Source organism: Mesorhizobium sp. M1088 (assembly GCF_040318575.1).
Lineage (GTDB): Bacteria > Pseudomonadota > Alphaproteobacteria > Rhizobiales > Rhizobiaceae > Mesorhizobium.
This window is the reverse complement of record NZ_JAMYMO010000012.1, coordinates 114,091-161,307: the sequence shown is the minus strand read 5'-3', so window position 1 is coordinate 161,307 and position 47,217 is coordinate 114,091. Positions and strand designations below refer to the sequence as shown.

Sequence of the window (47,217 nt, the reverse complement as noted above, 5' to 3'; positions counted from 1 at the left end):
CGAGCACGGCATGCACGGTGCTTTTGGCCGGGATACGCACATCACCGGCGAGCTTCCTGACCAGCAACTCCCTGATCTTGCGAGCGCCCCAATGCGGCTTCTCGCGCTTGGTCTCGACGATCAGCCGCTCGATCTGCTCGGGCAACTGGTTGGCGTACCTCACCGGCCGCCGCGAGCGGTCGCAAAGCGCCTCCAGCCCTTCCTCCCTATAGCGGTTGAAGATCTTGTAGCCAGTCTTGCGCGAAATCCCGAAATCCCGGCACACATCGCTCATGCCTTCTCCCGCGAGAAGGCGGGCAACGAAACGTAGACGTTCCTCCATCACCGAACACTCTCTCCACGGCATCAACACCTCCGGCCAAAAGCCAAAAGTGTTACCCATGTGTCCGGTACAAAACGTCACCTATGTCTCAGGCCGCGCAGGATAAGCTGTTGAAATAACAACAAAAAACTGAAACTTTGGTAGCGCCCTGTCCAAAAATCTTCAATGATTTCAGGGGCCGAGCCTGCTATCTGGTGGTGCCAACGAACGTCGCAGAGGCGCCGTAAGCGGTCTTTACCAAGCAGATGTCCTGATGTCGCCTTTGATACGCAAGTTCGAGACACCGCTGGTCATGCCGGCTGTTTAGCCAAAGCGGGTCAGCCCTTGAACGCCGGCAAGATAAGGCCCTTGACGCCGACATCGAGCGCGAACAATCCGCCCGGATGCTTCTGGCGGACGAAGTGACTGGCCGGACGCCGGAGTACGGCAGAGGTGACGTAGAGGATATCGAGGTCCTTGCCGCCGAATTCGCAGCAGGTCGGCAGGTCGGTCGGCAAGATCACGGTTTCCATCAGTTCGCCGTCGGGATCATAGCGGCAGACTTTGGCGGTCACTGGGATGGTCACCCAGTAGCAGCCTTCGGCATCTACGGTGGCACCGTCGGCGACGCCGCCGGTCGCCCTCATGTCGATGAAGGTGCGGCGGTTCTCGATCTCGCCGGTGGCGGCATCGAAATCATAGGCCCACACCGCGCCGGCATGGCTGTCGGAAAAATACATGGTTTTCGAATCCGGGCTCCAGGCGAGCCCGTTGGAGCATCCGATGCCGTCGATCATCTTGTGGACCGAAAGGTCTGGATCGAGCCGGTAGAGCGCGCCGATGAATTCGATCGGCTGGCCCGGCACCTCGAACATCGAGCCCGACCAGAAGCGGCCCTGGCGGTCCGGCTTGCCGTCGTTGAAGCGGGTCTTCGGCATATGCGCTTCCGGGTCGACGATCGCCTCGAACCTGCCGGTTGCCGGGTCGAAGAAATGGAAGCCGTTTGTCATGGTTAGCACCAGGCCGCCCTTCTCGCGCAGGCCAAGGCAGCCGAGATATTCCGGCGTCTCGAAGACCTCGTCCTTGCCGGTCGATGGATCGTAGCGATGGATCAGCTTCTTCCAGATGTCGATCCACCACAGCACGCCGGCCTTGGGGTCCCAGAGCGTGCCTTCGCCGAGCTCGGCCCTGGCATCGACGACACAGGTGATTTCGACCATGGTCAGCTCTCCTTTCTGCGCATCTTGCCGCCGAGACCGGCGAAGGTCTCGCTGCCGATCGACACGGTGAGCAGGATCACCGCGCCATAGACGATGAGCAGCGCTCCGCTCGACAGGTTGAGCGCCGGCAACAGGCCGGTGAGGATGGTGAGCACCATGGCGCCGGCGACGGTGCCGAGATAGTGGCCGCTGCCGCCGAGGATCGAGGCGCCGCCGATGGCGACTGCCGCGATCGAGGTGAACAGATAGGCGTCACCCATGCCGAGATAAGCCTGGCTGGAATAGCCGGTGAGCAACATGCCGGCGAAAGCGGCGGTGAGGCCGGAGATGACAAAGGTCAGGATGGTGGTGCGCGCCGTCGGCACGCCGGAGAATTCAGCGACCGTGGCGCTGGTGCCGAGCGCATAAAGATGGCGGCCGAATGCCGCCTTGGACAGCAGCAGCGTCGCCACCAGTGTCAGCGCGAGCCAGATCAGCGCGATGACCGGGAAGCCGCCGATGCGGCCGACCGACAGGAACTGGATCAAGGCCGGCGCCGAGGGTGTCGGCGAGCCCCCGGTCAGCACCAGGATCAGGCCTTGCAGGATGACATTGGTCGCGAGTGTCATGATGATCGGCGGCACGCCGAACCGGGCGACGCCGACGCCATTGAACAGCCCGATCAAGGCGCCGCCGGCGAACAGCAGCGGCATTACCCAGACCAGCGGCAGATCCCGACCGCCGCAGAGCAGCGCCATGACGATTGCCGCCGAGTTGAGCACCCAAGGCACCGACAGGTCGATGCCGCCCCCTATGATGACAAAGGTCTGGCCGAGCGCGACGATGCCGACAAAGGCGGCCAGCACGATAGTCGAGCGCATGTTGGATACTGAGAGGAAGCCCGGCGAGAACAAAGCCGTGACCAGCAGCAGCACAACCATGCCGGCATAGGCGAGTACGATGAGGCGGTTGCGGGCAAGGAAGGCGCTCATTGGACACGGTTCCTTGCGGCTTTTTCGGCAACGGAACTGGCAAGCACCGAGAGCAGGAGGATGATGCCGGAAGCGACCGGCTGCCAGTAGCTCGACACATGCAGGACGAAGACGAGATTGCCGATGAGGGTGAGCACGAAGGCGCCGATCACCGTGCCGGCAAGATGGCCGCGACCGCCGAACAGGCTGACACCGCCGATGACCGCGGCCGCGACCGAAGGCAGGATATAGTCCTTGCCGATGGTCGGCGAACCGGCGCCGGTCTGCGTCACCAGAAACAGCGCCGCGCCGGCCGCGAACAGGCCGGACAGGCCGTAGGTGACGAGGTTGACGCGGGTGATCGAAACACCGGACAGGAAGGCTGATTTCTCGTTGGAACCAGTCGCCTGGATGGCTATGCCGACACGCGTCGCGCGAAACCACCACCAGAACACGAGCAGCGCCAGCAGCATCCAGACCGGGCTCGTCAGGCCGACAAGCTGTGCCGAGGCGAAGCCGACCCACCAGCCGGGAACGCTGCCGCCATCGGTCGGCAGGATGATCATGGCGACGCCGTTGAGGATCGACCAGGTGGCAAGCGTCACCAGGAAGGGCTGCAGCTTGAGCAGCGAGATCAGCAGGCCGTTGAGTGCGCCGATCAGGAAGCCGAGTGCTAGGATGATCAGCGCCCAAAGTGCTGTGGCCGACGGATCATCGGTGAAGCGCGTCGCCGCAATCACCGTGCCGAGGCTGATCATGCCGCCGATCGACAGGTCGATGCCGCCCCGCACCAGCACGATGGTCTGGCCGGTTGCCGCCAGCATCAGCGTCATAGCCGCGGCCGTGTCGAGGTTGAGTTCGTCCAGCGAAAAGACACCGGCCTGCAGGCTGCCATAGATGGCAACGATCAAGGCCAGCATGAGGGAGGCGACAAGGAACGGCGCGCGGTCGAGCAGGCGGCCGCGCCAGTCGATGCCGGGCCTCGTCCATTTCATTTCGGCAGGTCGTTGCGCCATCCCCACAGTTTGCTCCGCGGACATCACCATGCCTCAAGCCGCCTCGCTTTCGAGCATGGCGGCGCGCAAAATGCCCGCCTCCGAGATGCGGTCGCCTTCGAGCGTCGCCGCGATGCGGCCATTGCGCATCACCAGCACCCGGTCGGCGACATGGACCAGTTCCGGCATGTCGCTGGAATGGAACAGGATCGCATAGCCCTTGGCCGCGAGGTCGCGCATCAGCTGAAAAATCTCGCCCTTTGTGCCGACATCGACGCCGCGCGTCGGATCGTACAGCAACAAAACGCGCGCCTGCGTGAGCAGCATCTTGCCGAAGATCACCTTCTGCTGGTTACCGCCGGACAGCGTGCCGGCGAGCTGTTCCGGCGTGCCTGCCTTGATGCGCAGGAAGTCGACCATTTCCTTGACCAGAGCCAATTCCTTTTGTCGGCTGAGCAAGCCATTTTCGGTAAAACGCCTGATAACGGACAGGGTCAGGTTCTCGCGCACGCTCTTGGTCAGGAGCAGGCCCTGCCCGCGCCGGTCCTCCGGCACCAGCGCAATGCCATCCTTGCCTGTCAGCGCCTGGCGCGGATTGCCGATCGAGACCGGCTTGCCCCAGAGTTCGAGGGTGCCGCTCGCCTTGCTGGCGCCGAACAGCGCCTGGAACAGGTCGCGCTGGCCGTGGCCCTGCAAGCCGCCAACACCCAGCACCTCGCCTTCGCGCAGCGTGAAGTCGACGCCGGAGAGCCGGCTGCCGCTGGAAAAGTTCCTGACCCTCAGCGCGATGTGGTCTGTCGCTGTGGACACACGCTCCGGATAAAGCCTGTCCAGATGGCGGCCGATCATCTGCGTGACGATCTCGTTGTCCGACACGGCGTTCGCCTCGTGCGCGGCGACGGTGCTGCCATTGCGAAAGATGGTCAGCCGGTCGGCGATGGCGCGCACCTCGGCCATGCGGTGCGAAATGAAGATCACCAGCCGGCCTTCGGCCGCCAATTGCCGCGTCAGATTGAGCATCCACTCCGCCTCCCGCGCCGGCAGCGCCGAGGTCGCTTCGTCAAGGATCAGGATGCGCGGGTCCTTGGCCAAGCCCTTGGCAATCTCGACAATCTGCCGTTCGGCCAGGGTCAGCCGCCGCAATTCCTGGTCGGGACGCAATGCCGGAAAACTATATTTGTCGAGCAGCGCCAGCGTCTTGCGGCGCATCTCGCCGCGGTTGACGATGCGCAGCAATGTCCGTGGTTCGTGACGGAACCAGATATTCTGTTCGACGCTGAGATCGGGGATCAGCGACAGTTCCTGGAAGACGGCGGCGATGCCGAGCGCCTGGGCCGCGTCCGGATTGGCCGGGCGATAGTCCTGGCCATCGACCAGGATCGAGCCGCCGTCGTGCTGCACGGCGCCCGACAGGATCTGGATGAAAGTGCTTTTGCCGGCGCCATTCTCGCCGAGCAGTGCGTGCACCTCGCCGGCGCGGGCACTGAACGTCGCCTCGCTCAGCGCGACGATGCCGCCATAGCGTTTGGACAAGCCTTTGACGGTGACGAGGTCCATGAATGCGCCTTCGAAAAGCTCTCCCGACACCTTGCGCCGCCGGGAGACAGGGGCGTTTGACAGGAGTTTACTTGGTACCGGCGGCTTCCGCAGCGGTGATCTCGACCCAGTCGGGCGTGATCGGCAGCGTCAGGCCGGGCGCCTGGTCCGGAAATGCATTCTTGCCGATCGCGATCTTGATCATCTTGGTGCCCGGGTAAAGCTTGGACTCGAAGGGATCGGTGGTGACGAAATCACCCTTGACCGAGACGGAGCGCTCGGCGGGCTTCTTGCCGGTGTCGAGAATGTCGACCGCGAGCTTGATCGCTTCCGAGGAGAGATAGGCAGGATTGGAGCCAAGGATGCACTTGGCGCCTTGCGTCTGCGCGCAAGTAACGGCGGCGACATTGTAGGAGAAGCCGACGACCGGGACGATCGGGCGGCCGGCATCCTTCAGCGCCTGGATAGCGCCGGAGCCATAGCCTTGCGTCATGATGCCGTCGATCTTCGGATTGGCGGCAAGCAGGGCCGCGACACCCGACTGTTCCGGACCGAGTGCATAGTTGCCGTTGTAGTAGCCGACGACCTTGATGTCGGGATATTTGGCCAACACCTTCTCATAGCCTTGCTGCAACTGTGCCGAGATCGGCGCCCCGGCGAGACCACGGTCGAGGATGATGTTGCCCTTGCCGCCAAGCTGCGTAGCCATCCACTCGGCCATCACCGAGGGAATGCGATCCCAGTCGGACGCGACGGCAAATGCGCAGGGTTCGGTCACCACCTGGTCGAAGCTGATGACGACGATACCGGCGTCGCAGGCCTTCTTGATGGTCGGATTCAAGGCCGAGTCCGAACCGGCATCGACAAGGATGGCGTCCGGCTTCTGGCGGATGATGTTGTTCAGCGAATTGATCTGCGCCTGGACGGTGTTCTCGACATTCTCGATCTTGAGGTCGACGCGGCCCTTCAGCGGCCCCTTGTTCACCGAAACGTTGGCGACACGCTCCATCTGCTGGCGCCAGTCATTGCCGACGAAATTGTTCGAGAGATAGATGGTGTAGGTCTTCTTGTTCTCGGCGTGGCTCGGCGCGGTGCTCACCGCGATTGCGGACATGGCAAGAGCTGCCAATCCGCCGCAAACTGTCTTCAGTTTCATGATCTCTCCTCCTTCGTGTTTCCTGCATCAGCCGGTGACGGACTTCGCCATCTTGATGGGTGCTGCACATAAATTGATACCGGTACCAATGCGCCTTGTCAATTTAAGCCAAGGCGCATTGGAGGAGCCTCGAGGCGACCATTTCGCCGCCGATCGGCAGACGTCGTTCATTTGGCGCCGGCGGCCTCGGCAGGGGTGATTTCAACCCAGCCCGGGCTGACGGGAAGAAACAGGCCTGGCGCCATGTCCGGAAAGGCATTCTTGCCGACCTCTATCTTCTGCATGGTCGCGTCGGGATACAATCCCGACGGGACCGGATCGGTGGTGAGGAAGGCGTTGCGCAGCAGGATCTTTTTCTCCGCCGGCTTCTTGCCGTCGAGTATCTCCACCGCCAGCTTCAAGGCCTCGGCCGACAGATAGGCAGGGTTGGGTGCAAGGATGCACTGGGCGCCCTGGGTCTGCGCACAGGTCGTCGTCGTCAGGTTGAACGGACTGCCGGTGATGGGAACGATCGGACGACCGGCGTCCTGCAGCGCCTTGATCGCTCCGGCGCCGTAGCCCTGGACGAAGATGGCGTCGACTTGCGGGTGCGCCGCCAGCAGGCTGGCGACGCCGGCTTGTTCCGGTCCCAGCGCATAGTCGCCGTTGAAATAACCGACCACTTCAATGCCGGGATATTTCTTGATGACTTCCTCGAACCCACCCTGCAGCTGGGCGGAGATCGGAGCACCGGCAAGTCCGCGATCAACGAGGATCTTGCCCTTGCCGCCGAGTTTCTTGACCAGCCATTCGGCCTCCACGCGCGGTGCGCGGCCCCAGTCGGACTCCATCGTGTAAGCGCAGGGCGCGCTGACGATCTGGTCGAAGGCGATGACCACGATGCCGGCCTTGCAGGCCTTCTCGATCGTCGGGTTGAGCGCTTCGCCGGAGCCCGCGTCGATGACGATGGCGTCGGGCTTGTTGCGAACGATGTTGTTGAGGGAATTGATCTGCGCCTGGACCGTGGTCTCGACCACCTCGACCTTGAGGTCGACGCGACCGGCAAGCGGCGGCTTCGTGACCGCGATGTCGGCGCTGCGCAGCATCTGCTGGCGCCAGTCGTTGCCGACGAAATTGTTGGACAGATAGATGGTGTAGGGCTTCTTGTCCTGTGCGTTGGCCGGCACGGTATCGATCGACAGCAAAGTCGTCGCGATCACCGCAAGGCCGGCGAAGAATGCGCCTGCTTTCATGATTTTCCTCCTCCCGTGTTTGGTGTCAGCCGCGCGAACGCCGCTGCCTATCAAGTGCCTTCGCCGCACACCCCCTTATGGACAGACTTTGTTTTGTGCACGCCGCTACCCCAGAACCACTGTGCACTCGGGCGACACGCACCAGGCAAATGCTCGACGTCGGATGCGGCTGCGCATCCACGTTCGATCGTGGTTCCCGGCGCAGCCTCCATCCTAGCTATGATGCTATTATAATTTTATAAAGCTGTCCATGACCGGGACCAGGAAATCGACGCGCGCCAATGCCGCCGATCGGGTTCAGGCCAGATCGTTCGGCGCGTCGTAGCTGATGCTGAAGAGATCGGCCGGATGCCGCGCGATGGTGAACTCGATGCTCTGCTGGTCGGCCGACTGGTAGAGCATCTCCACACTCAGCACCGCACTGCCGAGAGCGATGCCGAGGTCGTCCGCGATGACCTCATCGGCGATCTCGGCGCGGACCGTGACATGCGCGACGTCCAGCCGAAGGCCGAGATGCCGTTGCACCGAACGAAAGATCAGCACGTCGGAAAAATCGTCCCGCTTCAGCTTCGCTCCGACAGTTGGCGGGAAATAGCTGGTGATCTGAGCTTTCTTCTGCTCACCCACCGACAGGATGCCGCGCAAGCAGTAGCCCGCTTCGTCCTTGCCCATGCCGAAATGGCGCTGGAGCACGGGCGAAACCTCCTTGCGATAGGATTTCACCGTCAGTTGCGCGTCCTTGGTGAAGGCCGCCATGTCGGCGAAGTTCTTGAATTTCCAGCTGAGGTTGACCGATGGACTGCGCGCCGTGACCACAGCCGGTTTGGCCGACCGCTTCCTGATCAGCCCGTCGGCCTCGAGGTCACGCAAGGCCTGGCGTACGGTGATCAGGCTGACGCCGAAATGCTCGGCAATGGTCGCCTCCTTCGGCAGTTCACCGCCAACGGGGAAGGTGCCGTCACCGATCGGCTCGCGCAGGATGTCGGCAAGCTGGCGGTAAAGCGGGCCGTTGGCGCGACCAAGTGTGCGCTTGGGAAGACTGTCGATGGTGGGAACGGAGTGATCCATGTGCCTCGTCGCGCCTGTGTCGAAGCTTTTATAATAGCTTCCTGCGCCGGAGGCTATTGCATGTCACCCAAAAGTGGCTCCGGTTTTGGGATCAAAAAACAAGCCCGACGATCATCAACCGTCTCAGACGAAGAGCCGAAGCGGATGCTCGATCGCGGCTTTCAGGCTCGAAAGCCATAAGGCCGCCGCTGCCTCGTCAATGCTTCCCGTATCCGCCATCAGCAGGCACTCGGCGTGATCGCCTGATGTGTCGAGCGAGACGGTCAAGCGCATGGCGCGGGCTGGCAGAAGCGGCATCATGAGCGACCTGACGTCGCTTGCCGGCAACACCCGCAGGGACAATGCGGCAGGTTTTTCCGCATCGTCACGACTGTCGGCCAAAGCAGTGAGCCGCGTCTCCCACAGCGATGTCAGAGACATTTCGGGGATCATGTCGAACACGGCTTGCCGGCCCGCCAGTTCCAGCGCCACGGATGCCGTGCCGATCCTGGCGGCGTCCGGTATCTCGGCAAATGCTCTGCCCGCCGCGCGCAGCAGCACGTCGTCAATGTCGAACAGCCTTCCAGAGCTCTCCAGTGCCGCCAGCAGGTCTCGCAGCGCGCGGAGGGCAACGGACGTCGCAAAGGCAGCGATCCGGGGCGCAGCAGTGGAAGGCTCCGCCGCTGGGGCGGCGATATCAGGCGAAACGACCAGCGTGGCAGCCGGAACGTAGCCGGTGACATCGGCAGCGAGGATGCGGCCACCGGGGCCGCTGCCGCGAAGGACTTCGAGCGGCAGCGCACGCTCGCGCGCCAGGCGGCGGGCGTATGGGGAAACGGCGAGACGCCTTGCCTGCGCCGCCATTGCGTTCATTTCAAATACTCTGAATTGACGCAGTTGGTCAGCCGTCCCTCCGCAAGATATGCGTGCACGACCTCGATCGATTTCAGCCGGAGATCGCGCATCGATGCCGGGCTGTAGAAGGCGGCGTGGGGGGTGACGATCAGGCGGTTGGCGATCCATGCTTCGCGGCGTCGCCATGCCGCCAGCAGCGGATGTTCGAGATCGCCGGGTTCGCTTGGCAGCACGTCGAGCCCCGCGCCGGTGACGGTACCCGCGCGCATAGCTGCTTCGAGCAAGTCGAGATCGACGATCGGGCCGCGCGCGGTGTTGATCAGCACAAGCCCGGGCCTGGCCGCGGCGAAGGCCGCCGCGCCAAGCAGCTTGCGGGTTTCCTCGCTCAATGGCGTGTGGACGCTCACCACATCCGCGCGCGCCATGAGCTCGGCCAACGAATGGACCCGCTCGTAGCCTGTCGACAAGTCGACGCCGGACGACAGATGCGGGTCGTAGAACACCACCTTCATGTCGAAGGCGGCTGCGCGGCGGGCCGTGGCGAGGCCGATGCGGCCAAGTCCGACAATGCCGAAGGTGGCGCCCTTATGCCGGCGCACCAGCGGCGCTTTGGAGAAATGCCAGCCTTCGGCGCCATTGCCGGTGAGTTCCGCGCCATAGGCGGAGGTGCCGCGCGTCAGCGCCAGCATCAGGCCGATGGCGTGGTCGGCGACTTCGGTTGTACCATAGTCCGGCACATTGCAGGCCGGTATCTTGCGCGCGCCCCAGCCTGCCGTGTCGATGTTGTCGAAGCCGACGCCCGAGCGTACCGCGATCCTGGCCTTGGGAAACGCGGTGGGAGCGGCAGCGACATTGTGGGTCGGCGAATAGTTGATGACCGCATCGGCGGTCTCGCAGGCCGACGGATCGAGCATGGCTGGCTTGTCATTGGTCGATCTGGCGAGGATGAACTCGATGTCGGGATAGTGCTCGCGCTCGAGTTCGGCTTCATCGGCGGCTTGCCAGTTGGCGCACAGGATCTTCATGCTTGCCCTTCGGATTTTACAGGGAGAGTGGTGACTATTTCTTGATGCCGCCAATGCGGCCGCCCATCGGCACCACGGCGCCGACCGGCTGGTCGATCGCGGCAAGCGTGCCGCTGACTGGCGCCTCGATCTCGACCACGGCCTTGTCGGTCTCGATCTCGGCGACCAGTTCGCCTTCCTTGACCGCATCGCCGACCGCTTTCCGCCATTTGATGACGGTGCCTTCGCTGACGGTGAGATCGCCGAACGGCATCGTCACCGGCTCGTCGTCGCCGGCGGCGGGTACCTGCGGCGCAGCGGGCGCAACCTTGGCGGGAGCAGGTGCCGATTTAGCCGGTGCGGCACTTTTCAGGCCGACCGTGTACCAGTGATCGGGAATCGGCGGCTTGCCGGCGATGACGTCGCGCGCGCCCTGGACGATGCGCGCCGTGTCGACCAGCATGGCGCGTTCCAGCACGGGCGCGAAGGGATGCGAGGTCGGCGCGGTGTGCAGCCTTCCGGGCGGAGCGTCGAGGTCATCGAAGGCAAGTTCGTTGATGGCCTGCGCGATCTCGCCACCCAGGCCGCACATCGCCCAGGCCTCGTCGACGATGAGCAGGCGATGGGTCTTGCGCACGCTGGCGACGATCGTCTCGATGTCGAGCGGCATGATGGTGCGCGGATCGATCACCTCGGCTTCGATGCCTTCGGCCGCCAATGCCCCCGCCGCTTCAATCGCGCGCTGCACCATCTGCCCTGCGGCAACGACGGTGATGTCGGTGCCGGCCCGCGCGATGCGCGCGACTCCGAACGGGACAAAATGTTCGCCAAGCGGCACCTCGCCCTTGGAGGCGAACAGCGCCTTGGGTTCGAGCATGATGACAGGATCGCCGGCCCTCAGCGCTGTCTTCATCAGCCCCTTGGCATCCGCGGGGCTCGAGGGAACGCAGACGATGAGGCCCGGCATATGGGCGAAGACCGGATGATAGATGCCGCTGTGGTGCGGGCCGGAACTGCGCAGCGCGCCGGCGCCGACGCGCACCACCATCGGCGCGCTCATCAGTCCGCTGGTCATGTAGCGCAACTTGGCGGCCTGCAGGAAAATCTGGCCGGCGGTCTCGAAGGCGAAGTCGGCAAACATCAGGTCGGAGACCGTGCGCGCGCCGGTAGCCGAGGCGCCGACGGCGGCGGCGGTGAAGCCCTGTTCGGAAATCGGCGTATCGACCATGCGCTCGGCGCCGAACTCCTGCCAGAGGTTTCTGGTGTGGGCGAAGCTGCCGCCACGCTCGCCGGTGCCTTCGCCAAAATAGAGGATTGCCGGATTGGCGCGCATTTCCTCGGCGATGCCGTCGCGTACCGCCTCGAGCCAGCCTTGCGTGCGCGTCTCGCCGACGGCGCGCGGCTGCAGCGCTGCCGGCGGGTTGATCGGATCGGCAAAGACATGCAGGCGCACCGTTGCCGGATCGGGCTCGGGCGAATTGCGGGCGAAGGTCAGCGCTTCCTCGACCACCTTCTCAATCCGGCTTTCGATCGTCGCCAGCGCCTCTGCGTCGGCGATACCATAGTCCTCGATCAGCTTCTTGCGGAACATGTCGATCGGATCGCGCTTGATCCAGGCGTCGAGCTCCTCTTGCGTGCGGTAGGTGCCGACGACGGGATCGCCCTCATGGTGGCCGACGGTGCGATAGGTCTTGGCCTCGATCAGCGTCGGACCCTTGCCGGCGCGGGCGCGCTCGGTGGCTTCCTTCATGGCCAGCCAGACGGCGAAGACGTCGTTGCCGTCGACGGCGACGCCTGGCATGCCGTAGGACACGGCCTTGGTGGCGATTTCGGGATTGAGCGTGACGGACTTGAGCGGCGTCGCGGTGGCGTAGAGGTTGTTCTCGCAGACGAAGACCGCAGGCGCGCGCTGCACGGCAGCGAAATTGAGCGCCTCGTGGAAGCCGCCATGATTGGCGGCGCCGTCGCCGAAAAACGCGACGCCGATGTCGTCACGGCCCTGCTGGCGGGCGCTCATGCCGATGCCGACCGCATGGCCAATGCCGGCGGCGACGATGCCATTGGTACCGAACAGGCCGACCGAACGGTCGTAGAGATGCATAGTGCCGCCACGGCCGCCGCAAATGCCGTCGACCTTGCCGAACAGCTCCGCCATCACATGTCCGGGGTTGGCGCCCTTGGCCAGCGCGTGGCCATGGCCACGATGGGTTGATGTGACCCAGTCGGTCGGCCTGAGATGCGCGCAGACGCCGACGCCCGTCGCCTCCTCACCGATATAGAGATGCAGGAAGCCGGGCGTTTCGCCCTTGCGGCAGGCGATCTGGGCGATGCTTTCGAAGCGGCGCAACAGCACCATGCGTTCGAACAGATCGAGCAGAATCTTGCGGTCGGGGAGGTTTGGCACCCCCCTGGACTCCTCGCGCGTGCGCGCCGCAGACATTGCCACCAAAGCCTCCCTGAATACGTCTGACGCCGGACGGCAGAGCGCCGGCGGCGAGCTTGTTGGCCGCCCGCTTCGGCGCATCATAGATTATAATAGCATAATGTCTACCGGCACTGAACGGAGGCGCGCGGGCGCTAGATTTTGGTGATCCGCACCGTGGCGTCGGGACGCTCGAACAGCTCCGGCCGCAAGCTGAGACCGAGCCCCGGCCCTTCGAGGGGCGTGACGTGACCGTCCGCGACCGATGGAATGTCGGCGACAATCTCGGTGTACCAGCCGGTGAAATAGGCCCGCACCGCTTCCTGATAATTGACGTTCGGCAAGGTCGCCGACAGAGCGCAACTAGCGGCATAGACGATAGGCCCGGTACAGTCGTGCAAGGTGACCGGCAGTTCGCTGGCTTCGGCCATGTTGGCTATCTTGCGAGCCTCGGACAGACCACCGCACCAGGCGAGGTCGATCATGATCACCGAAGCGGCGCGCTTGTCGATCAGTTGCTTGAACATTTGCCGCGAGGCGAGCCGCTCGCTGGCGGCGATCGGGATCGAGGTATGGCGGGCAAGCTCGGCCATGGCGTCGAGCTCGTTGTAGCGGATAGGCTCCTCCAGCCAAGCGACGTCGTAGGCTTTCAGCGCCTCGGCGATGCGCAGCACCGGGGGCAAGGTCCACAGCCCGTGCAGCTCGACCATGATCTCCATGTCGCGGCCGACGGCCTCGCGGATTTTCTGGAAGGGCTCCAATGCCTTGTCGAGATCGGGGAGCGAAATGCGGGTGCCGTTCGACGCCTCGGCGGCGATGTCGAAGGGCCATATCTTCATCGCGCCGATGCCTTCGGATTTCAGGCTCCTGGCAAGATCGCCGGCATTGTAGCGCCAGGCGAGCAGGTCCTCGTAAGGACCTCCGTTCGAATCGCCAGCCTTGAGCGACCAGTCCTCGCCGCGCTCGAACAGGGCGTTCCTCTTCGTGGCGCGGACATGTTTGTAGCCGGCGCAAGTGTTGTAGATCGGCACGGTCTTGTGGGTGCGCCCGCCAAGCAGCCGCCAGACCGGCTCGCCGAGCGCCTGGCCATATACATCCCAGAGTGCGATGTTGACGGCGGAATTACCGCGCACCTCGGCGCCGGAATCGCGCGCGCCGACATAGACGCTGCCCAACGTACGGTCGTGCAGCTCGATGTCGCGCGGATCCTTGCCCAGAAGGTAAGCGGCGACATTGTCGTGGATGTAGGCGGCGACTGGCCCCGGCGCCCAGAAGGTCTCGCCGGTGCCGATGAGGCCGGCATCGGTGTGGACGCGCAGCCAGAACAGGAAGGGGAATTCCGCCAGCTGCAGCGTTTCGAGCGCGACGACTTTCATTGTTTTCTCCCCATTGCAGCGGACCATGCGGGCGACAGGACAATAGCACATCGCCGTTGACAGCTATTTATGGTACCGGTATCAATTCCGTCAAGATGGGCCACCGGGAGAGTGTTCGCTTGCCAGCCGAAAATCAGAATACGACGCCACGAAGGGCACTCATCACCGGTGCCGCCGGCGGCCTCGGCCGCGAGGTGGCGGTCCAGCTGGCGCGGCGCGGCTGTGTCGTCGCGGTCACCGATATCAATGGCGAGGGGCTGGCCGAGACCGTCAGGCAGATCAGCGAAACCGGCACGGAAAGCGAAGGCATCGTCAGCGACTTCACCGGGGAAGGCGCGCCGGAAGCGGCGGTCGAAAAGGTGGTCGCGCGCTGGGGCGGCATCGACATCCTGGTCAACAATGCCGGCTATGGCGTGATCGAACCGTTCCTCGATGCCACCTACAAGGCCTGGACGCGCACGCTGGCGCTCAATGTCACGGCACTTGCCATGGCCTGCAAGGCCGCCGGGCGGGTGATGCGCGAGCAGCGGTCGGGGCGCATCATCAACATCACCTCGCCCGGCTCGCGCATGGCGCTGCCCGACTATACCGCCTACACGGCGAGCAAGGCCGGCGTCGATTCCATCACCCGCGCCGCCGCGGTGGCGCTGGCGTCCTATGGCGTGCTCGTCAACAGCCTGGCGCCGGGCATGATGGACACCGAGATGCAGCGGTCGACCGAGGTCGACCTCGCCCGCGCCAATGGCCGCGACGACCTGCAAGCCTTCCTCGACGAGCGCACCCGACGGATCCCGCTCGGCCGACGCGCCGAGGTTTCCGAAGTCGCCGAGGCCGTCGTCTGGCTCTGCCTCGATTCGCCCAAATACATGACCGCCGAGCGCCTCAACATGTCGGGCGGGCTCGACAAGGACTGACCTTATGCTGCGAAATTCCCCACCCGGCAGTGCCGATATTGGCGCGCTCGAACGCAAGGCGACACGGCTGCGCCGGCACATGCTGACCATGGCGCGCGGACAGGGCCAAGGCTATATCGGCCAGGGCCTCGGCATCGCCGATGTGCTGGCCGCGCTCTACTTCCACGAACTGCGCTACGATCCGCAGAATCTGGGATGGCCCGATCGCGACCGCTTCCTGCTGTCTACCGGACACTATTCCATCGCACTGTGGGCGGCGCTGGCCGAGGCCGGCATCATCCCGGTCGAGGAACTCACCACCTACGGCGTCGACAATAGCCGGCTGGAAATGTCGACGCTCGACACCACGCCCGGCGTCGAGGTCATCGGCGGTTCGCTCGGCCATGGTTTGGGACAAGGCGTCGGCCAGGCGCTGGGCTTGCGCGTCGACAAATCCGACGCGCGCGTCTTCGTCGAGTTGTCCGATGGCGAAATGCAGGAAGGCTCGACCTGGGAAGCGGCGATGTCGGCCAGCCATTTCAGGCTCGACGGGCTGGTGGCGCTGATAGACTGCAACGGCATACAGGCCGATGGGCCGGTGGTGCTCGACATGGAACCGGTCGCCGACAAATGGCGCGCCTTCGGCTGGCAGACATCGGAGATTGACGGCAACAACATGAAGGCGGTGGTCGGTGCGCTGGCCGGCGCACGCGACCGCAACGGCAAGCCGAAGGCGATCGTGCTGCGCACATTGCCGGGCAAGGGCGTGCCGCGCATTGAGACCAGCGAGAAATCGCATTTCTTCCGCATAGACATGACGCAGTGGGACGGCATCATCGCCGAGTTCGAAAAGACCGTGGGAGCAACCCAATGAGCAGCACGGCGATTGAGCCCGGACGCACGCTGCCCATGGGCCAGGACGAAGCGGTCGGCGGTGGCCAACGGAGCGTGGAGGCACCGTTCGGCAAGGCTTTGGCGCGGCTTGGCCAGAGCCGCCCCGACATCGTCGGGCTGACCGCCGACCTCGGCAAATACACCGACATATTGCCGTTCCGCGATGCCTTTCCGGAACGTTTTTTCAATGTCGGCATGGCCGAGCAGAATCTGGTCGCCGTCGCCGCCGGACTGGCGCGCACCGGCAAGGTGCCTTTCGCCACCACCTATGGTGTGTTCGCGACCCGGCGCGCCTATGATTTCGTCGCCATCGCGCTCGCCCACTCCAGCCTCGACGTCAAGATCGTTGCCGGACTGCCGGGATTGACCACCGGCTATGGCGGCACGCATCAGGCGATTGAGGACCTGGCGCTGATGCGCATGATCCCCGGCCTGACCATCATCGACCCCTGCGATGCCACCGAGATCGAGGCTGCGACCGACGCGATCGCCGAGCATCGTGGTCCAGTTTATATGCGGCTGCTGCGTGGCAACGTGCCGGTGGTATTTGAAGCTGGCTATCGCTTCGAAATAGGCAGAGCGCGACAGCTTCGCGAAGGCTCGGATGTCGGCATCATCTCGACCGGCTTGATGACCGAGCGAGCGCTGGACGCGGCGGAAGCCTTGCGCAAACAAGGCATCTCCGTCGGAGTGTTGCACGTGCCGACGATAAAACCGTTCGACGCCGAGGCGGTGGCCGAATTTTCGACCGGCTTCAACCATATCGTCACGGCGGAAAACCATGTTGTTGTCGGCGGCTTGGCGAGCCTTGTGGTCGAGACCTTGTTCGATGCCAGCATCGCGAAGAAGGTAACGCGCATCGGCCTGCCCGACCGCTATATCGAATGCGGCGCGGTGCCGACCTTGCAAGCGAAGTACGGCCTGACGACCGAGGCCGTCATCGCAACGATCGCCGCCCTGAATTAGGACTGCCGCATGAAGATCACAGAGATCGAGACCTTTGCCGTCGGCGCGGGCTGGAAGAACTGGCTGTTCGTCAAAGTGCATACCGACAAAGGCATCCACGGCGTTGGCGAAGGCACGCTGAACGGCTTCATCAAGACCACCGAAGCCGGGGTGCACGAGCTCAAGCATCTCGCCATCGGCCAAGACCCGCGCCGCATCAATGCGCTGGCCAAGCGCTTGCTGGACAGCGTTTCGCTCGATGGCGGCCATATCCACCGCACGGTGATCGCGGCGATCGAGGTCGCCTGTTGGGATATCCTGGGCAAGAGTCTCTGCGTGCCGATCCACCAGTTGCTCGGCGGCCAGGTGCGCGACAGCGTGCTCGGCTACGCCAATGGGTGGTACCGCACCGAACGCATGCCGGAAGCCTTCCTCGAGGCCGCCAAAGCGGTTTTGGCCAAGGGTTTTAAGGCATTCAAACTCGACCCTTTCGGCACCGCGCAAGGGTTTATTTCGCGCGAGGAATTGGACCTCTCCTACGCTATCTGCCGGATGCTGCGCGACAGCTTGCCCACGGACACGCTGATCCTGATCGACGTGCATGCCCGCTTCACCGAGATCGCGGCGCTTCAGGCAGCCCAGAAATTTTCCGATCTCGACATTTACTGGTGGGAGGAGCCGACCTCGCGCGACCGGCAGGAGACCGTGCATGAAGTGGCGCATCGCTCGCCGATCCCGGTTGCGACCGGCGAGATGTACGACACGGTCGGCCAGTTCTACACGCTGGCCGCCGGCGGCGGCGTCAACATCTTCCAGCCTGAGCCGATGTCGCTCGGCGGCATCGGGCCGTCGATGCAGGTGGCCAATCTGGCGCTCGCGCATGGCAGCCATATCGCGCCGCACCAGAGCGGTGGACCGGTGGCTACGGCGGTGTGCCTGCAGCTCGCGGCAGCGGTGCCGAATTTCCTTATCCAGGAGCATTTCGACGCCTTTAACGACCCGTGGACACGCGACCTGGTGACCTGGCACCCAACCGTCAATTCCCACAATGGCCACCTGTCGTTGCCGGACGCGCCGGGGCTCGGCATCGATCTCAACATCGATGCGATCAAGGATCATCCCTACGATCCCGATGCCTATCTCAACGTCCACGCCGAAGGCTGGGAAAAGCGCCTCGGACGACATGAAGAGACCGGCAGGAAGAAAACCTGATCAGGCGCTTTCGCGGTCGACGATCTCGAAGCCGAGGCTGGTGATGGTCGGCACCTTGGTGTCGCCGCCGAGCCTTGCCAGCAATTGCCGCACGGCGCGCCGGCCCATCTCGTAACGGTTGACCTTTACAGTGGTCAGCGGCGGATAGAGCTGCGCGGCCAGATCCATGTCGCCATAGCCGGCAATCGCGATCCTGCCCGGCACCGCCCAGTGGCGGCGGTGGCATTCCTGCACGGCGCCGACGGCCAGCGTGTCGCTGGAGAAGAAGATGGCGTCGATGTCCTTGTGCCTCGACGTCAACGTCACCAGCGCCTCGGCGCCGCCTTGCGCGGTGATCGGCACCTCGACCTCCATGTCGGCATGGTTCTTGATGCCGAGTTCGGTGAGCGCGGCATGATAGCCGGTGCGGCGCTGCTGTAGGCGATCATTGCCATGGATCGGCGTCGAGACGAAGCCGATGCGCTTGTAGCCCTTGGCGGCCAGATGCATGGTCATGGCATAGGCCGTCTCGAAGTTGGAGACGCCGACCACCATGTCGATCGGCTTGCGGCCCTTGATTTCGGAAATCTCGACGATCGGCGCACCGCTGCTCCTCAGAAGCCCGCGCGCCGCCTCGCTTTGTACGAAGCTCTGCAGGATCATGCCGACCGGGCGCCAGCCAAGCAGGTTGCGGATCGATTTCTCCTCGGCCTCCTGCGTGAATTCGCCTTGCACCAGAAGCATCGAGTAGCCGCTCTCATGGCATTCGTCCGACATGCCTTGCACCTGTTCGGCAATGCCCGAATTGATCAGCGGCGGCACCACCGTGCCGATCATGCGGCCATTGCCGCGCATGCTGGAGGCCAGCCGGTTGGGCACGAAGCCGGCCTGCTCGATAGCCTCAAGCACTTTCGCGCGCGTCTCGGGCGAGACCATGTCGGGATTGGACAGCGCCCGCGATACCGTCATCGGCGCGACACCAACGCGCTTGGCGATCTCGCGGACACCAAGGCGCTGCCGCTTCTTCTCGCCCGCCGGCGGCTCGTCGACCATCACCATGCTCCAAGAGAGCGCGATCCGTCAGCAATGTCCCGCGGACCGCGGCGTAAACGCCCATTCATAGCGGTTGCCGCGAATGCATTCCAGCGATGGAGCTGGCTATGCACTGCCAGGAAATTCGCCGTTGACAAGTTATAATATTATAATCTTAATGGCGAAGAGGAGTGCGCCAGGATCGGCACAGGTGAATGGAGCCGGCCGCAAGAGCCGCCGACAGGCGCCGCCAGGGAGGTCAGGATGAACAGCGCGGCTGAGGTGAGCGCGCCGCCCCGGGACGCGCGATCGTTCCGGCGGCGACTGATCGGCTTGATTGCCGTCGGCGAAGTCGGCGTGCTGGCGGCCATGGCGTTGCTGATCGCCTTCTTCTGGCTGATCGAACCGGCTTTCCTGTCGGAGCGGAACATCCGCGCCATTCTCAACGTCGTCTCCTTCGTCGGCATCATCGCCATCGGCCAGACCATCCTGCTGGTCGCCGGCGAATTCGACCTGTCGGTCGGCTCGGTGGCCGGGTTGTCCGCCGTGATCGCCGCCAAGCTGATGACCGCGGCCGCCCTGCCGGTGACCGTCGGCGTTCTCGGCGGCGTTGCCGTCGGTGCCCTGATCGGCCTGCTGAATGGCCTGATCGTCGTCAGGGTCGGCATCCCCGCCTTCATCCAGACGCTCGGCATGCTGTTCATCGGCCAGGGCCTGATCCAGGTGGTGACGGGCGGTTATCCCGTCTATCCGCTGCCCGAGGCGATCAACACGATCGGTGGCACAGATCTCGCCTTTGGGCTGGGCTGGAGCTTTGCCTTCTTCATCGTCGCCGCCATCCTTGCCGACTTCGTGCTGCGGCGCACCGTTCTCGGGCGCAACATGTATGCCACCGGCGGCAACAAGGAAGTGGCGCATCTCGTCGGCATCAAGACCAGCGCCTACAAGATCGGCGCCTTCATCACCGTCGGCGCGCTGTCGGCGATCGCCGGCATGTTCGTCATGGCCGATCTCGGCAGCGGCGGCATTTCGATCGGCAGCGGCTGGGAACTGACGGTCATCGCCGGTGTCGTGGTCGGCGGCGTCAGCCTGTTCGGCGGCGCCGGCACGGTGGCCGGCGGCGTCGTCGGCATTCTCATGCTGAAAGTGGTGCAAAGCGGCCTCGTCGTCATCGGCGTCAACTCCAACTGGCAGCAGATCGCGGTCGGCGTGATCATGGTCATGGCTGTCGGCCTCGACATCGTGCGCCGCCGCTATTTCATCGCCGGCGCTTGAGAGGCCGTGGATATTGCACCGGCAAAATGCCGGCCAACCAAGGGAGGTAAGACATGAAAATCCATTTGAAAAAGAGGGTGATCCGAGCCGCATTGGTAGCGGCGGCCGTTGCCACCTCGCTGGGCTCGGTGAGCTTGGCCCGAGCGGCGGACATCCACCTGCTCTGGGTGCAGGCGATGAAGGATCATCCCGTGCACCGGCTGATGCAGGCCGGTTTCCTCAACAAGTGCAAAGAGCTCGGCTACACCTGCGAGGTCGTCGGCGACCCGAGCGCCACCAACTGGGACATCCCCGCAACGCTGCCGCTTGCCGAAGCCGCCCTCGCCCGCACCAAATACGATGCCATCGGCGTCTACGGTCCCGATCCGGCCATCTATTCCTACATCTCCAAGCTGGCCAAGGAGGGCTTCCCGATCGTCACCTGGCACGTGCTGCCGCCCGAAGGGACCGTAAACGGGCTGAAAGCGGCAACGGGCGAGAACATCGCCGAGGCCGGGACCAACGCCGCGATCGCCATCGGCGACAAGCTCGGCGGCAAGGGCACGGTGGCACTGACGCAAGGCGCCTCCAACGACACCGAAAACGCCATGTCGGATGCCTTCCGCAAGACCATCGCCGCGAAATATCCCGGCATCAAAGTGCTCGACACCCAGATGGAAGGCTTCGAACCCTCGGCGGCGGAAGCCAAGGCGGTGGCGATCCTGCAAGGCAATCCCGACGTGACCGCCGCCTTCGGCACTACCGGCAACAGCATCCAGACCTGGTCGGGGGCGGCCCGCAAGGCCGGGCGCGATGTCGTCATCATCGGCATGGATTATATTCGGCAGAACCTCGATCTGGTAAAATCGGGCGCCGCCTACGGCATCGTCGCGCAGCCGCTCTATGAAGAGAGCGCCAAGGTCGCCGAGCTGCTGGGCGATCTGGCCCAGGGCAAGACCGTGCCCTACAGCAATCCGCTGCCGGCCAAGGTGATCACATCAGCCGACCTCGCCCCCTACTACAAGATGCTGGACAGCGCCGGCCAGTAACAGCTCCCGCCGGGTCCGCTTGCGCGGGCCCGGTGCCTTTTGAGAGGATCGCCGTGTCCAACACCGCCCAAGCGCCTCTGTTCTCGGCCCACGCAATCGCCAAGAATTTTGGCGGCGTGCAAGCACTGCGTGGTGTCGACTTCGATGTGACATCGGGCGAAATCCATGCCCTGCTTGGGCAGAATGGCGCCGGCAAATCGACCCTGGTGAAAATCCTCAACGGTGTGCATCCGGCCGGCTCCTACACCGGCGCCATCCAACTTGACGGACGGCCGGTCAGTTTCGCCTCGCCTGCCGATGCGCGGTCGAACGGCGTCGGCTATGTGCCGCAGGAAATCGAGGTGCTCGAGCAGCTTTCGGTCGCCGAGAACGTCTTTGCCGGCCGGACCGGTCTCAGTGACGGCATGCTCGTCCACCAGCGCCAGCTCGAGCAGCGCGCCGGCGCGATCTTTGCCGAGCTTGGCATCGACATCAATCCCCGGGCCTATGTCGCGTCGCTGACCTCGGCGCAGCGCCATCTGGTGATGATTGCGCGCGCCATCGTGCTGAAGCCGCGCGTGCTGATGCTGGACGAGCCGACGGCCTCGCTGTCGGGCACGGAAGTCGACGCGCTGTTCAGCGTACTGCGGCGCCTGAAGGCGCAAGGCGTGGCGATGATCTACATCACCCATCGCCTGCCCGAAGTGCTCGCCATCTGCGACCGCGCCACCGTGCTGCGTGACGGACAAGTGGCGGTACGCATCGCAAGGGAGGATTTCGATGCCGAGACCTTCATCTTCTCGATGTCGGGCCAAAGGCTGCATCGGCTGTTTCCCGAGCATGTTGCACCTGTCGGCGCGCCGACCGCGCTGGAGGTCCGCCGTCTCACTGTCGCCGGCCACAGCGGCGCTGTTCATGGCGCGAAGGATATCAACCTCTCGGTGGCCGCCGGCGAGATCGTTGGACTGGCGGGGCTGCTCGGTTCCGGCCGCAGCGAGATCCTGCACGGCATCTATGGCCGGGTGCCGGCCGAGGGCGAAATCCGTGTCGCTGATCAGCCTGTAGCGATCAAATCGCCAAGCAATGCCCGCGCCGCCGGCATCGCCTTGTTGACCGAGGATCGCAAGCGCGACGGCCTGCTGTTCAACCTGCCGGTCGGCGCCAACATCACCATCGGCAATCTCGCGCCCCTATCGCGGCATGGCATGGTGCGCGGCGGACTGGAACGCAGCTCGATTCTCGCCGCCATGCGCGCGCTCAACGTCAAGGCATCGTCGCCGCAGACCGCGGTCACCCATCTTTCGGGCGGCAACCAGCAGAAGCTGCTGTTTGCCCGCGTGCTGATGCGGGCGCCGAAAGTGCTGCTGCTCGACGAGCCGACCAAGGGCGTCGACGCGGCAACCCGGCACGAGATCTACCGGCTTGTGGTTGAGCTCGCCGAGAAGGGCGTGGCCTTGCTCATCGTCGCTTCCGAGCTTGAAGAACTGATCGGCCTTTGCGACCGTTGCCTCGTCGTTGCCGATGGCCGCATCGTCGACGAATTCGGCCGCGGCGAAGGCGGCGAAGACCGCGTGCTGCGCTCGGTGACGGCAGCGCAAGCGGAACGCCACGCGATAGCTTCACAGGTCTCTGCATGATCTTTGCCGGCAAACGCGTTTTCGTCACGGGGGCTGCGACCGGTATCGGCCGGGCGACAGCGGAGTACCTTGCCGCCGAAGGTGCCAAGGTCTTTGGCGCAGGGCTGGATGGCGAAGAGGGAAACGCGCTCGCCGGTCGCTATACCGGAAGCCAGATGATCTTTCACCAGAGCGACCTCACCCGCGAGGCCGAGGTGCAGGCGGCCGTGGCGGCAGCGACAGGGCGGTTTGGCGGTCTCGACGCGGTCATCAACTGCGCCGGCATCTATCCGACCGGCAAGCGGCTTGAAAAGCTTTCCGACGAGGAGTGGGACAGGACCATCGCCGTCAATTTGACGGCCATCTTTCGCGTCTGCCGCGCGACCTTGCCGCTGCTGCGCGCGGCTGGCGGCGGCTCGATCGTCAACATCGCCTCCGTGCATGCCGACGCAACGGTTCCCGGTGTGCCTGCCTATGCCGCGACAAAGGCGGCGGTCGTCGGCCTGTCGCGGCAGATGGCGCTTGACTATGCCGTCGACCGTATCCGCGTCAACGCCGTGCTGGTCGGTTCCGTCGCCACGAGGATGACGCTGGACGGGCTGGAAGCGGCCGGCGGTGCGGAAGCACTGGGCCTGTCCTTCGAGCCCAACAGGATCGCGCGCATCGCCAACCCTTCGGAGATCGCCACGGCAATAGGCTTCCTGATCTCCGATGCCGCGTCCTTCGTGACCGGCAGCGCCATGCAGGTGGATGGCGGGCTACTGGCGCGGCTGCTCTAGGTGTTAACCGCAAAGGGCATGAACAAGACTGTGCCAGCAGCGTTCTCGCCGGGGCCAAGCACGATCACGCCTTCGTTCGGATCGTCCCATCTGCCCCGGTTGAATGCGCCGGAGGCGTTGGTTTGCGGCTCGACGCAGAAATACGGTTTTGTGGGATCGGCATAAAGCATCAGATGCTTGAAGACGGGATCCGCAGCGATCCGCAACCCGACGCCGCGTGACGGAAAGCGAAGGGTCGCTTCGCCGCTCCAGCCGCCATAGTCGTTGTTGCGCCAGCCGCCCGACAAGGGCCGAGTCTCGGCATAGTCGAGTTCGGGTGGAAGCGTGATCCGATCACCGGAAATGCTCTCCGGTCCTTCGAGATAGAAGTGCCTGGCCTTGAACTGCAGCGTCACGTCCGGGTTGCGATCGAACCAGGGATGCAGGCCAAAGCCGAACGGCATGTCGACCAGCCCAGTGTTGGTCAGTGTCATGGTCACGCTAAGGCCCTCCTCGGAGACTACGAAAGCCTGCGTCGCGCGGTAGGAATAGGGCTCCGGTCCCGCGGCGATGTCCAGCGACAGCGTCGCGTCGATGGCGCCTGCCTTGGTGACAGTCCAGGCGTGTTGCCAGCCGCTGCCATGCACGTTGAATTTTTCCGGCGGATTGTTGGGCAGGACCTGCCAGCGTTTTGCTGCGAACTCGAAGGCGTTTCCGGTGATGCGGTTGGCGTAGGGCATCATCGGGAACATGGCGACGCCAAGCACATTGCCGGCGTCAAGATCCTCCTTCGAAAGCCGGCGCATGAGATCGATGCCGTGCCAGCGCAGCGAACTGACGCTGCCGCCGATTTGCGGCACCAGGGCGACCTCAAGCGCTTCGGCCTTGAGCGTCAACCGATCAGAAATTACGCCCATAGCCTGCCATCCATCCACCATCGACACCCAGCATCTGGCCGGTCGCATAGGTGTTCAGTGGATCGCAGAAGAACAGCACGGCCGCAACTGCTTCCTCGATGCTGCCGGCGCGGCCGACCGGTGTGTGGCTGAGCATGGCCTTGTCGCCCGAAACCATGGTTTCATCCTCGACCGTGCCGACGCCGACGGCATTGACCAGCACCTTAGGGCCGAACTCCATGGCCAGCGTGCGCATGCCGGCAAGGATCGAGGCGTTCTCCATGGAAAAGCGCGGATGGCGGCGCATTGGCATGCCGGCGGTCACCGACAGCAGGAAGACGATGCGCCCGCTGCCGCGCTCGGTCATGGTCACGGCAGCCTTGCGCGCATCGGCGTAGTGAGACCGCGGATCGCGCGTCGCCGATCCTGGCCACAACGCGCAGGAGATCAGCAGGATATCGGCGGCCCGTGCATGGGAACCCTCGACCAGATGGCCGCCATTGGCCTGCAACGCGGCAAGTGCGGCCTCGGCCACCGGATTTGTGTCGCCATCGACTGCGTAAGCAGTGCCCTCGAGATCGATTTCCATGCCCGCACTCACATCATGTATCCTGCTGTCCAGCCGCCATCGACGGCCAGCACCTGGCCGTTGATATAACTGGCGGTGGGGGAAGCAAGGAACAGCACCGCCTCGGCGATCTCCTCCGGCCGGGCCGGCCGGCCAAGCGGCACATGGGCGAGGAATTCTTCGGTACGTCCGGCGAACTTGCCGTCCTCGCCATAGAACAGTTTGGCGGTCAGCGCTGTCATCACTGAACCCGGCGCGATCGCATTGGTCAGGATGTCCTTTTCGCCCAGTTCAATCGCCATCGAGCGCGTCAGGTGGATGATGCCGGCCTTGGCGGCGACGAACGGGCTCTGCAGGCGCATCGCCGCCAAGCCGACCACCGAGGCGATGTTGACGATGCGGCCGCCTCTGCCGGCTGCAAGCATCGGCACAAGCGCCGCGCGGCTCATGATGTAGAGGCCGTCGAGATCGATGCCGGTGATGCGATCCCATTCCTCGACTGGAAATTCATTGATGGTGACGCGGTGCGCCAGTGTGTTGACGCCGGCATTGTTGACGAGAATGTCGAGGCGGCCGTAGCGCGCCATGGTGGCGGCGATCGCGTCGTCCACCGAAGCCGGATCGCGGATGTCGACGGCACAGGCCATCGCGCTGCTCAGGGTTGCCGCTACGCGCTCGGCGCCTTCCATGTCGATATCGGCGACAACGATTGCAGCATCATTGTCGGACAGCCGTTTGGCGATAGCGCTGCCGATCGCTCCCGCTGCACCAGTGACCAGCGCTGTCTTACCTCTCAAATCGCATCGCATGCGTCATTCCCCACCTTCGATCAGAATTATACTATTATAATGCTATGGGCTTCACAACAGAGCAGATTCGAACCGGAAGGAACGTCACAAACGCATCGCATAACATTGCCTGAGGTGCACGAGGCACGCAGCGTCGGCTTCACCAGTAGCGGGCGCCGGTCCGACCCCCCGCAGGAATAGACAGCCGCTTGACACGAGCCGTCTGAGGGTAAGGCACTCCTTGCGCCAGATTTGTAGCCAGGACGGCCTCGTCAGCCGCTGCAGCGAAGTCGGAACTGGCAGCGCGATGAGTGGGGGGAAAGGCGGTATCCCTCTCCCGCTATCATCACTACCTTTGTCCAACCCGGAGACATGGGTAACAGATTGTACTTAAGACATGGGTGACAACCTCGTGCCGAACGGGTTGTCGATGGTCTGCAAGGTCCTCTGTTCCAAGTCGATATACCCGAGATCGTAATGCATGAAGCTGACGAGCCAAATGCCGTCGTCGATCTCCTTGATTCCCAGCCTCTGACCGGCGAGCACGGTCGAGACGTTGATCTTCTTCCTGTGCATGCAGATGCGGCCGCAAGCGATAACTAGGCCAAAGGATTGGGCAAGGAAATTCAGCTCCCTCAGCCTCTGACGATCATCCGCTCTACAGCCGTCCCTCCTGCGGCCAGCTTCATCAGATCGGTGTCGAAATTGACATCGGCAGCGCTGCGCTCCGCGCGCGCCGCATTGCCTGCGAACTGGTGTTGATAGCCTTTCCATGCCGCGTCCGCGATGGATCGGCTGGTGCCACTCAACAGGAACTGGGTGAGCTCGGTAGCAGCTCGATCGATGCGACCGCCGAGCTCCGGCGACCCCCAATCTTCCGGGGCAGCAAAGATCGATGTTGGCACGGGAAAAGTGCGCAGAAACGCGAAAAGCGGGCGCATCTGCGCGTCCGCGACCATCGCATGGCGGGCGGTGCCGGCCGTCGCGGCGAGGATCACCGGTTTGGCAATGAGCAAGTCGTTGTCGAGGATATCGATGAACGACTTGAACAGCCCGCTGACACCGGCCTTGTAGACTGGCGTGGCGGCAACGACGGCATCCGCGCCGGCAAGCGTTTCGATTACGGACTGCACCTTGGCCTCGGGAAAACCAGCCACCACGGCACGCGCAATATCGACTGCAAGCGGAGCCAGGTCGATGACGCTAAGGACGGCGGTCTTTCCCGTACCAGTGATACGTTCGATGCTCTTCTGTGCGATGCGGTCAGCCAGCATCCGCGTTGTCGAGGGATCGTTTACGCCTGCGTTCACCACGACGAGCCGTATGGGCTCGTTAACGCACTCGATCGCCTTCGTCATCACTCGAATCCTTTCCTGAATGTACCCGCCAGTCGACCTACAGCTCCGCGGGTGGAACGTCGGCTTTGCCGGACGGCGCGACCTGCCCCGCGACCAGCGGGGCGCGCGCTGTAACGCTTTCGTCAGTATCGTGATACGGCCGGCCGTCCGTCAGGTTGTCTCCGCGATTGGCATTCGGGCGCGGCTGGCGCGGCGGCTGGTCTCCATACTTGACTTCCACCAGGCTCCGGTGCGTCGGGGCTATGGCGGCGCCCGGCGAGCGTCGCGCCGCCATCTCCTTGCGGAGCACGGGCACCACCTCAGTGCCCAGCAGCTCGACCTGCTCGAGAGCCATCTCCAGCGGCAGCCCCATGGCGTCGAGAACCCACAGCTGCCGCTGATAGTCGCCGAAGGCTTCCCGGAAGCTCAGCGTCCTGTCGATGACCTCCTGCGGGCTGCCAACACTGAGCGGCGTATCGCGCGAATATTCTTCCAGCCGATAGGTCTTTCCGTAGATGGGGCTGCCTTCGAAATAGGGCCGGAATCGGTCGTATGCGTCCTGCGAGCGCTTCGCGATGAAGGCATAGCCACCAAGCCCGACGACGGCCTGCTCCTTGGTGCCATGTCCGTAATGCTCGAACCGCTCGCGGTAGAAGTTCACCAGCGGCAGGAAGTGCAGATTGGGCGCAAGGATGTTGTTGGCGAAATAGCCGTTCCCGTAAAAAGCCGCCTGCTCGGCGATCTCCGGAGTGCGGATCGAGCCGTGCCAGACAAAGGGAGGAACGTCGTCGAGCGGACGCGGGATCGACGTGAAGCCTTGCAGCGGGGTCCGGAATTTGCCTTGCCAATCGACAACGTCCTCGCGCCACAGCTTGTGGAGCAGATTGTAGTTCTCGAGCGCCAGTGCGACGCCGTCACGCATGTCCTTCCCAAACCAGGGATAGACCGGCACTGTATTCCCGCGGCCGAGCATCAGGTCCGTCCGCCCCTTCGAGAGATGCTGCAGCATCGCGTAGTCTTCCGCGATCTTCACCGGGTCGTTGGTCGTGATGAGCGTCACGGCGGTGCTGAGGATGATGCGCTGCGTCTGCGCGGCGATATGGGCGAGCAGAGTCGTCGGCGAGGACGAGAAAAAGGGTGGGTTGTGGTGCTCGCCGATGGCGAAGACATCGAGCCCGACCTCGTCCGCCCGCTTCGCGATCTTGACGATCGCATCGATCCGCTGCGCCTCGCTCGGCGTGACGCCTGTGATCGGGTTGCGCGTTACGTCGCTGACAGAGAAGATTCCGAACTGCATTTTGAAGCTCCAGGGGCTCGATGTCGGTAGATGTCTGCGTCAACGGGTCGTGATCCGCGAGTGGCGGGCCGGCCTACCCTCTTCGTGACTCGCCATGCTCAGCGAGCCGGGATCTTGGCTTTCCGCAGCCGGGCCCAAGCAATGAACAAGGACAAGGCGAGCAGCGTCAGGTTGATGGGCAGCATCTTGGCCGTCTCGCCGAGCAGCGCATGCGTGATGATCGCCCCCACCTGTATGAGTGAAAGCCCGACAGCCGCCAGCGGCGTCAGCCAAGGCTTGATCCGCGTCGCGGCCGGCAGGATGAGACCGACAGCGCCCAGCACTTCGAGAGTGCCTATCAGCCGTGTGACGGCTTCCGGTACATGGGTGACGAAGCTCATGCTCGCGGCGAGCGCGTCGATGGGCTGTGTCAGTTTCGCGCCACCGGCTGCCAGATAGAGGAGAGCCAGGAGCGCCTGTGCGATCCACAGCGCCAGGCTCCAACGATTGATGGGGCCGCGAACGGCGCCGGTTTGAGTTTTCATTTTGATCGTCCTTTTCGAAAATAGGGAAATTGGCGGCGGGAGAGCCGACTATGCGGGGCTCGCCGGTGCTGCCGGTAGAACAGGCGGGAAAAATCGGCCCTGTCAGAGGCTTCCCCGCCGCTCCAACCGTGCTCGGCCTGGCGCTTCAGGCGGCCTTTGCGGCCGGACCCTGCAGCTTCGCAAGCTCCTCGTAATACCAGTACACCAGCGCGCGGGCCTTGTCGGCCACCGGCCCCGCCCAGTCGCGGAAGAGTTCGGTAACGACAGCCAAGGCCGTACTGGGGACCGCCCCGGCATGAGTGAGCCGCTGGATCGCCGTGCTGTGGGCAAGCTGCGACCGACCGCCGACGGCGTCGACCGGGAAAGCCACGTCATGGCCGTCCTTGAGCGCATCGATGACCGGGAAAGCAAGGCAGATCTCGGTCCAGAGGGCACCGATGATCAGCCGTTTGCGGCCGGTCTTCTCGACCGCGGCGCGAAAGGCCGGATCTTCCCACGAGTTCATTGTCGAGCGATCGATCACCTCGATGCCGGGCAGTTCGGCGAGGATCGCCGGAACCGTGGGGCCGTTGACACCCATGTTTGCACCGACCGTCGAGAGAATAATGGGCATGTCGAAAGCCCGTGCAGCCCTGATCAGTAGCCGCACGTTGAGCTCGACCAGGTTGGCCGGCGTTTCGGATCGGATCTGGCTGAACATTTCCGGCTGGTAGTCGATCAGCACCAGCGCAGATTCTTCGTATTTCCACACGTCTTGCACGCTCATCTATTTCTCCATGGGGTTGGTCCGGCGCGGCTATGCCGGATGAACTGACCCACAAAGGATGGCGTTCCTTGTCGGCTTAAGATAGCCTCCGGTTTTGCGATTGATTGTTGCTGAAAGCGGAACGCTATGGAGATTGAGGACGTCAGGACTTTCGTGGAGATCGCGGAGGGGCGAGGCATATCGCCTGCCGCGCGGCGGCTGGGCGTCGCAAAATCCGTCGTCAGCCGCCGGCTGGCTCGGCTGGAGGAAACGCTCGGAAGCCAGTTGCTCTCTCGCACGACTCGCGGCGCCGCCTTGACGGAGGCCGGCGCGACGTTCCGCGACCACGCCACTCGCATCCTCGGCGAGTTCGAGGCGGCACAGGATGCGATAGCACCCGATGGCGCGGTGCGCGGGCTTCTGCGTATCGCCGCGCCCCTGTCTGGCGGGCCGAGGCTTGTCGCCCCGGTTCTTGCCGAACTCGCTCGACGCCATCCCTTGCTGCATGTTCATGCAGCCTACAGCGATCGTTTCGTGGATCTGATTTCCGAGGGCTTCGACGCGGGAATCAGGGCGGGATTTCTGCCTGACTCGAGCCTGATCGCCAGACGCATTCGGCCCATATCCGGCATGCTTGTCGCCAGCCCCGCCTATGTCGCCGGGCATGGGGCACCGCAAACGCTTGGCCAACTCGCGGATCACGAGTGCCTGTTGCAGGGGACCGAAGCATGGCGGTTCGTCGAGGGAGGCAAAACGATCGCGGTCCATCCTCACGGTCGTTTCAAGGCGGATAACGGCGAAGCGCTGCTTTCGGCGGCGCTGGCCGGACTCGGCGTGGCGGCCCTGCCGGATTTCCTGATCGAGCCCCACATCGCCTCCGGTGCGCTCATCCCCCTGCTTGCCGACCACACGGTGGTCGCGGCAGGGCTTTATGTGGTGCGTCCTCCCGGCGACTTCCCGCCACGCAAAGTCAGAGCGCTGATCGACATCATGCTCGAATATCACGCCGGCTGAGGACGGGCGCCGGACGGCCAATGGAGATCGGCGGCTGTGCACTCTGCGGACCCGGCCGAAGGCTATGGTTAGTATTCGATCGAGACACTGGCAGAACTCGCCTTCAAGCGGCTCAAGAGCGGCATGGGCACTCATAAGCTTCCTGCACGCGATGAGCGGCTCGTCCGAAGCTGGCTCATGGCCCATCTGATCCTGGCGCTGATGATCGACGAGCCCGATCACGCGCCGCTACAAGGTCGCCGTCGGCCGACCGCTTTTCCGCCTGGCCGAAAAGCACCGTACGGATAAGGCCACAAATACGAAATTGGAGACGCCGGAAGGCCATTAGGTGTCTCTCCAGCGAGACAGACTGTCTTATTTCGATGACTTATGGCGCGGATTTCGAACGCATACCTTCTGCCAAGAAGGAGAACCTACATGATCCAATCCGCTGATCTCAAGCGCGGGGCCTCCACATCCGAACCGCTTGCCCCCGGCCGAGCCTTACGTCTTCAAGCCTATGGCGGCCCCGAATCGCTGACAGTCGATAGCGTATCCGCGCCCGAGCCGGGTCCGGGCGAGGTCTTGGTGTCGGTCAAGACCGCCGCGGTAAACGGTATCGACTGGAAAATCCGTGAAGGCTACCTCCGCGAGCGCTTCAAGCTGACCCTGCCCGCGACGCTTGGCATCGAAATGGCCGGCGTCGTGCTTCGGACCGGCCCCGGCGTCACAGGCGTGAAGCCCGGGGATCGGGTTATGGCCGCCATCGGTGGCGTCGGAGCCTACGCCGACCATCTGGTCATCAACGCCGAGAAGCTCGTCCTGACGCCGGCATCACTGTCCGACGTGGAGGCGGCGGCCATTCCGGTCGCGGCGATGACAGCCTGGCATGTCATTCAGGCGGCGGATTTCGACCTCTCCGGACGGCGGGTGCTGATCCATGGCGCAGCCGGCGGCGTGGGCGGCTTTGCCGTCCAGTTCGCCAAGGCGGCCAGAGCGACGGTCTTTGCCACGGCCTCGACCAATAGCCTGCCACATGTCCGGGCGCTCGGCGCGGACGAGGTGATCGACTATCGGCAGCAGAACTTCGAGCTGCTTGCGCGCGACATCGATTTCGTCGTCGACCTCGTCGGTGGTGAGGTCGTGAACCGCTCCTGGGCAGTCCTGTCGCCCGATGGCCTTCTCGTAAGCATCGCCGCCACGGACCTCGCATCACGTACGCCGCCAGGCCGCCGCGGCGTCTTTTTATCGAACAAACCTGATACCGCGCGCCTGACCGCGATCGCCCAGCAGGTCGCCGTCGGCGCCCTGCGATCGACGATCGCCGACGTGGTGGGCTTCGATGATTTGGCTTCCGCAATCGAGCGCAATCGCACCGGCCACGCACCCGGCAAGATCGTCGCTGATTTCACCCGCTGATCACCAAGTTTTCAACTTTCAAGGAGTTTATCATGACGACTATCTGGAGTCCGGTCCGCGTGGGCCAAATGGACCTGCCCCACCGCCTGGCCTTGGCCCCGATGACTCGCAGCCGTGCCGAGTTCAACGGCGTACCGGGCGAGCACGCCGCTGAATACTACGCCCAGCGCGCCTCCCTTGGCCTGCTGATAACCGAGGGTGTGCAACCCTCGGCCGATGGCCAGGGCTATTTCGCGACGCCGGGGATCCACGCACCCGAACATGTCGCCGGCTGGCGCAAGGTCACCGATGCGGTTCACGCAAAAGGCGCGAAGATCTTCCTGCAGCTCATGCATGTCGGCCGCATGTCGCACCCGGACAACACGCCGCATCACCGTCAGCCTGTCGCCCCATCGGCCGTCGCGCCCGGTGAGCAGATGTTCACTGCGAGCGGCATGCAGCCCATCCCCGAGCCGCGCGCGCTGACGACCGAGGAAGTCGCCGCCACGGTGCAGGACTTCCGGCGGGCCGCGCGGCTGGCTATCGATGCCGGCGCCGACGGCGTCGAGATTCACGGCGCCAACGGCTATATCGTCCATCAGTTCTTTGCGCCGAACGCCAATCACCGGACCGACGCCTATGGCGGGCCGATCGCTAACCGCATTCGGTTCGCCGTCGAAGTGGCGCAGGCTGTCGCCGATGAGATCGGCGCTGATCGCACCGCTATCCGCCTTTCGCCAGGCCTGCCTTTGGGCGGGCTTGATGAAGGTCCGGAGAGTCCTGCGCTCTATCGCGAACTGGTCGCCGCGCTGGCACCACTGAAACTGGCCTATCTCCATCTGATGTATGGCGGGGGCGACGAGTTCCTCGCCGACATCCGCCGTGCGTGGCCCACGACCCTGATGGTGCTGCGGCTTGGCCGCACACGCGAAGCCCTGGACCAGGACATCGTCTCGGGCCAGGCAGACATGACCTCGATCGGCCGTTGGGCTTTGGCCAATCCCGACTTCGTCGAGCGTCTACGGTTGGGCGCGCCCGTCAACGAGCCCGATCCATCCACCTTCTATGGCGGTGGCGCGGCCGGCTACACGGACTATCCGCGGCTTGCGGGCTGATGCGTCGGCTGCTGTAGTTCATCGGACTGCAGCAGCCACCTTCTGGCGGTCGTCGCTTGCGTTATTGGATCAAGCTGGCCCGCGACGTGGGTGATGGCGTTGGCCGACAGAAGGTAACCGTGGCGGCTTCAAATCCGAATGAACGCTGCCAATTCGTCGGGAGTTCCTTTTGGGAACGCTCCTCTCAGATGGTCGAGAAAGGCGGAAACGCGGGCATTCAACAGGCGCCGCGACGGGTAGAGCGTCCACAGGGCCGTATCCGGACCATCCACGTCCCCCCAATGCACCAACGTGCCGGCGGCCAGATCATGACTCACGAGCGATACCGGCAACCGTGCCGCACCCACGCCCATGACGACCGCATCGCGAACCATGATGAGCGACGACAGGCTGAGCACCGGGGTGAACGCGATCGTCGTCGGCCCCGTGTCCGGTTTGATATTCCACAACGAGAGTCCTCTGTCCGAGCTCCGCACGACAGCCGGAGCGGCGTCTCCGTCTTGCGGTCTCGCCACTTGCGGGCTCGCCACGATCACAAGCCGATCACGCATGAAGACCCGTCCCACCAGGCTTTCATCGGAACGCGGATTGACGCGAATGGCCAGGTCATACCCTTCTTCGACCATGTCGACTGCACGGTCTTCGGTCGTGACTTCAAGGATAACGTCGGGATATTTGAGCGAGAAGCCTGCCGCCAGCTTACCCATCGCAAGTTGAGAGAAGAGCAACGGTGCACTGATCCGCAAATTTCCACGCGGTTCCCGGTCTCCCGACGCAATCGCTGCGGCCGTCTCCTCCACTTCCGTCAGCAAGCGACTGGTTCGCTCATGCAGGTCCTTTCCCTCCTGCGTGAGCTTCAGGGCACGCGCCCCGCGCTCGAACAAGCGTAGGCCCAAGCTATTCTCCAGTTCTGCGGCGCGCCGCGAGAGCGTCGCCTTGGGGCGCCCTGTGGCGCGCGCGGCTCGCCCGAATCCACCATGACGTGCAACCAGATTGAAGTCGGCTAGGGCGAGCAGGTCCATGCGTTCCACCAGTGAGACAGGGTGTCTACAAATGGCAGCTTCCGGTGCGTTTGTGGACTCCTAAATAGCGCTAACGATCTGATAAAAGCAGGAGTGACCACATGACTATCCTCGTCACCGGTGCAACCGGAACCGTCGGCCGCAATGTCGTCGATCAGCTCATCAAGCGCGGCGCTAATGTGCGCGCGCTCGTCCGCGATCCCTCGAAGGCCAATTTACCAGCCGCCGTTGCCCTCGCCGAAGGCGATCTGCTTGACGTCGATGCGCTGCGCACGGCCTTCTCGGGCGTGTCCACCCTGTTCTTGCTCAACGCCGTGGTGCCCGACGAGTTTACCCAGGCGCTGATCGCCCTCAATCTGGCCCATGAGGCCGGGATCAAGCGGATCGTCTATCTGTCCGTGCTTCACAGCGACATCTACGTGAACGTGCCGCATTTCGCCGGTAAGTTCAGTGTCGAACGCATGCTGGAGCAGCTGGGCTTCAACGCCACCATCCTGCGGCCTGCATACTTCATCAACAACGACTATTCGGTGAAGGACGTGGTGCTCGGTCACGGTGTCTATCCGATGCCGATCGGTGACAAAGGCATCGCGATGGTCGACGCGCGCGATCTCGGTGAGATCGCAGCCATCGAGCTGGTTCGCCGTGAGCAGGCAAGCGAGCCGCTTCCTCTCAAGCGGATCAATGTCGTTGGTCCCGACACGCTGACCGGTGCCGATGTCGCCGCCATCTGGTCGAATGTTCTTGGGCGGACGATCCACTATGGCGGCGACGATACCGCTGGGTTCGAGCAAAACCTCCGAAATTACGCACCGAGCTGGATGGCGCTCGACATGCGTCTCATGGTCGAGCGCTTCCTTGTGGTTGGCATGGTCCCTGAGGCAGGGGATGTTGATCGATTGACCGGCATGCTGGGTCGCCCGCTGCGCTCCTATCGCGACTTCGCAGCGGAAATCGCTGTTTTGGCTTGATCATTCCGCATGTCTGAATATCGGCCTGCCGGTGCGCTTGCAACGCCGGCGGCCGAACGGGGTCATGCGGCGGCATATTCGAGCGCGCATAGCCGCCCCACGGCCAACCCGCAGTGCATCCGGCAAAAGGCATTTGCCATGACCAATACCGTGTTCAAGCCCATCGTCTACCTGCTCCATGGCTGCCCGTTCTGCATGAAGGTTCGCGTGTTCCTGCTTGAGGCGAGACTGCTCGACCAGGTCGACATCCGGCTGGTCGAACAGGGCAGCAAAGAGAAGTGCCAGATCACAGAGAAGCTCGCCGCGCACCTGCCCAAGGTCGGCTTTCCAACTGTCGAGCTAACGCCGGGACAGTATATGACGGAATCCGACGAGATCATCGCCTGGTTTGCCAAGGGCGCCGCCATCGACATCGCGACGCTGCCGACCTTCCAGGATTGTGTCGGCGGTATTTTCAAGGACCACATCAGCCTGTACCGCGAGAACATGCGGCTCCAGCAGCAGGCGGTCTGAGAGCCGGTTCGAAACTGGGTGTTTGACACCGGACCTTGATGGTGCAGTCTCTTCGCCAGTGGGAGAAGCGCTTTGGGTCGGGTTCACCACGGGAGCGTACTTGTTCACCTATGTGGGCGTCCGGAAGGCAGTCCGCGGCAATATTGTCGGATATGCTTTCTGTTCAGATGCCTCGATTACCGCGGAAGGCAAAGCGAAACGCGCGTTGTGCATGTATTCGCACGGCAATCCGCGCGACCATATCGACCATTCCTGCCATCGCCGCGCGTTCTGGGTGTTTATGAACGCGGGTGTAAAGCAAGTCCTGGCCTGTTCGACCGTTGGCGCCATCGTGGCTGCCTGAATTGCAGCCAAAAGCGCGGCGGGGCAAATCAACGCGGTCTTCCCTATCTGAATGTCGGTAGAGGCAGCAGCGTGAGACAAGTGGCGCCGCTTATCAGAGCGCCGGTATCCTGGCCATTCGCCTGTGACAAGCCTCACTGGTCAGGTCGCATCACACTGCCCTGTTTTGCGTTGGTGCACGGCCGCCGCCGTCGGCGACGAGCACAGCACCGGTGACGAAGGAGGCGGCATCGGAAGCCAGGAACAGACAGCAGTTGGCGATCTCAGACGGTTCGGCGACACGCCTGAGCGCAATACGGCCGGTGAGCGCGGTGAACTCCTCGTCGGGCGTCGAGCCGTTGGCCGCTGCCGCCACTTCCATTTCGTAGACGCTCATCGGCGTCCGCACCCAGCCAGGCGCCAACGCGTTGGCGCGGATGCCGTCGGGGCCATGTGCAAAGGCGAGCGAGTGGGTGTAGGAGACGAGTGCTGCCTTGCTGGCCGAATAGGCGGCATTTTGGCCGCTGGCGTTGAAGGCGCCGACGGAGGCGATGTTGACGATCGCGCCGCCGCGCTTTTTCATGAGCGGCAGTGCGGCGCGGCAGACCATCATGGCGCCCGTCACATTGACCGCAAAGCTGCGCGCCCAGGTCTCATCGCTCAGGCTCTCCGGCTCGTCGAGGATCATCACTCCGGCGGCGTTTACGACGATATCAAGACACCCGCCGCAGGCGTCGATAGCACGTGCGACATCGTCTGCGCTGGTGATGTCGCCGAGCACGGCGGCACCGCCGCTCGCCTTGACGGCGCCGTCCAGTCCCTCACCGCCGAGGCCGAAGGCGATGACTTCGGCGCCGTGCCGGCCGAACAATTCGGCAGTGGCGCGGCCCATTCCGGTGGCAGCACCGGTGATCAGCGCCTTGCGGCCTTCGAGGCATCGGCTCATGTCAGCCCCCAATGGCGCTCGACGGCGAAGCCGGTTTCCGGCAGCGTTGAGCCGCCGTCGACGACGATCGTCTGGCCGGTAGTGTATTTGGCCTGCTCCGAGGCGAGGTAGAGCATGGCATAGGCAATGTCGTCCGCCTCGCCGAGATGGCCAACGGGGATGTGTTGGCCGAGGCGCCCGGCAACTTCCGGCGCGCTCATCGTGCCCCTGCCCGGCTTGGCTATGAAGCCCGGCTCGACACCGTTGACGGTAATGCCGTCGCGCGCGAATTCGAAGGCGGCACCCCGAATGAAGGCGTTGACGCCGGCCTTGGCGGCCGAGTAATGCGCGCCGCCGGCCATCGCCAAGCGCGCCGACACTGAAGAGGTGACAAGGATGCGGCCGAAGCCGTTCTTGCGCATCACCGGCACTGCTGCCTGCGCCAGCCAGAAGCAAGGCTTGAGGTTAAGCGCCAGCGCTTCATCGAGCTTGTCCTCGTCAAGATCCTCAATCGAGGCCCAGGGACAGCCGCCGGCATTGTGGACGACGATGTCGAGCCGGCTCGCCTGACGTACGATGTCGCCGACCAGTGCGTGCAGCCTGGCGCGGTCGAGCACAGCAAGCGGAACCGCACGCACATCAAGCTTGCGGGCGGACAATTCGGCGGCCAGCGCTTTTGCCATATCGAACGTTCGATTGGCGATGACGACACTAGCACCGGCCTCGGCGAAGCGGGTGACGATCGCAGCACCGATGCCGCGTCCGCCGCCGGTCACCAGCGCCACCTTGCCGCTGAGATCGAATGGTTTCGCCATCGCTCAGACGACTCCGGCGCCACGCACAAGATCTATGAAACGGGTGAAGACCTCGGCGTGGCGGTCGACATCGGCCTCGGTCGTCGCCGGACACATCAGGAACATGGTGTGGAAGGGCGTCACCAATATGCCCTCGTTCATGTAGAAGGCGTGCAGCAGCGTCTCGAGATCGCCGCGCCGGCCGGCGATGACGTCGGCGCCGTTCCGCGGCGGATCGGGCATGAACATGATCTCGGCGCGGGCGCCGATCTGCGTCACATGCCACGGCAACTTATTGGCGTTTATGATGCCACGTGCCATCTCCGCCAGCCGCGAGGCTCTGCCGATCATGATTTCGAAGTTGGCGGGCGTGAGCACCTCTTCCAGCACAGCGCGCATCGTGGCTACGGTGAGTGCGTTGCCGGCCAGCGTGCCGCCGATGCCGAGATGCGCCGACTGGCGCACGCGCGGATTGACCATCGGCACGATGGCCCACAACCGCTCGGCGATCGCCTGCGAGACGCCGAAGATGCCGGCCGGAATGCCGCCGGCGATGGCCTTCCCGGCGACCAGAATGTCCGGCTCCAGCCCATGCTCGGACGAATAACCGCCGGGTCCGCTGGAGATCGTATGCGTCTCGTCAATGATCAAGACCGTGCCGGTGCGGCGGGTGATCTCGCGCAGGGCGTCATGAAAGCCGTCGGCGACCGGGATCATGCCGAAATTGGTCATCAGCGGCTCGGTCAGCACGCAGGCGACGTCGCCAGCCGAGAGTGCCGTTTCGAGCGCAGCGACATCGTTGAACTCGACCACCCTCGATACGGCCGAATGGTCGACACCGTTGGGATGGATCATGTTGCGCAGGCCGACACGGCCGTCGCGGATCTCGACATGCGCTTCCTCGACGCTGCCGTGATAGCAGCCGGAAAAAACCAGCACCTTGTCGCGGCCGGTGATCATGCGGGCGATGCGGATGGCGCCGCGATTGGCGTCGGTGGCCGAGGTGGTCAGCGTCCAGTAGGGCAGTCCGAAGCGACGATGCAGCTCAGTGCCAACCCACAGGCTGTCCTCCGTGGGCAGCATCATCGTTGTGCCGTTCTGCAACTGGCGCAGTGCGGCGCAAGTCACCGCCTCCGGCGCGTGGCCGCACATGCCGCCAGTGTCGCCAAGGGCGAAGTCGACATAGTCGTGACCGTCGATGTCTCTTATATGGGCGCCGCTGGCCGACGCGGCATAAACCGGGAAGCCGCCGGCCCAGCGCCGCATCCAGTGCGAGGGTCCGCCATAGAGGAAACGCTGCTTGCCCTCTTCCCAGGCCGCCGCTGAGCGCGGATGCGTGTCACTGAAGCGCGCCTGCTCGCGGTCGAGCAACTCACCAATGGTCGTTGAATGCGAATCGCTTCTGCTGGCAGCCATCACAGCGCTTAACTCTCCCTGCCGCGCGATTATTTTGGGGCGCGCGCGTTCCAATCTGGTTCACTATTTGAACCAGCATTTTGTATGTTATAGACTGCAAGGCGGGTCGGCTGCTGTCAAGTTAATTCACACGCGAAGTATCTCGGAGAATCGATAATGAGCACAGTCGGCAAGGCGGTTTCGCTGCTGGAGCTGTTCACGGTGGGTGAACCGGAGATCGGCCTCTCCGACCTCGCCCGCAAGGCCGGTCTCGACAAAGCCACCGCAAGGCGCCTGCTGGTAGCGCTTTCCAACCACCGGCTGATCGAGCAGGAGCCGAAGAGTCGCCGCTACCGGCTGGGCGCCGGCCTGTCGCGGCTGGCCCGCATTCGCGACGCACATTTCCCTTTCAACCGCGTCGCGGCGCCTGTGGCGCGAGAGCTTTCGCTCGAAACCGGCGAGACCGTGCATCTGTCGGAATTCAGCGCCGGGGCGCTGCTGACCGTCCATGTTGAGCTTTCCACCAAGGCCAACCGCGTCAATGTCGATGTTGGCCAGGTGCTGCCGCTGCACGGCACGGCGTCCGGCGTCGCCTTCCTGGCCGCTTCAAGCCCGGATGTGGTCGGCGCCTATTTCAAAAAGCCGCTGCAGGTGTTCACCCGGCATACGGTGACGCGGCCGGACAAGGTTGTGGAGGCGATACGGCTTGCCGCCACGCGCGGTTACTCTCGCAGCGCACAGGGCTATGAGGAAGGCGTGCACAGCATCGCCGCGGCGATCCTCGGCGCTGACGGCCAGCCGATCGGCACCTTGGCGGTGGCTTCGCCCGTCTCACGCGTCGACGACGCGACCGCAGCCACACAGGGCAGGGCAGCAATCAAGGCAGCACGGTTGATCACGGCGCGTCTCACCGGCGAACCTTAGCCTTGCATCTCCGCGACGGATGCATCGGGCATGCCCTTGCGCCATAATCTCGCAAAATCGGGCGGAACGAGCGGCTGCCCTCCGCCCGGATATCCGCAGAGCGAAGACGCTCGCGCAATGCCGCGAGCGGCTCATATAGCCGGCGGTCAGATTTCTGCTGCCCAAGATCAGTTTCCGATCGGTTCGACCGGCTGGTCGGAACACGCTCAGGGCGTTGGACGGACTTTCTCGAAAGAGGAACTCGGGGCGACTTCGCTGTACACGGTGGCGAGACGACGCCCGCGAGCAGACATCAGCCGTTGCGGAAGAGGTTTCGAGGCCGCTGCCTGCCGTTCTGAGAAAGCATCTCGACGAACCGTGCAACCTTGGGCGGGCGGAACCGGCCGGCCGGATACACGGCGTGGATGCCGCCGGTAGGCAGCGTCCAGGCAGGCAGAATCGGCACCAGCCGGCCAGCCGCCATATGATCGCCGACAAGAAAATCGGGAAGGATCGACATACCGGCGCCCGCTAGGGTTGCCTCCAGCACGGCCGGGGTGCTGTTGATCGTCATGCCGGGCTTCATGCGGACTGTCCGCAGTTCATGATCCCCCCGGGTAAACCGCCACACCAGCGGCTCCTTCAGCGCGACATTCGCGACAAAGGGGAGGCCGGACAGTTCCTCGGGCTCGCTCGGGGACAAGTCTCCGGCTATGTCGGGCGCGGCGACCAGAAATTGCCGGAATGAGCTGATCCGGCGCGCCTGCAGGCTGGAGTCGGTAAGCCAACCTACGCGAATCGAAAGGTCGATCTGGTTGGCGACCAGATCCATCCTGGCGTCCGAGAGGATGAGATCGACCCGGCATGCCGGATAGATTCGACAGAACTCGGCTGCCAGTGGCGCGACGGTGATCGCGCCGTAATCGTTGGACGCGGTGATCCGCAGTACGCCCAACGGCTGAGCATTGGTCTGGGCAAGTTCGGCGAAGGCCTCTTCTGCCTCGCTCAGGATCATCACGCATCGCGCGTGAAGCTGCCGGCCTGCCTCGGTCGGCTCGACCCTGCGCGTCGTGCGCAGCAGCAGGCTTGTCTTCAATTCCGCTTCAAGCCGCGCAACCTGTTGGCTGACGACTGTCTTGTTGACGCCTAGCCGATCGGCCGCGCGAGTGAACGAGCCCATGTCCACCACGGCCGCGAAGTACGCCAGTCTGTTGAGGTTGATCGCTTCCATGCTCGCCTGCTCCGATTGTGCGCTTATACCTCACATTGAATCCAATTCATCGATATTTATCGTCCAATCGAAACGGTCCATCCTTCTGTGCGTCGGGCAACCGGGTTCGCGCAGGAGGAAAAGCAGAGTGACGATCGAGGCTTTTCCCGCAATGGGCCACGTCTACGAGGCTCGCTTCGGCGACCTCGCCTTCCATCTGCAGTTCGATGCCGAGGCACCTTCATGCGCTTGCCTCCGGAGGCGGCCAAGTTCGCCAAGGCGGAGGCCGTCCGCGACCGGGCGCTGGAAGTTCGGCCAGGGGTGTTCATGGTCTGGACCGAGGTTGCCGGGACGACCGTGGGTCCATGTCGGGGACTGCGAGAACGGTATCGTCCACACCACGATCACTCGGCCCTATCTGAGCTTCCTGAATTTATCCGGCGGCTGGACCCGGCCGACTCGATCTCAATATCGCGCGCACCCCGATTTCTTCAGCGCCATCCAATCCGAGAGGACACCCACATGCTTACGAGGAGACAAGTCATGAAAACCACATTTGCCATCAGCGCCGCTGCCGTCTTCGCCCCTGCCGATATCGGCCGTGCGGCTGGAACCGGACTTGCCTGGAAGCATTTCCCGGCCGGCCCAAACGGTTTTTTCCGCGCCCCCGTCCTGCTTTCCGGCGCCACCGAGGCGCTGCTGATCGACGGCGGCTTCACCTATCCGGACGGCCGCGCGCTGGCCGAAGAGATCAAGGCCAGCGGCAAGAAACTGACCACGATCTATGTCAGCCAGTCGGACCCGGACTACTATTTCGGCCTGAAGCCGGTGCGTGAGGCATTCCCCGAGGCCAAGGTCGTCGCCGCCTCGGACACGGTTGCCGCGATCAAGGCGTCGGTCAAGAAGAAGCTCGATGTATGGGGACCCCAACTGAAGGAGAACGGTCCGCAGACGCTGGCCGACATCGTCCTGCCCGATGCGTTTGACGGTCCGTCACTGACTGTGGATGGTGAGACGGTGGAGTTCGTCGCCGCCGAGGGCCTCGCTAATCGCCGCTATCTCTGGGCGCCCTCGCTGAACGCGGTGTTTGGCGGCGTCCTGGTCTTCGCCGGCGTTCATGTTTGGACCGCCGACACCCCGACCAGGGAATCACGCGCGGTCTGGATTGCCAATCTCGACAAGATCGCAGCGCGCAAACCGACCGTCGTCGTGCCGGGGCACATGACGCCTGAGTCGCCGGTCGACATCTCCGCTGTCGAATACACCAAGACCTATCTTCTGGCCTTCGAGCAGGAACTCGCCAAGGCCGCGGACGCCGCGGCGCTGAAGAGCGCGATGGAGGCCCGCTTCCCAGGCCTCGGCATGGGCGTCGCCCTCGACATCGGCTCGAAGGTCGCGAAGGGCGAGATGAAGTGGGGCTGAGATGAGCGCCAATTCGATCTGATCCGGAGGACCTATGAAGGGTCCTCCGAGGAGAACGGCGGCGATCTGCTCGCCGTGCTCGCGCGTCCGAAGTCGAATAGACCGAGGCGGAACGCCTTCCCTGTGCCGGCATGGACGCCCTGATGAATGTGTCTTCCAGTGCTTGGCCACCGAGCGGACCGGCTATCGCGCCGACGTGCACGGCTATCTCGCCGACGGCGACCGGGTACCGGCCTTTGAAACGGCTCGACCGCAAGATCGGGCCTTTCCGCACGGCAGCGGCATGGGGCCCTTCAGTAACGCGGACACCAGGATGCCGGCCGACTTCGTCCGGCGCGGCGTGAAGCACCTCCGCCGTTGCGGCAAAGATGCTTATCATGTTAAGGATGACGTGGCGCTGCCGCTGCGTCACAATCCCGCGACAAGACGGGAACAACGAGAATGTGGAGGAGACTATGATCGCCCACCACGTGAGCGTCGCCGACGGCGAGGCTTTCCTATCTGCGTCGCGGATGCTGTTCGGCCCGATCACCCAGCGTTTCTCACGCGGCGAGGCGCCGTCGCTGCCGAAGCTCGTTTCCGTGCATCTCGGCTCCTGCCGGCTTTCCGAGATCAAGGCCAAGTCGCATCTGGTCGTCAGCGACCGTACCTTCTGGCGCAGCTTCGATCCCGACGCGATCAAGATCCTGATGCAGCTCAGCGGTCACAGCCGCTTCGAGCAGCAGGAGGTCGCGGTCGATCTCGGCCCACGCGCTGCGATCATCTATGATCCAATGCGCAGCTATTCGCTGCAAAACCTGTCGGATGTTGACCAGCTCATCCTGCAGGTGCCGCGCTCGACCTTCGGCGACGGGACGCTGGCGCGGCTCTCGGCGCCGGTGCCGTTGCCCGGCAACGACGACAGCCTCACCCATATCGTTTCCGGTCTGATGCAGATGGCGATCGGCACCGCTCACAAGCTCGACGAGGCCGGCTGCCGCCGTGTCGGAGAAAGCTTGATACAACTCGTCAACGGACTGATCCAGGCAAAGCCGACGGCGCCGGACTTCCGCCGCTCGCCGCTGGAAGCGCTGCGCGAACGCATCGTCGCCTATATCGACGCCAACCTGGCGCGCTCAAACCTGTCGGCCGAGGACATAGCCCGCCACATGGGCTGCTCCCGCCGCTATCTGCACCGCGCCTTCGAAGGCGAAGGCACCACACTGGAGCGGTTCGTGTGGGATAGGCGGCTGGAGCGCAGCAAGCAGGAGCTGCTGTCGCCCGCCCGCGCCTCAGCCTCCATCTCGGAAATCGCGTTTGCCTGCGGGTTCAATTCGAGCGCACATTTTTCGCGGGCGTTCAGAAGCAAGTATGACGTGGCGCCGAGAGATTTGCGGGAGCGAGTGCGTATGGTGGTGCATTAGGAAGGTGCTGTTAGCCGTACCTTTATCGGATACAGCAAATTGTTTTGCGCCCGTATGAGGCACATTGCATCCTCACCTTCCATAATTTTTCGAGGGCTCTCACTCCCGACTTGCAGCGCTGACGCTTCAACAGGGCTGTACCCAGACCTCAAGCCGTCCGCGCCCTGCCCGCAAAACTCCGCATCAGCCCCTTCGGCAAGAACAGCATCGCCAAGATGATGGTCAGCCCCGAAATCACCGGGTGGTAATCCGGCACCACGATGCGCGCCAGGTCGAACACCGCGTACATGACGAAGGCGCCGAGGATCGGGCCGAGCAGGGTGCCGGTGCCGCCGACCACCGTCATCATCAGCGGCAAAAGCATCCAGTCGAGGTCGAAGACGGAGTCCGGGCCGACATGGAAGATGTAGTAGGTATAGAGGCTGCCGGCGACGCCGGCGATGAAGGCGCTGCCAGCAAAGGCGGCGACCTTGACCCTCAGCGTATCGATGCCGTTGGCCGAAGCCGCCATCTCGTCGTCGCGCACGGCGATCAGCGCCAGGCCGTAGCGCGAGCGCATCAGCAAGCGGATGGCAAGCGCCGTGCCCACCATCAGGCCGAGCCCGACCAGATAGTGCGGCAAGAGCGTATCGAAGGTGCCGGCGGGCGCCACGACGCCGAAGGCGCCGCCGGTGAAATCACCGCCATTGATGAACATCACCTTGATGATCTCGCCGAAGCCGAGCGTGCCGAGCGCGAAATAGTCGCCGCGCAGCTTTGACAGCAGCGGCAGGCCGATGATGATGGCGGCGACGGCCGCGACCAGCCCGCCCAGCATCATCGTCACCGGGTCGAAATAGTAGATCCGCGGATAGGCGTCATAGAACGTGCCCCAGAGATAATTGCCGCTCCACAGAATGGCGGTGGTGTAGGCGCCGAGCCGAAGAAGGCATGGTTGCCGAGGCTGATCTGGCCGCCGAAGCCGGCAACGAGGTTCCAGCCTTGCGCCATAGTGGCGTAGATGAAAACGAAGAACAGGAACGAGAAGGCGTAAGAATCGATCGCGCCGGGCAGGAGCGGCACCAGCGCGAGGGCAGCGACCACGGCAATTGCGATCCCAATCCAGAATTGTTCCGGCAAGGCTTTCATCATCATGACGCTCAAGCCTTCTTGTAGGGCCGGCTGAACAGGCCTTCCGGCTTGAACATCAGCACCGCCAGGAACACGCCGTAGGCGATGGCGTTGGTCCAGCCGCCCGAGATGAAATACTGCACATAGGCTTCGATCAGGCCGAGGATGATGCCGCCGGCAAGTGCGCCCGCGACATTGCCGATCCCGCCCAGCGCCAGCGCCACCAGCGCCTTGAGGCTGAAGATGAAGCCGGCGAACGGGTTGAACGGGAAAGTCGTCGCCACCGCGACGCCGGCCGCTCCGGCGAGTCCGATGCCGATCGCGAAGGCGACGGCGTTGACGCGGTGCGGGCTGATGCCCATCAGCGTCGCCGCCTCCATGTCCTCGGAGGCCGCGCGCACCGCCTTACCAACCAATGTCTTGCGCAGGAATAGCACCACCAGGCCGGTACCGGCGAGCGCAATCACGAAGCCCATCGAGCGGGTGAAGGAGGTGCGCACGCCCAAAATCTCGATGCCGCTCGCCGTGTAGGAGGTGACGATGGCCGCGGTGTTGCCGCCCCAGATAACCGTCATCAGGTTCTGGATCAGGAACATCAGACCGACCGCGATCAAGAGTGAGATGTTGCGGTCCTCCGCTGCCGCCGCGCGGCGAAACAGGCCTTGGTAGACCAGCCAGCCGACGACGAGCCCGACGGGCACGACGATCAGCAGCGACGCGAAAGGGTCGAGGCCGACGCCGTAGAACAGCGCCCGTACGAAATAGGCGGACAGGATGATCATCGCGCCCTGCGCCAGAAAGATCAGCCGCATGGTGCCGAAGATGAGGCTGAGGCCCACCGCCGCAACGCCGTACATGGCGCCGCCCAGCGCGCCGTTGAGCGACAGCTGCAGCAGGATTTCGGGAGGCGGAATGTTCTGCATCATTGCACCTCCAAGACGCCCATATAGGCCTTCTGGATTTCGGGATCGGCGATGAGCTCGGCACCAGTGCCTTGCATGGCAAGCTCGCCGGTTTTCAGCACGAAGGCATAGTCGGCGACCTTCAGTGCCTGATGGATGTTCTGCTCGACCAGGAGGATGGTGACGCCCTGCTTGTGCAAGGTCTCGATCAGCGCGAACATCTGCTGCACCACGATCGGGCTGAGCCCCAGCGACGGCTCATCGAGGATGAGCAGCGACGGGTCCGACATGGTGGCGCGCGCGATCGCCAGCATCTGCTGCTCGCCGCCGGAGAGCGAACCGGCCTTCTGCCCTGCCCGCTCCTTTAGCCGCGGAAACAGCGTGTAGGCTTTCTCCAGCGACTGCTTGAAGCGCTTCCGCACCTTGGGTTGGAAGGCGCCGAGCTCGAGGTTTTCCAGCACGGTCATCTGCCGGAACAGGCCGCGCCCTTCCGGTACATGCGCGATGCCCATCGCCGCGATCTCCTCCGGCGCCTTGCCGGCCAGCGGCGCGCCGGAGAGGAAGATCTCGCCGCGCTTCGGCTTCAGCAGACCGGAGATGGTCTTCAGCAGCGTCGTCTTGCCCGCGCCGTTGGCGCCGACAATGGCGACGATGCTGCCGGCGTCGACGTGGATCGACACGCCCCACAGCGCTCCGACGTCGCCATAGGCGACTTCCAGATTGGTGACGTCAAGCAGCCGGTTCGCCAAGATAGGCCTCTATCACTTTGCGGTTGGCGACGATCTCGCGCGGCGTGCCGTCGGCGATCTTCTCGCCATGGTCCAGCACGATCACCCGGCTGCATACCTTCATGATGGCATCGACCTTGTGCTCTACCCACAGGATCGAGGCCCCCTTGTCTGTGCGCACGCGGCGGATGACATCGACCGTGCGCTGGATCTCGGTCGGGTTCAGCCCCGC

Annotated in this window: 47 protein-coding genes and 1 pseudogene (1 of these 48 only partly in view); 17 read left to right on the top strand and 31 right to left on the bottom strand. The window is 63.8% G+C overall.

Annotated features, from left to right (window positions below; genetic code table 11):
* The 12 genes from NKH49_RS17500 to NKH49_RS17445 all read right to left on the bottom strand — a co-directional run.
* The coding region (locus tag NKH49_RS17500) for a helix-turn-helix domain-containing protein (RefSeq protein WP_352926962.1) at positions 1-346 on the bottom strand (346 nt) is incomplete at its 3' end.
* A 293-nt stretch (positions 347-639) separates the two neighbouring features.
* On the bottom strand, positions 640-1,521 hold the full coding sequence (locus NKH49_RS17495) for an SMP-30/gluconolactonase/LRE family protein (protein ID WP_352539233.1): 882 nt from the start codon (positions 1,519-1,521) through the stop codon (positions 640-642).
* Positions 1,522-1,523: 2 nt separating this feature from the next.
* Positions 1,524-2,492, bottom strand: coding sequence for an ABC transporter permease (locus NKH49_RS17490; RefSeq protein WP_352539234.1), 969 nt, complete (start codon positions 2,490-2,492; stop codon positions 1,524-1,526).
* Positions 2,489-3,487, bottom strand: coding sequence for an ABC transporter permease (locus tag NKH49_RS17485; RefSeq protein WP_352539235.1), 999 nt, complete (start codon positions 3,485-3,487; stop codon positions 2,489-2,491). Before NKH49_RS17485 ends, NKH49_RS17490 begins: the two co-directional genes overlap by 4 nt.
* Positions 3,488-3,520: 33 nt before the next feature.
* Positions 3,521-5,023 (bottom strand): sugar ABC transporter ATP-binding protein, encoded by a 1,503-nt coding sequence (locus tag NKH49_RS17480; RefSeq protein ID WP_352926958.1) that lies wholly within the window; start codon positions 5,021-5,023, stop codon positions 3,521-3,523.
* 67 nt (positions 5,024-5,090) lie between these two features.
* Entirely contained in the window at positions 5,091-6,158 is a 1,068-nt protein-coding gene (locus tag NKH49_RS17475) for a substrate-binding domain-containing protein (RefSeq protein WP_352817877.1), read from the bottom strand.
* A 167-nt stretch (positions 6,159-6,325) separates the two neighbouring features.
* A complete protein-coding gene (locus NKH49_RS17470; RefSeq protein ID WP_352539238.1) occupies positions 6,326-7,390 on the bottom strand; it encodes a sugar ABC transporter substrate-binding protein in 1,065 nt (354 codons plus the stop codon).
* 297 nt (positions 7,391-7,687) lie between these two features.
* Positions 7,688-8,458, bottom strand: coding sequence for a GntR family transcriptional regulator (locus tag NKH49_RS17465; RefSeq protein ID WP_352926954.1), 771 nt, complete (start codon positions 8,456-8,458; stop codon positions 7,688-7,690).
* A gap of 123 nt (positions 8,459-8,581) precedes the next feature.
* On the bottom strand, positions 8,582-9,310 hold the full coding sequence (locus NKH49_RS17460; RefSeq protein WP_352926951.1) for an E3 binding domain-containing protein: 729 nt from the start codon (positions 9,308-9,310) through the stop codon (positions 8,582-8,584).
* Complete coding sequence (locus tag NKH49_RS17455) at positions 9,307-10,317, bottom strand: C-terminal binding protein (protein ID WP_352854772.1); 1,011 nt, start codon at positions 10,315-10,317, stop codon at positions 9,307-9,309. Before NKH49_RS17455 ends, NKH49_RS17460 begins: the two co-directional genes overlap by 4 nt.
* 34 nt (positions 10,318-10,351) lie before the next feature.
* On the bottom strand, positions 10,352-12,736 hold the full coding sequence (locus tag NKH49_RS17450) for a thiamine pyrophosphate-dependent enzyme (protein ID WP_352926984.1): 2,385 nt from the start codon (positions 12,734-12,736) through the stop codon (positions 10,352-10,354).
* Between the two features lie 137 nt (positions 12,737-12,873).
* Positions 12,874-14,094: a mandelate racemase/muconate lactonizing enzyme family protein gene (locus tag NKH49_RS17445; protein WP_352926948.1), complete on the bottom strand. Its 1,221-nt coding sequence runs from the start codon at positions 14,092-14,094 to the stop codon at positions 12,874-12,876.
* Positions 14,095-14,213: 119 nt separating this feature from the next.
* On the opposite strand from NKH49_RS17445, the gene NKH49_RS17440 reads away from it, so the two are divergent.
* Genes NKH49_RS17440 through NKH49_RS17425 form a run of 4 tightly spaced genes read left to right on the top strand, consistent with a single transcriptional unit; the run spans position 14,214 to position 18,038 of the window.
* A complete protein-coding gene (locus NKH49_RS17440; protein WP_352926945.1) occupies positions 14,214-15,008 on the top strand; it encodes an SDR family NAD(P)-dependent oxidoreductase in 795 nt (264 codons plus the stop codon).
* 4 nt (positions 15,009-15,012) lie between these two features.
* Positions 15,013-15,861 carry a transketolase gene (locus NKH49_RS17435; RefSeq protein WP_352926942.1) on the top strand — a complete coding sequence of 283 codons (849 nt, stop codon included), beginning with the start codon at positions 15,013-15,015 and terminating at the stop codon, positions 15,859-15,861.
* On the top strand, positions 15,858-16,847 hold the full coding sequence (locus tag NKH49_RS17430) for a transketolase family protein (protein WP_352685400.1): 990 nt from the start codon (positions 15,858-15,860) through the stop codon (positions 16,845-16,847). Before NKH49_RS17435 ends, NKH49_RS17430 begins: the two co-directional genes overlap by 4 nt.
* Before the next feature lie 9 nt (positions 16,848-16,856).
* Positions 16,857-18,038, top strand: coding sequence for a mandelate racemase/muconate lactonizing enzyme family protein (locus NKH49_RS17425; RefSeq protein ID WP_352817893.1), 1,182 nt, complete (start codon positions 16,857-16,859; stop codon positions 18,036-18,038).
* Here NKH49_RS17425 and NKH49_RS17420 read toward each other — a convergent pair whose 3' ends face one another.
* On the bottom strand, positions 18,039-19,070 hold the full coding sequence (locus tag NKH49_RS17420; RefSeq protein WP_352926938.1) for a LacI family DNA-binding transcriptional regulator: 1,032 nt from the start codon (positions 19,068-19,070) through the stop codon (positions 18,039-18,041). It lies immediately after the preceding gene.
* 243 nt (positions 19,071-19,313) lie between these two features.
* On the opposite strand from NKH49_RS17420, the gene NKH49_RS17415 reads away from it, so the two are divergent.
* From NKH49_RS17415 to NKH49_RS17400, 4 genes are read left to right on the top strand one after another with little or no spacing between them, the layout of a single operon-like run.
* A complete protein-coding gene (locus tag NKH49_RS17415; protein ID WP_352926935.1) occupies positions 19,314-20,324 on the top strand; it encodes an ABC transporter permease in 1,011 nt (336 codons plus the stop codon).
* 53 nt (positions 20,325-20,377) lie between these two features.
* On the top strand, positions 20,378-21,352 hold the full coding sequence (locus NKH49_RS17410; RefSeq protein WP_352685398.1) for a sugar ABC transporter substrate-binding protein: 975 nt from the start codon (positions 20,378-20,380) through the stop codon (positions 21,350-21,352).
* A gap of 53 nt (positions 21,353-21,405) precedes the next feature.
* Complete coding sequence (locus NKH49_RS17405; protein ID WP_352539250.1) at positions 21,406-22,968, top strand: sugar ABC transporter ATP-binding protein; 1,563 nt, start codon at positions 21,406-21,408, stop codon at positions 22,966-22,968.
* Entirely contained in the window at positions 22,965-23,726 is a 762-nt protein-coding gene (locus NKH49_RS17400) for an SDR family NAD(P)-dependent oxidoreductase (RefSeq protein ID WP_352926931.1), read from the top strand. The genes NKH49_RS17405 and NKH49_RS17400 overlap by 4 nt, the downstream gene beginning before the upstream one ends.
* Here NKH49_RS17400 and NKH49_RS17395 read toward each other — a convergent pair.
* The 8 genes and pseudogenes from NKH49_RS17395 to NKH49_RS17360 form a co-directional block, all read right to left on the bottom strand.
* A complete protein-coding gene (locus NKH49_RS17395) occupies positions 23,723-24,622 on the bottom strand; it encodes an aldose 1-epimerase (protein WP_352539252.1) in 900 nt (299 codons plus the stop codon). The two genes, NKH49_RS17400 and NKH49_RS17395, sit on opposite strands and share 4 nt — an antisense overlap.
* Positions 24,606-25,190, bottom strand: a complete 585-nt coding sequence (locus NKH49_RS17390; RefSeq protein WP_352539253.1) for an SDR family oxidoreductase — start codon at positions 25,188-25,190, stop codon at positions 24,606-24,608. Before NKH49_RS17390 ends, NKH49_RS17395 begins: the two co-directional genes overlap by 17 nt.
* Positions 25,191-25,198: 8 nt before the next feature.
* Positions 25,199-25,966 (bottom strand): SDR family NAD(P)-dependent oxidoreductase, encoded by a 768-nt coding sequence (locus NKH49_RS17385; RefSeq protein ID WP_352926927.1) that lies wholly within the window; start codon positions 25,964-25,966, stop codon positions 25,199-25,201.
* A 381-nt stretch (positions 25,967-26,347) separates the two neighbouring features.
* Positions 26,348-26,560 (bottom strand): annotated as a pseudogene (locus tag NKH49_RS17380) (hypothetical protein); the annotation flags it as partial.
* A 32-nt stretch (positions 26,561-26,592) separates the two neighbouring features.
* Positions 26,593-27,315, bottom strand: coding sequence for a CE1759 family FMN reductase (locus NKH49_RS17375; RefSeq protein WP_352814170.1), 723 nt, complete (start codon positions 27,313-27,315; stop codon positions 26,593-26,595).
* Between the two features lie 37 nt (positions 27,316-27,352).
* Positions 27,353-28,591 (bottom strand): CE1758 family FMN-dependent luciferase-like monooxygenase, encoded by a 1,239-nt coding sequence (locus NKH49_RS17370; protein WP_352926924.1) that lies wholly within the window; start codon positions 28,589-28,591, stop codon positions 27,353-27,355.
* Positions 28,592-28,689: 98 nt separating this feature from the next.
* On the bottom strand, positions 28,690-29,115 hold the full coding sequence (locus NKH49_RS17365; RefSeq protein ID WP_352767280.1) for a DoxX family protein: 426 nt from the start codon (positions 29,113-29,115) through the stop codon (positions 28,690-28,692).
* Positions 29,116-29,260: 145 nt separating this feature from the next.
* Positions 29,261-29,881, bottom strand: coding sequence for an isochorismatase family protein (locus tag NKH49_RS17360; protein WP_352685391.1), 621 nt, complete (start codon positions 29,879-29,881; stop codon positions 29,261-29,263).
* A gap of 126 nt (positions 29,882-30,007) precedes the next feature.
* On the opposite strand from NKH49_RS17360, the gene NKH49_RS17355 reads away from it, so the two are divergent.
* From NKH49_RS17355 to NKH49_RS17345, 3 genes are all read left to right on the top strand, one after another.
* Positions 30,008-30,874 carry a LysR family transcriptional regulator gene (locus NKH49_RS17355; protein ID WP_352539260.1) on the top strand — a complete coding sequence of 289 codons (867 nt, stop codon included), beginning with the start codon at positions 30,008-30,010 and terminating at the stop codon, positions 30,872-30,874.
* Between the two features lie 369 nt (positions 30,875-31,243).
* Entirely contained in the window at positions 31,244-32,272 is a 1,029-nt protein-coding gene (locus NKH49_RS17350) for an NADP-dependent oxidoreductase (protein WP_352926920.1), read from the top strand.
* Between the two features lie 32 nt (positions 32,273-32,304).
* Positions 32,305-33,366, top strand: coding sequence for an alkene reductase (locus NKH49_RS17345; RefSeq protein ID WP_352469672.1), 1,062 nt, complete (start codon positions 32,305-32,307; stop codon positions 33,364-33,366).
* A gap of 128 nt (positions 33,367-33,494) precedes the next feature.
* Here the strand turns inward: NKH49_RS17345 and NKH49_RS17340 are convergent, their stop codons facing one another.
* The gene (locus NKH49_RS17340; RefSeq protein ID WP_352926917.1) at positions 33,495-34,388 is read right to left on the bottom strand and encodes a LysR family transcriptional regulator; all 894 of its coding nucleotides are present in this window, start codon (positions 34,386-34,388) and stop codon (positions 33,495-33,497) included.
* 101 nt (positions 34,389-34,489) lie between these two features.
* Here NKH49_RS17340 and NKH49_RS17335 point away from each other — a divergent pair, with 101 nt between their 5' ends.
* The 3 genes from NKH49_RS17335 to NKH49_RS17325 all read left to right on the top strand — a co-directional run bounded on the left by NKH49_RS17335 (position 34,490) and on the right by NKH49_RS17325 (position 36,215).
* Positions 34,490-35,359, top strand: coding sequence for an NmrA/HSCARG family protein (locus NKH49_RS17335; protein ID WP_352926914.1), 870 nt, complete (start codon positions 34,490-34,492; stop codon positions 35,357-35,359).
* A gap of 138 nt (positions 35,360-35,497) precedes the next feature.
* The gene (locus tag NKH49_RS17330; RefSeq protein WP_352685387.1) at positions 35,498-35,872 is read left to right on the top strand and encodes a glutathione S-transferase N-terminal domain-containing protein; all 375 of its coding nucleotides are present in this window, start codon (positions 35,498-35,500) and stop codon (positions 35,870-35,872) included.
* Between the two features lie 100 nt (positions 35,873-35,972).
* Positions 35,973-36,215 (top strand): hypothetical protein, encoded by a 243-nt coding sequence (locus NKH49_RS17325; RefSeq protein WP_352469668.1) that lies wholly within the window; start codon positions 35,973-35,975, stop codon positions 36,213-36,215.
* A 150-nt stretch (positions 36,216-36,365) separates the two neighbouring features.
* Here the strand turns inward: NKH49_RS17325 and NKH49_RS17320 are convergent, their stop codons facing one another.
* Genes NKH49_RS17320 through NKH49_RS17310 form a run of 3 tightly spaced genes read right to left on the bottom strand, consistent with a single transcriptional unit; the run spans position 36,366 to position 39,328 of the window.
* On the bottom strand, positions 36,366-37,139 hold the full coding sequence (locus tag NKH49_RS17320; RefSeq protein ID WP_352926910.1) for an SDR family NAD(P)-dependent oxidoreductase: 774 nt from the start codon (positions 37,137-37,139) through the stop codon (positions 36,366-36,368).
* Entirely contained in the window at positions 37,136-37,933 is a 798-nt protein-coding gene (locus NKH49_RS17315; protein ID WP_352539265.1) for an SDR family oxidoreductase, read from the bottom strand. Before NKH49_RS17315 ends, NKH49_RS17320 begins: the two co-directional genes overlap by 4 nt.
* A 3-nt stretch (positions 37,934-37,936) precedes the next feature.
* Entirely contained in the window at positions 37,937-39,328 is a 1,392-nt protein-coding gene (locus NKH49_RS17310; RefSeq protein WP_352767491.1) for a transaminase, read from the bottom strand.
* Positions 39,329-39,484: 156 nt separating this feature from the next.
* Here NKH49_RS17310 and NKH49_RS17305 point away from each other — a divergent pair, with 156 nt between their 5' ends.
* Positions 39,485-40,231 carry an IclR family transcriptional regulator gene (locus tag NKH49_RS17305; protein ID WP_352926907.1) on the top strand — a complete coding sequence of 249 codons (747 nt, stop codon included), beginning with the start codon at positions 39,485-39,487 and terminating at the stop codon, positions 40,229-40,231.
* 292 nt (positions 40,232-40,523) lie between these two features.
* Here the strand turns inward: NKH49_RS17305 and NKH49_RS17300 are convergent, their stop codons facing one another.
* Positions 40,524-41,441 (bottom strand): LysR family transcriptional regulator, encoded by a 918-nt coding sequence (locus tag NKH49_RS17300; protein WP_352469662.1) that lies wholly within the window; start codon positions 41,439-41,441, stop codon positions 40,524-40,526.
* Positions 41,442-41,942: 501 nt separating this feature from the next.
* On the opposite strand from NKH49_RS17300, the gene NKH49_RS17295 reads away from it, so the two are divergent.
* Together NKH49_RS17295 and NKH49_RS17290 are read left to right on the top strand one after the other, a co-directional pair.
* On the top strand, positions 41,943-42,842 hold the full coding sequence (locus tag NKH49_RS17295) for an MBL fold metallo-hydrolase (protein WP_352539269.1): 900 nt from the start codon (positions 41,943-41,945) through the stop codon (positions 42,840-42,842).
* Positions 42,843-43,297: 455 nt separating this feature from the next.
* The gene (locus tag NKH49_RS17290) at positions 43,298-44,245 is read left to right on the top strand and encodes a helix-turn-helix domain-containing protein (RefSeq protein ID WP_352539270.1); all 948 of its coding nucleotides are present in this window, start codon (positions 43,298-43,300) and stop codon (positions 44,243-44,245) included.
* Between the two features lie 148 nt (positions 44,246-44,393).
* On the opposite strand, the gene NKH49_RS17285 is transcribed toward NKH49_RS17290, so the two are convergent.
* The 5 genes in view from NKH49_RS17285 to NKH49_RS17265 are tightly spaced (at most 11 nt apart) and all read right to left on the bottom strand, a layout consistent with a single transcriptional unit that may run on beyond the window.
* Positions 44,394-45,140, bottom strand: a complete 747-nt coding sequence (locus tag NKH49_RS17285; protein ID WP_352926981.1) for a branched-chain amino acid ABC transporter permease — start codon at positions 45,138-45,140, stop codon at positions 44,394-44,396.
* Positions 45,068-45,373 carry a hypothetical protein gene (locus NKH49_RS17280; RefSeq protein ID WP_352926904.1) on the bottom strand — a complete coding sequence of 102 codons (306 nt, stop codon included), beginning with the start codon at positions 45,371-45,373 and terminating at the stop codon, positions 45,068-45,070. The genes NKH49_RS17285 and NKH49_RS17280 overlap by 73 nt, the downstream gene beginning before the upstream one ends.
* A gap of 11 nt (positions 45,374-45,384) precedes the next feature.
* Positions 45,385-46,281 carry a branched-chain amino acid ABC transporter permease gene (locus NKH49_RS17275; protein ID WP_352926901.1) on the bottom strand — a complete coding sequence of 299 codons (897 nt, stop codon included), beginning with the start codon at positions 46,279-46,281 and terminating at the stop codon, positions 45,385-45,387.
* Positions 46,278-47,006, bottom strand: a complete 729-nt coding sequence (locus tag NKH49_RS17270; RefSeq protein ID WP_502893727.1) for an ABC transporter ATP-binding protein — start codon at positions 47,004-47,006, stop codon at positions 46,278-46,280. Before NKH49_RS17270 ends, NKH49_RS17275 begins: the two co-directional genes overlap by 4 nt.
* On the bottom strand, positions 46,987-47,217 hold the end of the coding sequence (locus NKH49_RS17265) for an ABC transporter ATP-binding protein (protein ID WP_352926898.1). Its footprint extends 507 nt past the window's final position; only the last 231 of its 738 coding nucleotides appear in the window; its start codon lies off the right edge, out of view — the gene reads right to left on this strand; it ends in the stop codon at positions 46,987-46,989. The genes NKH49_RS17270 and NKH49_RS17265 overlap by 20 nt, the downstream gene beginning before the upstream one ends.

What these genes read in the sequence shown, in the direction of transcription:
- NKH49_RS17390 (WP_352539253.1), bottom strand. Translation starts at nt 25,190, where the DNA reads ATGGAAATCGATCTCGAGGGCACTGCTTACGCAGTCGATGGCGACACA.
- NKH49_RS17365 (WP_352767280.1), bottom strand. Translation starts at nt 29,115, where the DNA reads ATGAAAACTCAAACCGGCGCCGTTCGCGGCCCCATCAATCGTTGGAGC.
- NKH49_RS17310 (WP_352767491.1), bottom strand. Translation starts at nt 39,328, where the DNA reads ATGGCTGCCAGCAGAAGCGATTCGCATTCAACGACCATTGGTGAGTTG.
- NKH49_RS17495 (WP_352539233.1), bottom strand. Translation starts at nt 1,521, where the DNA reads ATGGTCGAAATCACCTGTGTCGTCGATGCCAGGGCCGAGCTCGGCGAA.
- NKH49_RS17485 (WP_352539235.1), bottom strand. Translation starts at nt 3,487, where the DNA reads ATGGCGCAACGACCTGCCGAAATGAAATGGACGAGGCCCGGCATCGAC.
- NKH49_RS17320 (WP_352926910.1), bottom strand. Translation starts at nt 37,139, where the DNA reads ATGAGCCGATGCCTCGAAGGCCGCAAGGCGCTGATCACCGGTGCTGCC.
- NKH49_RS17450 (WP_352926984.1), bottom strand. Translation starts at nt 12,736, where the DNA reads ATGTCTGCGGCGCGCACGCGCGAGGAGTCCAGGGGGGTGCCAAACCTC.
- NKH49_RS17350 (WP_352926920.1), top strand. Translation starts at nt 31,244, where the DNA reads ATGGCGCGGATTTCGAACGCATACCTTCTGCCAAGAAGGAGAACCTAC.
- NKH49_RS17315 (WP_352539265.1), bottom strand. Translation starts at nt 37,933, where the DNA reads ATGGCGAAACCATTCGATCTCAGCGGCAAGGTGGCGCTGGTGACCGGC.
- NKH49_RS17375 (WP_352814170.1), bottom strand. Translation starts at nt 27,315, where the DNA reads ATGACGAAGGCGATCGAGTGCGTTAACGAGCCCATACGGCTCGTCGTG.
- NKH49_RS17280 (WP_352926904.1), bottom strand. Translation starts at nt 45,373, where the DNA reads ATGAAAGCCTTGCCGGAACAATTCTGGATTGGGATCGCAATTGCCGTG.
- NKH49_RS17465 (WP_352926954.1), bottom strand. Translation starts at nt 8,458, where the DNA reads ATGGATCACTCCGTTCCCACCATCGACAGTCTTCCCAAGCGCACACTT.
- NKH49_RS17360 (WP_352685391.1), bottom strand. Translation starts at nt 29,881, where the DNA reads ATGAGCGTGCAAGACGTGTGGAAATACGAAGAATCTGCGCTGGTGCTG.
- NKH49_RS17420 (WP_352926938.1), bottom strand. Translation starts at nt 19,070, where the DNA reads ATGGTCGACGAGCCGCCGGCGGGCGAGAAGAAGCGGCAGCGCCTTGGT.
- NKH49_RS17275 (WP_352926901.1), bottom strand. Translation starts at nt 46,281, where the DNA reads ATGATGCAGAACATTCCGCCTCCCGAAATCCTGCTGCAGCTGTCGCTC.
- NKH49_RS17460 (WP_352926951.1), bottom strand. Translation starts at nt 9,310, where the DNA reads ATGAACGCAATGGCGGCGCAGGCAAGGCGTCTCGCCGTTTCCCCATAC.
- NKH49_RS17340 (WP_352926917.1), bottom strand. Translation starts at nt 34,388, where the DNA reads ATGGACCTGCTCGCCCTAGCCGACTTCAATCTGGTTGCACGTCATGGT.
- NKH49_RS17335 (WP_352926914.1), top strand. Translation starts at nt 34,490, where the DNA reads ATGACTATCCTCGTCACCGGTGCAACCGGAACCGTCGGCCGCAATGTC.
- NKH49_RS17400 (WP_352926931.1), top strand. Translation starts at nt 22,965, where the DNA reads ATGATCTTTGCCGGCAAACGCGTTTTCGTCACGGGGGCTGCGACCGGT.
- NKH49_RS17300 (WP_352469662.1), bottom strand. Translation starts at nt 41,441, where the DNA reads ATGGAAGCGATCAACCTCAACAGACTGGCGTACTTCGCGGCCGTGGTG.
- NKH49_RS17470 (WP_352539238.1), bottom strand. Translation starts at nt 7,390, where the DNA reads ATGAAAGCAGGCGCATTCTTCGCCGGCCTTGCGGTGATCGCGACGACT.
- NKH49_RS17475 (WP_352817877.1), bottom strand. Translation starts at nt 6,158, where the DNA reads ATGAAACTGAAGACAGTTTGCGGCGGATTGGCAGCTCTTGCCATGTCC.
- NKH49_RS17295 (WP_352539269.1), top strand. Translation starts at nt 41,943, where the DNA reads ATGCTTACGAGGAGACAAGTCATGAAAACCACATTTGCCATCAGCGCC.
- NKH49_RS17305 (WP_352926907.1), top strand. Translation starts at nt 39,485, where the DNA reads ATGAGCACAGTCGGCAAGGCGGTTTCGCTGCTGGAGCTGTTCACGGTG.
- NKH49_RS17290 (WP_352539270.1), top strand. Translation starts at nt 43,298, where the DNA reads ATGATCGCCCACCACGTGAGCGTCGCCGACGGCGAGGCTTTCCTATCT.
- NKH49_RS17395 (WP_352539252.1), bottom strand. Translation starts at nt 24,622, where the DNA reads ATGGGCGTAATTTCTGATCGGTTGACGCTCAAGGCCGAAGCGCTTGAG.
- NKH49_RS17480 (WP_352926958.1), bottom strand. Translation starts at nt 5,023, where the DNA reads ATGGACCTCGTCACCGTCAAAGGCTTGTCCAAACGCTATGGCGGCATC.
- NKH49_RS17345 (WP_352469672.1), top strand. Translation starts at nt 32,305, where the DNA reads ATGACGACTATCTGGAGTCCGGTCCGCGTGGGCCAAATGGACCTGCCC.
- NKH49_RS17370 (WP_352926924.1), bottom strand. Translation starts at nt 28,591, where the DNA reads ATGCAGTTCGGAATCTTCTCTGTCAGCGACGTAACGCGCAACCCGATC.
- NKH49_RS17415 (WP_352926935.1), top strand. Translation starts at nt 19,314, where the DNA reads ATGAACAGCGCGGCTGAGGTGAGCGCGCCGCCCCGGGACGCGCGATCG.
- NKH49_RS17425 (WP_352817893.1), top strand. Translation starts at nt 16,857, where the DNA reads ATGAAGATCACAGAGATCGAGACCTTTGCCGTCGGCGCGGGCTGGAAG.
- NKH49_RS17445 (WP_352926948.1), bottom strand. Translation starts at nt 14,094, where the DNA reads ATGAAAGTCGTCGCGCTCGAAACGCTGCAGCTGGCGGAATTCCCCTTC.
- NKH49_RS17455 (WP_352854772.1), bottom strand. Translation starts at nt 10,317, where the DNA reads ATGAAGATCCTGTGCGCCAACTGGCAAGCCGCCGATGAAGCCGAACTC.
- NKH49_RS17490 (WP_352539234.1), bottom strand. Translation starts at nt 2,492, where the DNA reads ATGAGCGCCTTCCTTGCCCGCAACCGCCTCATCGTACTCGCCTATGCC.
- NKH49_RS17330 (WP_352685387.1), top strand. Translation starts at nt 35,498, where the DNA reads ATGACCAATACCGTGTTCAAGCCCATCGTCTACCTGCTCCATGGCTGC.
- NKH49_RS17430 (WP_352685400.1), top strand. Translation starts at nt 15,858, where the DNA reads ATGAGCAGCACGGCGATTGAGCCCGGACGCACGCTGCCCATGGGCCAG.
- NKH49_RS17355 (WP_352539260.1), top strand. Translation starts at nt 30,008, where the DNA reads ATGGAGATTGAGGACGTCAGGACTTTCGTGGAGATCGCGGAGGGGCGA.
- NKH49_RS17410 (WP_352685398.1), top strand. Translation starts at nt 20,378, where the DNA reads ATGAAAATCCATTTGAAAAAGAGGGTGATCCGAGCCGCATTGGTAGCG.
- NKH49_RS17435 (WP_352926942.1), top strand. Translation starts at nt 15,013, where the DNA reads ATGCTGCGAAATTCCCCACCCGGCAGTGCCGATATTGGCGCGCTCGAA.